Source organism: Acidobacteriota bacterium, from assembly GCA_028875575.1.
Classification (GTDB): domain Bacteria; phylum Acidobacteriota; class Terriglobia; order Versatilivoradales; family Versatilivoraceae; genus Versatilivorator.
The window spans coordinates 1-44,304 of the sequence record JAPPDF010000098.1 but is presented as its reverse complement, the minus strand read 5'-3'; the positions used below and the strand labels follow the sequence as shown (position 1 = coordinate 44,304).

The following is a 44,304-nucleotide window of genomic DNA, read 5'->3' as shown; positions in this document are numbered from 1 at the left end:
ATCACTCCCCCCTTGAGGGGGAGTCGCAGAAGCCGAGCCGCAGGCGAAGGCTGATGCGGTGGGGGGGTAAGGCTCGGCTCCAGACCGTGCAACGACGCGGCTGATACAAGGCGAAACGACGGTGTTTCAGGTAAGTGCCACCCGTGGCCTGCAGGGTGGCCGGGTGCCGCATCGCAGGGAAACTGAGCGGCACCGAACGGGCGTGCATGCGGGCGGGACGCCCGCGCTCCCGGGTGGCACCTCCTCCTACGGCAGGTTCTTGAATTCTTGTGCCGAGAAATGCAGGCGGGCACGTTACCGTGCGTGCGAACCCTCGACCCCACAGCGCGCCGACTCTCAAAACTGGAACCGGACGCCCAGCTTCATCACGATGGGATCGAGCGCGGCAATGATGCGCTCATGGTCGCCGGTCCGCAGCGAGAAGTTGGTTATGGCGTTGGAGTTGAAAAGGTTGTAGATGTCCAGCAAGAGCGTGAGCCGGCGCCCGTTCCCGACCGAGAACGCCTTGTCCAGGCGGAAGTCCAGGATCGTCACGTTTTCGGAACGGTTCTCGGACAGATCGCCGAGAAAGATCGGCTGGTTGGTGCCGGTGCCCGGGATGTCCACGCGCTGGATCAGGGCGTAGGGCCAGCCGCTCTGGTGCCGGAGGTTGGCGGACAGGCCGAACTCTCGCGGCAACGTATAACGGGCCAGCAGGCGGCCGCCCCAGTTGGTGGTAGCCTGCCGGGCGCTCACGTCGAGGCTGTGGTTCTGCCAGATGCGCCCATGCCCGCCGGAACCGACGACCAACGGGTCGGCAAAGAGCGGGCTGCGGTTCTCGCCGGACGCCGAGCGGAACTCGTCCCGCCACTGGTAGTCGAAGCTGGCCTGCAGCAGGAATCCGCCGGTGAAGCGCCGGTTCACCGCCGCCTGAACCGTGTCATAAGCGGCGTCCAATCCGGGAAACGCGCCAATCCGGTTGTCTACCGAACCCGCCGCCTCGTGCGGAACGCGCTGGAGGTTCAGCGGGGCGCCGGTGAGGACGTTCAAGGGACAATCCCAGAGGGGGTCGGCGCTGCAGGCGATTCCACGCCCCGCCAGGAGCGCAGCCTGCTGGGCCACGTTCCAGATGCCGCTGTCGCCGCTCAGGTCCTTGCGCACGTAGGAAACCCGGACGGCTGTTTCCGCCACCAGTTCGTGCTCCAGGGAGACATTGATTTCGTCGACGTATTCCGGCGCCAGATGCGGGTCCACCGGCGTCCCCTCGGCGGCGAGATCCGCACCGGTGGCCCCCTGCTCGTCCAGCTTGGCTCCCAGCTCGTCCGGACCGTCGTAGACCCCGTTGCCGTTCGGGTCCAGGAACGCGTAGCGGATCCAGGCGGTGCTGGCCGGATTGGCGTCTTCGTGCGCGTCGGCCAGGTTCAGGTAGTAGCGGCCGTAGTGTCCCCTCAGCACCGTGCGCGAAGCCAGCGAGAACGCCACGCCCAGCCGTGGCGCCCAGGTGTTCCAGATGGTGTTCGTCCGACCTCTGACGGTTCCGCTGGGGAAGAAATCAGCCAGGAAGGGTGCGGAGACCGCGTCCAGGAAATAGGTGCGCTGCTGCTCATAGCGGACACCCAGGTTCAGCGACAACCAGTTCACCGGTCGCCAGGTATCCTGGACAAACAGCGCGTGGTGCCGGTTCCGGTTGTCGGAGGCGATCTCCCCCGCGGCCGGCATGTTGAAGAGCATGACCCGGTCCACGTGGAACGGCCGGTCGTTGGCGCTGTCGTCGAGGTAGCGGATGTGACCGGAATTGGCATTCGAGCCGAAGCGACTGCTGTCGATCTGGAATTCGTACCCCGCCTTGAAATCGTGGCTGCCCCCGAAGTCCGGCACGTAGTGGTGGGCGGCAACGGAGGCCTGCGGCTTCCAGCGAACGAACGTGAAGGGCGGAGGGCCGTTGAGGCCGGGAAACCAGCCGGCGCCGCTCAGCCGGCTGGTGGCGGTGTCGAGGCGTGGTGGCTGCTGTCCCGGATCGACCTGCGGGACCATGGGCCATCCGAACCCGAAATGCTTGGCAGCCACCATCATGAAGGTGCGGTCGTTCCATACCCGCTGCCACTCCGCCTTGTGCGCCCAGCTCCAACTGGCCTGGGCCAGCACCGAGTCGGGACCGACGTCGGTGGACAGCCCCCGCTTGGGCTTTTCCTTAAGGCCCCAGTTGGTGTACCCGATCAGCCGATCCCGGTCGGTCAGCCGAACCGTCACCTTGCCCCCGAGCTGATCGAAATCACCCAGGTCGGTGGCAACGGTGCGATCCACGCCCGACACCGCCTTGTCGATGCGGAAGTGGTTGTAGAAGGCATAGAACCAGGCGCGGTCGCGCACGATTGGCCCGCCGATGTCGGCGTGGGTCTCGAAGAAGAGCAGGTTCGGGTTGCCCGTGTAGCCACGCGCCTCCAGGTCGGCATCGGCGTTGTCGCCGGCAAATTTCTCGTGCTCGTAATCGGCGTGCAGCATCCCGCTGAAGTCGTCGCCTCCGCTTTTCATGGTCATCATGACCAGAGACCCGGGCGCGGTCATCTCCACGTCGGCGCCGGCCGCCGTGGTGGTGAACTCTTCGACCGAATAGTAATCGAAGTAGAATCCGGTGCCTTCATCACTCTCGGTGGTGTCGACGCCGTCGGCCAGGATCCGGTTCTGGCCGCGGATGCCGAAGCTCTCATAGCCGGTTTGCTGGCTCTTGTGGGAGCCGCCGACATCGAAGCCGCGCATCCGGACGCCGGCCGTTTGACCGAGGACCGCCCACACATCGGTGGCGGAAGGCACCTCCTGCAGCTCGGCCACGCCGAAGTCATTCACCAGCGCGGTCTTCTTCAAGTCCAGCACCGGCGCATCCCCCGTCACCGTGATCGCCTCGGCTACGGCAGCCACCTCCAGCGCCGCGTCGATCCGGATGGCCCGGCTCCCTTCCACCATCACCCCTTTTCGAATCAGCGTCCGGAAGCCGGCGCGCTCGAACGTCAGTTCGTAGGACCCGCGCCCGAGGGCCCGGAAGCGGTAGGAACCATCGGCCAAGGTCACTGCCAGCCGGGGCGCTATCAGCGCATCGCCTTCAAGCGTCACCGCCACACCCGGCACTGCCAGACCCTGCTCGTCGGTCACCGAGCCCCCGATTTCCCCCGCCGTCTGCGCCCCCAACGATCCACCCGTGAGTGTCATCAGCAACAAGGCAACCCACTGTACGCCCCGCTTCATCCGCACTTTCTCCATTGAACAAGTATCCCGTCGCCCCTACCACCTAGCGGTAAGTTTACCGTCATGTTACCTGTTGACGGCCACCCTACCAAGCCCTGCGATCGCTTTAAGGCCCGTAAGGGGCGCCGGCTGTCGTGCGGGATTAGACTACAACTCATCCAAGAGTCGTTCGTCCCCGGCGGCGGGCCAACAGTCGGGACAACTCCGCCATGGCCGGATGCCGGGTGGATGCGGCGGAAGGCATACTCTCAAACCGTTCCAGCAATTCCGACTCCGAAAATTGCTGCGGCCAGTCCAGGTTGACCCGGATGCGTCCATCATCCATGTCGATGGCTCCAAGCCCAAACAGATAACCCAGATCCCGACCCATCGCGTTCGCGGGAAACTTGAGGCCCTGGTAATGGACAAGGGATTGATTCAGGAAGTCAAGCACGGCAATTGAACCGCCGTCCAGCAAGATACCGAGAATCTGGAGTTGCCGTTCCGCCAGAACCCGGCGGCGGGGGCTGCGCAGTTGCCCGAACAACGACCTGGCGAACTCCCGGAACAGCGTCCGCCGATGGTGGGCGACGATGGCCGCCGCCACCGCGTTGCACCTCTCGGCCACCCCCTGCAGCGCGAACCGGAGGAAGGGGGTGAGGTCGTGTCCTTCGCGCCGGGACTCGGACAGTGCCTTCAGGTACTCCTCCTTGCGGTCATAGTAGTAATTGGACAGGCTGACCATCACCACATTGTTGACTCCGGCCCGGCGCAGCATGAACGCCTCCAGCGCCCGGGCGGTACGCCCATTGCCGTCTCCGAAGGGGTGCATGGCACCGATATGGTAGTGGGCAGCCATGGCCTGGATAATGCGGTCGTGCCCTTGGAACTCCCTGGCGATTGCGCTGCCGAGAGCGTCGAAAGCAGCGCGGCAACTACGACCGCCTTCAACCCCACGACAGCGCGGAGTCCCAAAGATAACGTTCCATCCGTCGGGACGCAGTCCACCGGGCTGACAGTGGTCATCATCGCAGCCGGTCACGATGCGCCGGTGAATGTCCAGGATGAACTCAGGGGTCACCGGCTGCTCACGCGATTGCGAGCACAGCCGGCGGTAGGTGGCGTTAGCGGACCGCAACTGTCTCTGGGAGCGGGTGAAATCGGAACGGGTGAAAGCATCGGGAGCCAGAGCTTCTTCCTGTTCCCGTTGGGTGAACTCGGCGCCTTCGATGCGCGAGGTGCCGGCTGCTTCCAACCGCAACTGCTCCTCGTGGACCTGCTCGATCCATTGAGGCAGGTAAGGCATCCGATTCAGAACGCCGGCGGCGGTTTTGGCCTGGATCAGCAGGTCCAATAGCGCCGCGGCATCGTAGCGAATCCACTGCCGGGGAACGACATAGCGACTGACACTTTCAGAGGCCATCCGGAGCTCATTTTATTCTCATTTTCAGTTTATTTCAATTTCAGTGTTCTCTATGTCATTGTATTTACAGCATATTATATCCTACAAATATAGATTCAGATTTATTTCATTTCTAGTTCATATCTAAACTTTTCGAACTCCATTCACGGATCGGTCCCGTGCAAAGGGTGCAATTGGGCGGATACCTGCACTTGGAATCGGGAAATGAGAAGCTCGAGGTCCGGCCTCGAACCTTGCGATGCCGGAGGGAGTCGAGAACCGGCTTGCCGAAGGCGGCGGAACTTGCGGAACCGGCAGCCCTGATAGCGCTTAGCAGGCTGTCAACCAGTGGCGGTACTCGGGCAACTCTCCCCGGGTGACTTGCAGGTAGGTGTTGCGTATGGCCAGGGTCAACTCGCCGGCCTTCCCGTTCCCCAGTGGAAAGCGGTCGATCGACAGGATGGGGGCGACCTCCAGGCCGCTGCCGCAGACGAAGGCCTCGTCGGCCACGTAGAACTCGGTGCGGTCGACCTCCCGCTCGATCACCTCCACCCCGTGCACCTCCCGAAAGAGCTGCATCAGGGTGGCTCGGGTGATGCTCTCCAGGATGTCGCTGCTGACGGTCGGCGTCACCACCTGCCCACCCCTGCAGAGAAAGACGCAGCCCCTGGGCTCCTCGGCGACCTTGCCGGCCGCGTTGAGCAGCAGGGCGCTGTCATAGCCGTCCAGGCGGGCCTGCAGCAACGAGAGGCGGGCGTTCTGGTAGTTGGCCGCACACTTGACTCGCGGGGGGATGGAGCTGTCGGAGATCCGCTGCCAGGAGCTGATGCAGGCGTGGATTCCCAACTCCTTTCCCTCGAACCATCCCCCCTTGGGGGTCACGATGACGGCGTGGCTGACCGGACCGGTCACAAAGGCTTCGCCCGGTCCGTCCACGTAGACCATCTGTCGAATGTGCGAGGTGGCCTGCACCCGGTTGGACTGCAGCGCACGCACCACGGCGGCGCTGTAGTCGCCGGCGGTCAAGGGCGTATCCATACGCATGACCCGGACCGATTGCTGCAGGCGCCTGGAGTGGTCATCCAGCCGGAAGACATTCAGTTGCCGGGTCTGCTCGTTCCAGTAGGCCCGGAGTCCTTCAAAAACCATGGCCCCATATTTGAAGGCCACGGTATCCAGAGGAATCACTGCCTCGCTGTTCTCCACCAGGCGGTCGTTCAGCAGCACCTTGGGAGTGGAAGATTCATCCATCGTTTCAGCCTCCGGGGATTGACGTGTCCAGGGTGGCCGGCTCCGCTCCCGTTCCCTGCCTTGCCCGGTCCGGCCTTGGCGTGGGCCGGATGGGCTGCACGGACCAGACCTCCATGGAGCGCAGCGCCGCAGGCCCTCCGGCAGCGAAGAGTCCGATTCCGGTGCTGTCGGGGCGCGTCGGACAGATCCTGGAGGTCATGCACAGCCGGCCGTTGGCAAGCACTTCCAGAATGGAGCGCTCGATAAATACATGCAGGCGAATGAGCTCGCCCCGCTCGAACTCCAAGGGTCCCGAGTGTACCATGGGAGTCGGCTGCGCACGGTAGGCGTGCCGGTGAACATCGGGATTCAAATCAGCTCTTTGATGGGAACGCCGGTGGCGTCGCCGATGGAGTTGGCGATCTTGATCGGCCGGCCGATGGGGGTCATGTAGGTCTTTTCCCAGTCGATCCCCAGGGCCTTGTAGAGGGTGGCGAACAGGTCTCCGATGGTGACCTGGCGATCGGCGACATAGCCTCCCTGCTCGTCGCTGGCGCCCACCACCTGGCCACCGGCGATGCCGCCGCCGCCCAGCACCACCGACCAGCACTGGGGCCAGTGATCGCGCCCGTTCCCGGGGTTCACCTGGGGGCCCCGGCCGAACTCTCCCATGGCGATCACCAGGGTGGTCGGGAGCAGCCCGCGCTGGTCCAGGTCCTCCAGCAGGGCCGAGAAAGTCTGATCGAAGGGTGGAACCAGGATGTCGCGGTGCCGCCGGTCGTTGTCCCCGTGAGTGTCCCACTCGTTGTACTTGTATCCGGCAGCCGTCACGAACCGGCTCCCCGCCTCCACCAGCCGCCGGGCCAGCAAAACGCTTTGGCCGAACCCGTGCAGCCCGTAGGTCTCCCTGGTCTTGGTGGACTCCCTGGAGAGATCGAAGGCATCCTTGACCTCGGGGTTCAACACCATTTTGAGGGCCTCCTGGGTGAAGGTGTCCATCCGCCCCGATTCGGCCTTCTGCACCTTGTCCCGGTAGATCCGCTCCACCACTTTCCGAAAGGAGAGCCGATCCTGGAGGCGCTCGGCCGTAATCGATTTGGGCAGCCTCAGGTCGGGAACCTCGAAGTCGGGTTGACTGGGGTCGGGAAGCACCATGGGGTCATACTGGTTGCCGATAAAGGCGGCACCGAAATGGTCGATGAAAAAGGTATCGTTGCCGGTGTCCGGCTGCAGCACGTAGGGCGGCAGGTTGTTCCTTGGACCCAACTCCTTGGCCACGATCGAGCCCAGGCTGGGAAAGCGCATGGCCGGGTTGGGCAGGTGCCCGGTGGCCGCGTAATGGGTGGCCTGGGGGTGGTTGTTTTCCAGGGTGTGGAGGGAACGGATAATCGCCAGCTTGTCCATGTGCCTGGCGGTCTTGGGCAGCAGCTCGGAAACCTGTACGCCGGCCACGTTGGTGGCGATGGGCCTGAATGAGCTGTTGGGCTTGGGGTCCCACATGTCGATCTGGCTGGGTCCTCCCTCCAGCCACAACAGGATGCAGGCCTGGGCCTTGCCCCCGGCCGTTGCCGGCGTGCCCCCCAAGGCCTGCTGAAGCCTCAGGAACTGGCTCAGGCTCACACCCAGCAGGCTTAGGGACCCCACTCGCAGGAAGTCCCGCCGCCGCAGAATGGGGTCGTCACTCGCCAAACACCCTAGGTTTCGCATGGGTGCAACCTCCTCCGGTTTCCGGCTTCTTGGTCCCGGGTCCCGCGCCGGAACAGCCACCAAGGCAAGTCTGCCGGAAACGCTCAATGGTTATGGTAAAACTCCGGGGAATTCAACAACCCCCACAACAGATCCTCCAAGGCCCGGCGCCGTGAGGGGTGCCGGCCGACCATGGCTTCCAGCTGCTCCCGTTCTTCCTCCCCGGGCAAGCGCACCAAGGCTCTCAGGTAGAGTTCCTCGATGATCTCCCGGTCCGAGCCGCCCCCATCCATCAATCGGTCGATGATGCCCCCCTCACGGGCCAGATGCTCGGTAAAGGTCGTCCCGGCCAAGCTGTGCAGGGCCCTGCTCAGGTTGGGACGCGGCCGCTTCTCCGGAAGCATGGACCGGGGAGCCTTGCCATAGTTGTCCAGAATACGGGAGCGGAAGACATCGGGCAGCTTGACGTTGATGGCCCGCGTGCCGGGCGGCAGCCTGCCCTCGCCGTCGCCGTAGCTCTCCTGCTCCAGGATGAGGGGAACCCCCGTCACCGTGGCGATGGCGTCGAACAGCACCTCGGCATCCAGGGCCCGCGGCAGCGCGTGAGAGTAGTGGGTGCGGTCCTCCCGATTGGTTCGGTTGGGCCGACTGCTGAGCTGGTAGGTCCTGGAGCCGACGATGGTCCTGATCATGCGGCGAAGGTCATGGTCGTGTTCCCGGAAGTCCTTCGCCAGAGCCGCCAGCAGCCTGGGATGGGTCGGTGGATTGGCCGCGCGGAAATCGTCGACCGGCTCCACGATGCCTCGCCCGAAAAAGTAGCTCCATATCCGATTGACCGCCGCCTCGGCGAAATAGGGGTGGGCGGTGATCCACTGGGCCAGCTTGACCCGCGGGTCGGCCCAGTCCGTCTCCGGCAGGAGGGATCCGTTCAGGAAGGCCGGAAACACCTCCTCCCGTGTGCGTGGATGGAGCACTTTCCGGCTCCTGCCCTTGACGAACAGGTCCACTTCCTGACCGGTCGGGTCTTCGAAGATGACCGTGCCGACCTCCTCCCCCCGGCCTCCCACCAGGTTCATGCGCCCGAAGAATGCGGCCAGCCCCCAGAACTGGTCCTGGCTCCAGGCCTCGAAGGGGTGGTTGTGGCACTCGGCGCAGTCCAGCCGGCGCCCCATGAAGACCCTGACCTCTTCGGCCATCTTGTTTTGCGGGTAGCGCACCTCCCCATTGGGCAGGAAGTGCCTGGAAGGCGCGCTGTAGCCGATGGCGGCAATGCGCTCGCGGGCCATCCGGTCGTAGGGGGTGTTGGCGGCGACGTGGCCGCGAATCCACTCCCAGTAAGCCTCGGTCCACTGCAGGTTGATGCCGTTCTCGAAGAGAGCTACCCGGAAGAGCTGCGACAACCGATAGGTCCAATAGTCCACGAACTCGGGGGTCTGCAGGATCGTATCGACCAGCTTCTCCCGCTTGGCCGGGTCGCTGCTCGTCAGAAACTCACGGGTCCTTCGGGGCGGGGGCAGCGTGCCGGTCAAATCCAGACACACTCGGCGCAGGAATTCCGCGTCGCCGGAAAGCTCGGAGGGGATCCGATGCAGCCGGCTCAGCTTGTCGAATACCAGGCGGTCGATGAAGTTATTGGCGGGAACGCCGGGATATCGGGCCAGGGTCGCCTCGATGACGCTGACCCTGGCGGTAGTGGAATGGCCGGCCGTCCGTACGGTCACGAAGGTCTCCCCGGGGCGCAATCCCCGCAGTCGGCCGTCCGGCTCGACCTCCGCCACGTCGCTGTTGTCGGACAGGTAGCGCACCTGGCCGGTGAGGTCCTTGCGGGTCCCGTTCTCGAGCAGCGCGCTGACCAGCAACTGCTGCCCGCCTCCCACCTCCAGCACGGCCTCGGCCGGGTAGACCTCGATGGCCCTGACCCCGGGTCTCGAGGCTGCCGCCGGCTGAAAAGGCGCTCCCTCCTTCACCCACCGCAGCAGCGTCTTGTAATCATCCGATTCCAACGGCAACTGCAGTCCACCCTGATGGGGCTCGGCCAGGGAGGGCTTCCTCAGCAGCAGGCTCTTTTCGGGTTCTTCCCGATCGATTCGCGGAATCTCGGTTCCCGGATCGGGCGACAGGACCTGGTAGGTCCCTCCCCTGACGATCCAGCGGTAGTCCTCCTCCGGGTAGATGCCGTAGAGAGACAGCTTGAATCCTCCCCTTCCCTTCACTCCTCCATGGCAATGGCTGTCGTTGCAACCCCGCCGGGTCAATACCCTTTCGACATCCCAGGCAAAGCTCAGCGGCGGCCGCCCGGCCCCGCCCTTGACCTGCAGCCGCGCCGTGACCGACAGAGCACCCAGGCGAGCCGTCAAATCGGTAGTTCCCTCGGCCAGGGCCTCGGCCTCGCCACCGGGAGAGACCGTCGCCACGCCGGCATCGGAGAATTCCCATCGGCTGAGCGAGGTCACGTCGCGCTCCAACCTGTCGCTATAGCTGCCCATCACCAAGAGCTGGCGGGTAGCCCCCGCCCCCTCCAGCTCCACCGCCTCGGGCACGATCCGGACCGACAGCAACTCCGGCTCGGAAGTTTCGGCCCTGAGCGCGATGGATCCGGCTGCGACCAGGATCCCCAACAACAGGATGGGACTGCGATTTGGCTTCACTTGAAGGTCACTCTCCCAACACCATCACCAACAGTTCTCCGGCTGCGATCGCCTCACCCACCTTGCCTCCGACCACGGGACGGGCGCTGAGGCGGACCCGCGTGGGCATCCGGGTGGAGGGCGCCCCGGGCGCCGCCGCCAGCAGCACGGTGGTCGTCTGGTTCTTGGGCACGAACCGCTCCTTGTGAATTTCGGGAAGGGGAGGCTCCTTGTGGGGCTCGACCTCGGCACCGGGCAAAAATTGTACCTGGCCGGGCAGGCCGTCGGCGCTGAAGAGGATGTCACCGCCGAAGCCCTCCTCCTGATCGGAAAGAATGGTGACTTTTTTGGCCTGCCCCGGCCGCAGGTTCACCACCTCCGGCGTGGCCTCGATCCGGCCCACGTGGGGCACCTGGGGCCGCAGCAGCAGGCGATAGCGGAAAGCCGGCACTCCCGATCGGGGGGTGATGTCGCGCACCTGCAGCCTGTAGAGGCCGGCCCTGTCGAAGGTATAGAGGGTCTTGGCCTGGATGATCCGCACCCAGTCATCGCCGTCACCCGCGATCTTCCTGAAATAGTTGGTCAACACTTCCTGGCCGTCCGCATCCAGCACGGCCACCCTGGGATTGAATCGGGGCGGGGCGGCCTCGGGCGTCTCCAGCTCCAGGGCCAGAGAGGTTCCGGCCGCCACTTCGAACCGGAACCAGTCTACGTCTCCAGGCCTCTGGATGGCTCCTTCCAACAGTTGAGGCGGAAGAATCGGGACGGCCTGTTCCGGCAAGTCGTTGGGCTCCACTTCGCTCAGGAAACCGTTCCCGGCGGCTTCGGCAGGCACCGATCTCTCGGGTGAAACGCCCGAGCCTGAGGCAATGCCGTTCGAGCCCGCGCCGGGTGTTTCTTGCGGGCTTCCATTCTCCCGGGCCTTATCGGCCGGTACGGTTCGTGATTCCAGCCAGTCCAGCCGGGACGGGCCCAGCTTTCGACGAAACGGCTGCTCGATTTCCGCCAGGGCCGATGGAGGGATGAGCACAACCTCCGGCGCCCCGGGGCCTGCCGCCTCGGAAGTGGTCACCCGAAGCTGGTAGAAGAAATCGGGTCCGCCTACGCCCAGGTTGGAACTGACCTCAACCAGGTAACGACCGGATTCCCGGCACAGGTGGGTGATTCGCGACTGCGGAGAAAACAGCAGCCGCTCGGGCCGCTCCGGGTCGAACCAAGTGCCGCCTTCCTTGTAGAGGGTCAGGCGAACCCCGTCGAACTTGGTGACGGTGGTGTTGGAGAGAGCCTGGATGTGCAGCCTGTCGCCGCGTGAAGCCCTGAACGAGTAGAAGTCGATCTCGCCGTTCCGGCTCAACTTGCCGTTGAGCAGGGTCGGGATCTCAACGGACTGGGCCTGGGCCGGTTGACTGCGAGTCCCGGGAGCCTCCAGGCTGACCGGCTCGTCGACCACGACCAACCCCAGGGCGTTGGAAACGCCGGCCGGCGTGACCAACCGCAGTTCGTGCTTCCCCAGCGGCACCCCCGAGTCCACCTGTACCCGCAATGACACCCGCTGCCCCTGAACCCAAAGCTTCTCGGCGCGCAGGTTTTTCTTCTCCTGGAACTGCATTCCCTCGATCCGGGCGACCTCGCCGCTCAGCCCCCCGGTCCCGAACCACACTCCGTAGCATCTTTCGAGGTCCTTGCCCCGGACTGCCAACTCGAGTACCCTTCCCCGCTGTACACTGACCGGAAACAGGGAGCGCAACTCCGGTGCCCGAGGCTCCGCGGGTGGCGCCTCAGCCGCCTGCATGCCCCGCTCGAGTGCGAAAGTGGAACAGAGCATCCACGCCGCCAGACCCATCACCCCCTCTCGGGCGTTCCAGGAACGATTGGACGTGCGATTGGCGAAGGATGGACGGCGGGGGAGTACAAGCACCGGCAGCTCCCAGTCAGCGGATTAGGCGGGAAACACAGCCTATAATTTACCTTGAGGCTCCGCCGGGGGTCAAGGAGACTGCCCGTGAACCTGCAAGAGTTCCTGGAAACGTTGGCCAACCTGGTCTGGGGCCCCCCGATGCTGGCCTTGACCGTGGGCACTGGCCTGTTCCTGACCGTCCGGTTGCGGGGACTGCAGTTCCAAAGGCTCTGGTCCTCCCTCTACCTGGCCCTGGTGACGCGCAGAGAGAGCGGAGCCCAGGGCGACGTCACCCACTTCCAGGCCCTGATGACCGCCCTGTCGGCCACGGTCGGCACCGGAAACATCGCCGGGGTGGCCACCGCCATCGTCTCGGGAGGCCCTGGGGCCCTGTTCTGGATGTGGGTAACAGGACTGGTGGGCATGGCCACCAAGTTCGCCGAAGCCCTGCTGGGAGTCAAGTACCGCATCCTGGGTCCGCGCGGCGAGATGTCGGGCGGGCCCATGCACTATTTGAGCCGGGGATTCAACCAGCCGGCGCTGGCCGCCCTCTATGCCTTTCTGGCAGCTTTCACCCTCACCGTGGGCGGCAACATGACGCAGTCCCACTCCATCGCCGAGGCCATGCGGGCCGGGCTGGGAGTACCCACCCTCTGGACCGGCGCCATCACGGCCGCCGTCACCGCGGTGGTCATCCTGGGCGGCATCCGCAGCATCGCCCGGGTCGCCAGCGCCCTGGTGCCCACCATGATCGTCATCTATTGCCTGGCCGGCCTGCTGGCCCTGGCGCTTCATTGGCAGGCGATACCGTCGGTGCTGGCAGAGGTCTTCAGGGGAGCCTTCACGCCGGCCGCGGCCGTGGGAGGATTTGCCGGCGCCGCCGTCCTGAAAGCCATCCGCTACGGGGTGGCCCGCGGCGTCAACAGCAACGAGAGCGGCATGGGCACGGCCGGAATCGCCGCCGCTGCCGCCCAGACCCGTCATCCGGTGACGCAGGCCCTGGTTTCCATGACTCAGACCTTTATCGATACGCTGGTGGTGTGCTCCGTCACCGGCTTCATCATCCTGGGAACCGGAGCCTGGAAGGGCGGAGCCAGCGGCGCCGCCCTGACAACGGCCGCCTTCCGGGAAGGCCTTCCCTTGTGGCTGCACGGGGATGTGATCGTCGCCATTACGCTGCCCCTCTTCGCCTTTTCCACCATCCTGGGCAACAACTACTACTCGGAGAAGGCACTGGAATACCTGTTCGGCCACGGTCGCTTCGTGCCCTGGTACCGCGTGATCTGGGTCTGTCTGACCTTTCTGGGCCCCATGCTCTCCCTGGAGACCGTGTGGACGTTTCTGGACGTGTGCCTCGGCAGCATGGTCCTGCCCAATCTGATCGGCCTGCTGGGCTTGAGCGGGATCGTCGTAGCCGAGACCCGAGGCTATTTTGCGGCGCGGCGGTAAACCCAGGTCCCCTGTGCAATCCATTCATTGACATCGATGCACAGGATCATCGCCCGAGCCAGCTTCTCTTGCATGAGCATTTCGTCCTGTTCATCCTGTGCATCCTGTGCATCGATGTTAATGATGAAATGAACATCGATTCCCCATGGCCAGTGTGCAAGGTGGCAATTCGGAGGAAACCCCGGTGACATCTCCCTCCAGATGGCAGTTCCAGCAGGTTGCGGGACCCTTCGGGCTAACGGAGGGACCCGCCTGGGATGGCGAGGCCCTGCTGTTCAGCAACTTCCCCAACAACCGCATCCTGCGTTATGCCCACCAAACACAAAAGACGGAAATCTACCGCCGGGACACCCGCATGGCCAACGGCCTGATGCTGGACAGGCGCGGCCGGCTCTACGCCTGCGAAGCCGCCGGGAGGTGCATCGCCTGTTACCACCGGGACGGGACCCGGACGGTCGTCGCCGACACTTTCCAGGGCAGGAGGCTCAACAGCCCCAACGACCTGGCCATCGACCTCAAGGGCCGCATCTGGTTCTCCGATCCCGACTACAGCAGCCACTGGGCCCAGGCCATCGGTCCGCCGGAGCTGGAACACAAATCCATCTACCGACTGGACCCCCGAAGCGACGGAAGCTGGTCCATTCAACGGATGACCCATGACACCGCCCGTCCCAACGGCCTGCTGGTCACGCCGGACCTCCGGAGGCTCTACGTGGCCGAGAGCGACTTCCAGGGAGACCGCCAACTGCGAGCCTATCCCATTCTGGAAGACGGCGCCCTGGGCCCCTGCGAGGTCCTGCGCGATTTTGCCCCCCACCGCGGCATCGACGGCATGTGTCTGGATGCCGAGGGCAACCTGGTGGCCGCCGCCGGCTGGGAGAGGAGCGGCCCCGGCGGCATGATCTACGTCCTCGACGCTCGAGGACGCGTCCTGGAACGCCATCCGACCCCCTGCGAGCGGCCCACCAACTGCAGTTGGGGCGACCAGGATCTGCGCACGCTCTACCTCACCTCCGTCTGCGGCCGGCTGTACCGAATCGAAACCGGGCGCAAAGGCTGGCTGCTCTATCCCTGAAGAAGGATCTCGACGTGCGGGCCAACAATACCAAAGCCAAGCTCAAGAGAGGAGAGTCCGTATACGGCTGCTTCGTGCGCTACCCCGACCCCGCCCTGGTGGAGATGCTGGCCCGATTCGAGTGGGATTTCATGGTGTTCGAAAGCGAGCACGGCCGGCTGGACCCGCGCACCTGCGAAGAGATGGTGAGGGCCGCCGAGTCGAACGGCATCACCCCCATCGTGCGAGTGACCACCAATTCCCCCTCGATCATCCTGAGATTTCTGGACACCGGCGCCCAGGGCATCATCGTTCCTCAGGTCAACTCGGCCGAAGAAGCCGAACGGGCGGTGGCGGCCGTCAAGTTCCAGCCTAGGGGCAATCGAGGGCTGTCTGCGTCCAGGGCCGCCGATTACGGCGAGGGGCTCTCCTTCGGGGATCACGTCCTCCAGTCCAACCGGGAAACCCTGGTGGTCCTCTACGTGGAGACGGCGGAAGCCGTGCGGCAACTGCCGAGGATTCTGGCGGTGGAAGGCGTCGACGTGGTCAACGTGGGCCGCACCGATCTCTCCCATTCGCTGGGGGTGGCCGGACAGCCCGAGCATCCCCGCATGCGGCAGTGCCTCCAGGAAATCCTGGCCGGCCTGCGCAACTCGCCGGTGTCCCTGGGCATCATGGCCGCCAACCCCGAGGCGGCCCGCCAGTGGCGCGCCCGAGGGGCACGCTACATCAGCATCAACCTGGAGTCGCTATTGAAGCAATCGATAGGGGAGTTCCTGAGCGGCGTGCGGGGGTAAAGAGGTGCCCAGGGGAGGCTGTTGAATTGTTGGAATACATGGTATTGGCGGTTCTGTAATCCCTAAGCGATGGGGGTGTCGGCGTGGTTTGCCAGGTGGGGATCCACCTCCGATTCCCAACTGACCTCTTCCAGCAATCGGTGTGAGCACGGATGATTCGACTTTCCGCAGCCAGAAAACATTTCGGCTCCCAGAGCTTGTTCGAAGACCTCGACTGGCTTATCACGTCGACGGATCGCATTGGACTGGTGGGCGGGAACGGGACAGGCAAGACAACGCTGCTGAAGATCCTGGGGGGGATGGAGCCGCTCGATGGCGGTCTGTTTTCTGCGCCGAAGGATATGACTGCCGGATACCTTCCTCAGGATGGCCTGTCACTGTCAGGGCGCACGGTTCTGGAAGAATGCCTCTCGGTTTTTGGCCATCTGCTCGAACTCGAAGAAGAAATGGAAGCCCTGACTCACCGGATGGCCGAAGTTGATCCGCGCAGCGACGAGTACCACCGGATCACGGTTCGTTATCACCGGATCGAGACCGAATTTCAGGGTCGGGAAGGCTACTCGCTGGAGGCGCAGGCCAGCACGGTGCTGAATGGCCTGGGCTTTGCGCCCGCAGATTCAAACCGTCCGACGGAAGATCTCTCCGGAGGCTGGCAAATGCGCCTGGCGCTGGCCAAGCTCTTGCTGATCAAGCCCAGGCTCCTATTGCTGGACGAGCCGACCAATCACCTCGATCTCGAGGCCCGCAACTGGTTGCAACAGTATCTGAATGAGTACCCGTATGCCTTCGTCCTGGTCTCCCACGACCGTTACATGCTGGATGCCACGGTGAACAAGATTCTCGAGCTGTGGAATCGTCGCGCCTACTTTTACATCGGGAACTACGAACGCTACCTGGCACAGAAATCCGCGCGCCAAGCTCAACTTCAGGCGGCCTATCGCAACCAGCGGGAAAAGATCGAGCGCCTTGAACTCTTCATCAATCGCTTCCGCTACCAGGCCACCAGGGCGAAGCAGGTACAGAGCCGGATCAAGGAACTCGAGAAGATTGAACGGATCGAATTACCCGCCCAGGAAAAGACTATCCAATTCGCGTTTCCTCAGCCACCCAGGAGCGGAAGCATGGTGGCCGAGTTTCGCGAGGTCGCCAAGAGTTATGACGGCAATCCAGTATTCCAGGGCATGAGCTTCGTCATCAACCGCGGGGATCGCATAGGCCTGGTGGGGGTGAATGGAGCGGGGAAATCCACACTGATCAAGATACTGGCTGGAAGCGAGCCGGCAACGGCAGGTGAATTTCGGCTGGGACACAACGTGGAAGTCGACCATTTTGCACAGGACCAGTACAAGGAGCTCGACCCAGACGCCCGCCTGATCGACGACGTCTCGAGCATCGCACCCAGTGCCCTGAGCGGCCAGACGCAGCTGCGCACTCTGCTCGGCTGCTTCCTGTTTTCGAGTGACGAGGTCTACAAGCAGATTCGCGTTCTCTCGGGTGGCGAGCGCAACCGCTATGCGCTCCTCCGCATGTTGCTGCGGCCTCGCAATTTTCTGCTACTCGACGAGCCCACCAACCACCTCGACCTGCGAGCCAAGGACGTACTGCTGGAAGCGCTGCAAGAGTTCAGCGGAACCGTAGTCTTTGTTTCCCACGATCGTTATTTCATCGACAAGCTGGCAACGCGAATCTTTGAAATCGACGGCGGCAAATTCCAGGACTATCTCGGAAACTATGAAGACTACTTGCGGCGAAAGAACCAGGTCGCGCTCCAACGGGACCATCGAGAGGAGCCGCCGCGCGCAGAGAATTCAGGGGGACCCGGAGACCGGAGTCAAACACCTTTGCCACGGAAGAAGATAAATCCCGTTCTTGTCCGGAAAATGAAGGAGCGGCACCAGGGGTTGGAGGAAGAAATCACCCGGTGTGAAGTGGAAATTGCGACTCAGGAGCTGGATCTGGGAACTTTCAAGAGTGCAAAGGAATCAATCCGCCTCGTCAAACTGGTGGAGCGCAACCGCAAGCGGTTGGATGAAATGATCCAAGAGTGGGAGGAACTTTCCAGAACTCTGGAAGAAACGGACAGGAAGCCTTCCGTACCACCGAGTTAACCCGCATTTCTCACCAGGGGTGTGATCATGGCACAGGCATTTCTCCCTCAGCGCACGAACCAGCGGATCGGGAAGTGGCCCTGGCTTCTTTCGAACTTCAGGGTGTAGGGATTGAGCAGCAGGCGGGCCACAAAGCCGTCGGTGCGCGGCATCAGCCATCCGAAGTCCCACCCCCGACTCTCGTACGTTAGCGGCACCCCCGGCTTGACCCGCACCAGGGGATGGGTCCCGGCCATGAACAGCCGCTGCTCCGTGTAGTAGTAGCAGGACCCGGTCTTGACGAAGACCTCGTGATCGACGCTCTGCTCGTCCTTCCCTGCCAGGTCGGCGCAGAGGCCCCTGATGGCAACCTTGACTTCCTTTCCGTCCGCCACCTGCCGGCCCAGCTCTTTGGCTGATCCCGAAAGCACCTTCCCCTCGGCATTGTGGGACAGCACCTCTTCCCAATCGTCCCTCACCAGGTACTTGAAGAGATCGAAATCGTAGACGAAGTTGCTGCTGGGGGCATTGGTCCCCTGGTCCCAACTGTCCATCTGGTGGTACTTGGGCATGCTGCTGTGGTCAGCCAGCTCCGACGGGCCCGGTTCGGCCGTGACCTCTCCCCCGTCGAGATAGGGGCGGGCGATGGCTTGCCGGCCGTCCTGGTTGTAGAGGAAAAAGGACATGGAGGGCCGGGACCCGAAGCCGTCCGGCAAGCTGATGGGCTGGCGCAGGGTCATGATTCCGGCCACCCACCGGTCCTCCATCAGATAGGTGCCGGCGAACTCCGCCACTTCCTCGATCAGCTCGGCGCTGTCCGAACTGGTGTCGATGTGCTCGTTGTTCTTGAACTCGGTCAAGATGCGCAAGTCCGCCCCACGGCGGATGGCCGCCGCCAGCGCCTCCTCGCTTCCCGAGACCCGCTGTCTGGAGGCATCCAGATGGAGGGCGGACTTCCAGGGATTTCCTTTCTCCCGCGGTTTGGCGCAGCCGGCCAGACCCGCCAGGGCCGATCCCGCCAAGCTTCCCAAACCGGCTCCCAGCAACCGCCTGCGGCCGCGTCCCTTGAATGTCATCGAAAACACCCTCCTTTCCTGCAGGTCCACTCAACCCGCATATCTCACCGAGTCGCTCCCCGTGCAGTGACGGCTCAAATCTGCCCCAGCTCCCGCAAGGTCGCCGCCAGTCCCAGAAGGAAAAAGAAGAGGCCGCCCAGAGCCATGGCGATGCGAACGAACCAGCCCGGCCTCAGTTCCCGTGGAAGCAGGACCGTGTTGAGGATCAGGGTATGGCAGCAACTGATGCCCAGCGCGAAATTGTAGCTGATGGTGGCGAACTTGATCAGCGCCGTGGGCGCGTTCAGCCAGAGCATGGCCAGGCCCAAAGCGGAGTAGCCCATGATCAGCCCGAAGTAGATCCTGCCGATCCTGGCCGGATCCACCTGCCGGAGCCTGGAGCTGGATGTCCAGATCGTATCCAGCCAGCGGCGGACCACCCCGTCGATGTGTCCCACCATGGTGGGGGCCAGCACCATAAACCCGCAAAAGAGGGTCGAAGCCCAGAAGAGGTTCCCCCAGGCAGTGCCTCCCAGGATCTCCGAGAGCCCCGTCATGGATGCCAGCACGCCTTCGGGAGGGTTGGCGGCCTGCCTGCCCACCCCTTCGGCCGTCAGCGCCGCCGCATTCCAGCGGTCGGCCTCGGTGCCGCGCCGCAGGAACTCCACCGACAACATGCTGGGCAGGGCCAGGCCGATGAAGCAGGCGGGAATCCAGATGGCGCACTGGTCGCGCACCACGTGCCGGTACCAGCGCTGCCAGCGCGGCAGCGATTGCCGGTTCACCTCGAAGACGGACCCCACGTGGGACAGGGTTATTCCTTGCCCTCCCACCATGCTGGGAATGGCGCCCACATGATGTCCCATGCCCCATCCCTGGTCGCGGGTGAAGTTGCTGATGGGCGTATTGCTCAGCCCGCCGTTGCCGGCGATGGCGGCCATGGCGGCAATGAAGGCGATCAGGGTGAAATCGATGGTGGGCAGAACCCCCTTGCCGAACCAGGAAACGAACACGTTCTCCACGTTGGGGCCGTCCAGGAATCCATCCCCGTCCAGGTCCTCGTGCTTCACCAGTTGCCCCTGGGGGCCCCGTTCCCAGGTGTCGGGCCGGCCGTCGCCGTCGGAGTCGACACTAGGTTCCAGCCGTCGTTCGACCACGTCCAGATGGCCGTCCCCGTCCCAGTCCTCGCCGGGGTCGAGCCTTCCGTTGCCGTTGCGGTCCTCGCCGCTCATAACGGGAACGGTCCCGAACTTGAAGAAGCCGCTCCCGATGTCGACCCAGGTCGAGGGGCTGGAATAGAGCAGCGCCACAATCAGCAGGAAGCCGAACACCGTGACCAGCTTGAAGGACATCACCGCCTTCAGCGAGTTGTAGACCTTGCCTCCGAAAATCAGCGGAATCACCGAGGCAGCGAAGATGCCGGTGGCGGTGAGCTTGTGCATCCACCAGTGCAGCGGCACCGCGTCCGGGTCGGGCATCTGGCCGCCAAGCAGCAGGATCATGACCGGGGTGGCCGCGGTGGCGGCCAGATAGGGAAAGACCGAGCCGAAATCCAGAATCAGGTATACGGCCAGCCAGAATCGCGGGCCCGGAGCGGTCCGGAATTTGCCGGTGAAGATGGGTTCGCCGGTGTAGAGGGTGTAGCGGCTGATCTCGATGTTGTAGAGCCCCTGGGCCAGGATGCTTAGCGTGGCCAGCCACAGCAGCGCCCCCCCGTAGCGGGCCGTCACCAGCGGACCCAGCAGCCACTCGCCGCCGCCGATTGCCCCCGCCCCCGCCACCAGGCCGGGTCCCAGAAAGGCATACCAGTGCTTCCGGACGAACCTGGGAGCGTCGATCAGCTCGCCCGGGTTCCAGCGCGGCATCTTCCGGGAACCGGGATGGGGAGGAACGAATCCGGTCGGATCCGAGGCAGCCCCTTCGCCGGGGTTATCCGGGGCCGGAGGGTTGTCCCGTCTCTGGTTGCTGTCGTTGGTCATGGTGACATCATGGGACAAGTAGGGACCCGGGGCAAGGACCGATTTCCCCGCCGAACCCCGGCCACGAACCTGCCTGTCCCACACCCCGTCAGAACCCGGCCCGCTTGTCGCAGATATTCAGCAGGGGCTCCCCCTTGAGGTAGCGCTCCAGGTTGTCCTTGAAGATCCGGTAGCGGCGTTCCCAGGTCTGGGGGGAGTCGCCGGAGACGTGGGGGGAGATCAGCACGTTGGGCATGTCCCAGAGCGGGCTGTCGTCCGCTGGGGGTTCGGGCTTGGTGGCGTCGAAGCCGGCCCCGGCGATGCTCCCCGACCTCAGCCCGTCCGCCACCGCCGCCTCGTCCACGATGCCGCCCCGCGAGATGACGATCAGGCGGCCGCCCTGCTTGAGTCGGCCGATTCGCTCCCGGCCCAGCAGTCCTGCCGTGCCGTCGGTGAGGGGGGCCGTCACCACGAACCAGTCGGAGATCTCGAGCAACCGGTCCAGGCCCTCCAGAGTCCAGGCCTCGGTCACTCCCGGCGGCGGCTCCATGGGCTTCACGTCCACGCCGTAGACCCGCATGCCGAAGGCCCGGGCCCGTACGGCCACGGCCCGGCCGATGGCGCCCAGGGCCAGAATCCCCATGGTGGTGCCGTCGAGCTCCGTAATCTGGGCCCGGTACTTGTCGACGTCCCAGCGGCGGGCCCGCTGATCGTCCAGCATGTCCACCATCCGGTGGGCGAGCATCAGAACCATGGCCATGACGTGGTCGGCCATGGCGATGGCATGGGTGGCGGGCGCGTTGGTCAGCACCACGTCGCTGGCCACGAAGGCGGGATTGCCGCGCACCAGCGGGTCGAACCCGGCTCCCACGAAGTGGCACCAGCGCAACTTCCCGGCCGCCTCGAAGACGGCCGGGGTGATGGCCCCGAACAGGACCTCGGCGTCGGGGATCTCCCGGATCTGATCGGCCTGGGTAGGAGCTTCACAGAAGTCTATTGATGGAAAAGAGTTCCTGAGATCCGCGACGAACTCGCGGTCGGCTTCGCTGTCTAGGACAACTTTCATGGATTTAAGCCCCCCAATGGTCACTCGGTTTGCAAGAAAATTCGACCGAAGTTACCGCACCGCTGGGCGACCGTCAAGCCCGGCAACGGTCACCTGCCGGCGACCCGGCCAATCGCCCTGCCTCGAGGTTCGGTGAGCGAACCTTCGAGCCAGGGTGTACAATGCCGTTCCTGCCTTCCCCGAACGACGGTCGGGTGACGACCACCCCGGGAGGTCACACCGTTGGCTTTGCTCTGCCAGATTCAACTGCAGTGGATGGACTACGGGCTGATCGTGGCCTACGCCCTGCTGGTGCTGGCGATCGGTTTCGGATTTTCGCGCCAGCAGGCCAGCTCGACCAACTTCCTGCTGGCGGGCCGATCCATGGGCTGGGTGTCGGTCGGCATCTCCCAACTGGCCAGCCTGCTGTCGGCCATCAGCTACCTGGGTACGCCGGGCGAAGCCTACGGGTATGACCTGCAGTATCTCCTCTTCAGCATCTGCGGCTTTCTGTGCGTGCCCCTGGCGGTCTATCTGTTCCTGGACTTCTTCTATCGACTGAAGGTGACCTCCATCTACGAATACCTGGAACGGAGGTTCAACTTTCCCACCCGGCTCCTGGCCAGCGCGGTCTTCATCATCTCGCGCCTGGCCTGGATGGCCACCATCGTGGTGGCCGTCTCCCTGGCCATCGAGGAACTCACCGGAATCGAGCCCGCCGTCTCCATCGTCCTGACCACGGCGGTGGCCACCGCCTATACCCTGGTGGGCGGCATGAAGGCCATCATCTGGACCGACGTCCTGCAGTTTTTCCTCTTCACCCTGGGCCTGGCCGCAGCCGTCGCCCTGATCTTCTGGAAGGATCCGGCCTCTGAACTGCTGGCCGTGATGGTCCGCGACGACAAGCTGAGGATGTTCAACTTCAGCCTGGACCCCGCGACCCGCATCACCGTCTGGATGGCCGTGACCGCCGGCGCCGTCAACGGCGTGGCCAACCTGACCGACCAGGTCAGCATGCAGCGCTACCTCTCCTGCGGATCGCTGCGAGACGCCCGGCGGGCGGTGTGGTTCAAGCCCTTCCTGTCGATACCGGTCACCGTGCTGATTTACGGCCTGGGCCTGGCTCTCTACGCCCACCACCAGTTGAACCCGGAACTGGCCGTGGGGGTTGGGAGCGCCGACCGCGCCTTTCCCCACTTCGTCCTGAACGAAATGCACGGCGGCCTGGCCGGCCTCATCCTGGCGGCCATATTCGCGGCCGCCATGTCCAGCATCGATTCGGGAACCCACACCATCAGCACCGTCTGCGTGGAAGACTACTACAAGCGGCTGATTCGGCCCGATGCTCCCGACAGACAATGCCTGCGGCTGGCCCGTGGCCTGACGCTGATCTGGGCCGTCGTGATCGCGGTGGTGGCGCAGTTCCTGACCGGCCAGGACACCATCGTAGGCACCATGGCTTCGGTGGCGGCCCCGTTTTTCGGATGTGCGGTCGGCATGTTCGTCCTGGGAACCTCGACCCGGCGGGCCACGGGCTGGGGGGCTTCATTGGGGGCGCTGGTGGGCTACGGACTGGTGCTGGTGACCAAGTACTGGCTGTTCAAGATCGACGGGCAGTGGCTCCTGCTGCCGGGTGGGCCGGATATCTACACCGCTGCCACCGTCGAGCAGGTCTCCAAGTTCTGGCTGACCTTCATCAGCTTCGCGGGCACGGTCATTCCCGGCTACCTGATCAGCCTGGCTTCCCCTCCCTCCTCCAGGGCCTCACTGCGGGGCCTGACCCTGTGGGACCGGAAGGGAGAGGCTTGAGCCGAGCCCTGGCCAGGCACCCAGCCAATACAGAGTCAACATGCCTCATCCGGAATCTGAAGCACCCACCGGCGCCAGCCCGCCCCCGGGTCAAGCAGCCCCGGAAGAGCCGCGCATCACCGATCCTCCGGAGGCGCTGTGGTCGCGCAACCCCCTGGCCTGGTTTCGTTTCTTCGGCCCGGGCGCCATCGTGGCCTCGGTGACGGTGGGCAGCGGAGAGATCGTCTTCCCCTCCCGGGGGGGCGCCCTCTTCGGCTACCAACTGCTGTGGATCTACCCGGCGGTAGCCCTGCTGAAGTGGGGCATGGCCTATGCCAGCATGCGCCACATGATCCTCAGCGGCGCCCATCCCTTTCAGCGCTGGACCCACCTGCCCGGCCCGCGCGGCTGGCTCCCCCTGTCCATCGTGGCGGTGGCCGTCCTCTGCCTGCCGCTCTGGTACTCCTGGCTGTCGGGGATTCTGGGAACCCACAGCGCCCAGGTCTCGGGGTATGCCGACCACTGCTTCTGGGCCACCCTCTGGGTGCTGGTGGCCCTCGCCCTCCTCTGGCGGGGCGGCTACCACTTTCTGGAAAGGGCCCAGCTCCTCATCCTGGCCATCATGCTGCTGGCGGTCTTCGTGGCCGTATTCTACATCCGTCCCGACTGGCTGGCCGCCCTCAAGGGATTCCTGATACCCCATGCGCTGCAGTACCCCGAGTGGGCCTTCCAGGTGGTTCCCAAGCTGAGCCAGCGCTCCGAATGGGTGGAAGTCCTGGTCTACGTGGCCGTCATCGGCGGGGGCACCGAGGACTACCTCGCCTACGTGGCCTTCCTGCGGGAAAAACGCTGGGGGCGCAGCCACCTGCCGGCCGTGGCGGGAGACCAGCTTCGCGAGGTGGCCGCCCGCGGAAACCACCCGGGCCGGATCTGGATCCGGGCGGCACTGATCGACACGGTCACCAGCTTCGTCTGCGTGGTCCTGATCGCGGTGGCCTTCACGCTGATGGGAGCGCTTATCCTGCAGCCGCAGCGATTGGTCCCGGACGGACTGGAGCTTGTCAGCTACCAGGCGGCCTTCCTGACCGGCCTGGCCGGCTGGCTCAAGCCTCTCTACGACCTGGCCATCTTCCTGGCCTTCTTCGGCATTCTGCTGGGCGGACCGGAGATGGCCTACCGGCTCTGGTCCTCCTACCTGGACAGCCTGCCCGCCCTGCGCCGGCGGATCAACCACCGGCTGCTGCGGGCGGCCGCCTACGGCTGGACGCTCCTACCGGCCCTGATCATTCTCTGGACCCTCCGCTGGCTGCAGCAGACCGGGGCGGTGGAGCCGGGTTTCGACCTGCTGGACATCGTCACCCCGGCAGGTATCTTCACCAGCTTCGCGGCCAGCTTCTTCTGCTTCGCCAACATCTGGGCCGACCGCAGGTTTCTGTCCCGACCCCTGCGTGCACCTGCTTTCCTCCAGGCCATCAACCTGGCGGCCGGCAGCGCCTTCCTCTTCACCGCCATCAGGGCCATGGCAAGCTACCAGGGGGTGTGGGGCTACGGGTTCCTCATCCTCCTGCTGTCCGGCTGCATGCTGGCGGCCTGGAGAATGCGGTTTCTGTATGAGGAGAGCCCGGCTTGAAGGGGCGCGGTCAAGGGAAGACCGGGCGCGGCGTGCGGCCGGGGCTGCAGGAACCAGAGGCTCAGGCGCGGAGCTTGAACCATGGCAAGGGACTGGCAGTCACTGAACGAATACAGGCTCTTCTGCCGGGGCAGGCTGGCCGACCCCTACCCCCTCTACCACCAACTGCGCGCGGAAGACCCGGTCCACTGGAGCGAGCAGGCCAACAGTTGGATCCTGACCCGCTACGACGACGTGCGCTTCGCCCTGCAGCACGACCCGCGCCTCACGGCGGAGCGGCTCAGCCTGCTGCTGGCCCAGCTCCCCCGGGAAGTTCAGGCGGAAGTGGAGCCCCTGCGGCGGCTCCTCTCCACCTGGATGCAGTACTACGATCCCCCCGACCACACCCGACTGCGCTCCCTGGTGAACCGGGCCTTCACGCCGGGAACCATAGAGCGCCTCCGGCCCCGGATCGAGGCCATTGCCGAGGAGCTGCTCCAGCCGGCGCGAGCCAGGGGACGCCTGGAGGTGATCTCCGAATTCGCCTACCCGCTTCCGGCCATCGTGATTGCCGAGCTGCTGGGCGTGCCCCCCGAGGACCGGGACCGGTTCAAGCGTTGGGCCGACGACCTGACCGTCTTCATGGAAGGGGTGAGCGCCGACTACCCCGCCATAGCCCGCCGCACCAACCGAAGCGTCCTGGAGCTGACCGATTACCTGGGCGGGCTGTTCGAACAACGCCGGCGACAGCCGCGCGCCGACCTGATCAGCGACCTGATCGCGGTCGAGGCCGAGGGGGACCGGCTCAGCCAGGCCGAGCTGTTCGGCATCTGCTCCTTCCTGCTGGAGGCGGGCCACGAGACCACCACCGGCCTGGTCGGCAATGGCCTGCTGGCCCTGCTGCGGCACCCCGACCAACTGCGCAAGCTGCAACAGAACCCGGCCTCGATCGCCCCCGCCGTGGAGGAATGCCTGCGCTACGACGGCCCCATACAACGCATTTCCCGGGTGGTGACAACCGACTTCGAACTGCGAGGCCAAAGGCTGCGCCGGGGCCAGCGCATCTGGGCCATGCAGGGAGCCGCCAACCGCGACCCGCGGCAGTTCCCCCAACCCGACCGCTTCGACATCCTCCGCCGCAACAACAGCCACGTGGCCTTCGGCTACGGCGTCCACCACTGCCTGGGGGCGCCCCTGGCGCGCATCGAGGGACAAATCGCCTTCCAGGCCCTGCTGCGGCTGCCGGAACTGCAAATGGAAAACCAGGTCCCGGAGTGGCAGGAGGGCGTCTCGCTGCGCACTCCGAAGTCGCTGCCGGTAAGGTTCAGAGTGGGTTGAGGAGGATGGATCGGGCTTCTTCGCCGGCTGGCGCTGGGCTCAGATCGGAATGGACATGCGGATGCGCAGGCCCCATGTCCGCGCCCCGGCTTCCTTTCCCTCGAACCCTTCAAGTTCCAGGTTCAAAGGGTTGGTGTCGGGACTGGTGGGTTGAAGGTCGAACTCGCTCCCGACACTCAATTGCTTCCCGTGGCGAGTCCTGCGGAGGCGCCTGACGGGGGTCACCACTCCTCTTCCCAGAAGGCGTCCTCCTGCCAACATCCGCATTCGCGCCAGGCTGGCACGCCGGGAGGCGGCGACACGTCGCGGCGAAGCTGTCGATCGATCTCTGTCAGTGTCTGTTGAGTTTTAGGCATTCTATTCTCCGCTCCCCCTCTGCGGGAAAGTGCCGCCGTCAGCGCAGGTCGACGGCGGCGGTCCAACCGGAAAGACCCCGGAGCCGAAACGTCAGCGTCAGCAGACGATTGCGAACGCCTGTTCCGTAGCCGAGCTCGATCTCGGTGTCAAGAGCGGCTCCTGGTTGGAGGAGGCGGTCGATGGGATCATGGAACAGGCGTGTTCTACCCGCGCGGGAACCTCGGCCGGAAGCGAAGTGGACGGCTAGGCCCCGTTTTTCGGCTCCGGGGTCCCAGCCGGCCTGGATGCCGGCACCCCCAATGCGGAAGGAAGATTGATGCCAGAGAAGGGATTGGCCGTGGGCTGACAGGTCGAGGCCCTTTTCGGGATTGCGCCAGCTGATGCGGCCTGCAGCTTCAAGCGCGGCGCCGCGGTGGGCCGCGCCGCGGTCGAGGCGGCCGCCGGCTTCACCCGTAACAACAACGGTCTGACCGAAAGGACGCAGGGTCTGGGTGATTTCAGCCAGGAGGCGGAGACGGCCTGCGAGGCCGCCGATGGTAGCGGAGGCCTCCTGGAGGTCTGCGCCGATCCAGGCGACGTCGCCATCGGTGCGAACGGCGAGTTCGCGGCGTTCCCAGCTATTGGCGAGAAAACGAGCGCCTCCCCCGGCGAGACGGCCGAAGGCGCGGATATCGTGGTCGCGGTCGAGTTCGCGGAAAGCGACGGGGCCGGTGGCGAAGCCGCCGAGCGCCCAAAGGGCGATGCGATCGGTGGCCTGGACGTGCAAGTAGGGATGGACGGAGTAGAGGGTGGCCTGGGTTTCGCCGTCGAGGACCGCTCCATCGGAGTAATCGATCAGGGATCGGCCGCGCATGAGGGAAGCACCGAGGAGGGTCTTCTTGCCGGAGCGCAGATCGAGGCCGACATGGGCAGCCTGGAAGCCTCCTTGGTAGTCGAGGGTGCGAAGATTGCCGGAGAAATGATGGGTGTTGCCTTCGGCCCAGAGGACGGGCCTCCAGCCCTTGATCCTGGCGAGGAGCTTGCTGAGCGACAGCCTGGGTTGGATCACGCCCATGTTGCGCCGCTCGTTGCGTTGTCTCCAGGTGGCGAGCCAGTCCCCGGGAATGATGCGATCGGCAATGGAAGAAGGCGAGTTCAAGCGGGTAGTTGAGGGTATGGGTGAAACGGCCGGGGAAGCCTCCTGGTAGTCGGCCTGCCAGCCGCCCCACTGCTCGGTCTGGCGGGCGCGGCTGAATCGTTCCTCGAGAGTGGACTGGATGCTGTCGGACCAGGCACGGGCCGAAAGCGCCAGGACGGTTTGGGCTTCGCTGGAAAACTCGTCGATGGAACGCTGTTCGACAAAGGCGACGGTGGCTGAAGGTATAGGGTTGAAGGTAAGCCTGGTAGAGGGTGAATCCAGGCGAAGCTGGATCTTTTCTCCGGATTCGTAGACCTGGTCCGGTAAGGCCTCAATAGTAAAAGTGAGAAGTTGGTCGCCGACGTCAATGGCAATTTCCAGGGGTAATCCCTGGTAATCGTCGATCGTAGCTCCGCCCAGGTGGACAACGGACAGGGAAATCAGCTCGGAACGATCGGCGGCCGGGGTCACCGTAATAGTAACCTCGGCTGGGGATCCGTACTCGTTGGCGGTGTAGTGGGAATGGCTGAAGCTTATGTCGAGGTCCTCGCCGTCGTCATCCAAAAGGGTTATCTCAGCCGAAACCACTGGCACGAGGGCGGTTCCACCGATGAGGATCTGCTCAGCCCCCTCAGGATGAGGGTTGTCAATGGGAGTGAGGGTGAGCTCGCGGGTGGCGCTTAACCGGCCGGCAGGGATCACGAAAGGATCGGCGAGGCCGTCGAGCTCGTAGTCGACCGTAGCAACGGCGGACCCGGCAAGCTCAAGAGCAATTCTAGTGTCGCGAGAAAAAGCGGTATCGCCTTCAAGGCGGGCTTCCAGAAACACACGTGTGGGGGGAGCAGCTTCGCTGAGACTGGCCGGGGAAGCCGTCAGGTAGATCCGAGTCGGGGGAATATCATTGTCGATCAGGAGGACAGTGGCGGTGTTGGAGAAGCCGACGCTGGCGCTTCCGACGATCTCGATGGTTTCCTCAGGTTCGTCCAAGGTGTCGTCGATCGGAGCCAGGGATAGAGAAGTAGAGGCTTCCAGCTCGCCGGCGGGGATGGAAACGGTCAAGGAGCCGGACACGGTGTAGTCAGCGGCTCTGAGAGCCGTTCCGCCCAACTGCAGTGAAACCCAAAGAGGCTGGCTGTACGGCGTGCCGCTACGTATGGCAGCGGTAAGAGTGACCGCCACCGGCCCAGAGCCTTCCTGGATGCTCCGCGGCTCAGCCCGCAGGCTGAGCAGGGACTCGTCGTTATCCAGCAACGTCAATGAGGCCGGAGTGACGGGAAGTCCTCCCGGAGTGCTCCCGGTAACGTCGATCGTTTCATGAAGCTCGTCCCGGCTGTCGTCCACGGGCATGAAGGTGAGGACGGTGGTTGCGAAATGCTGGCCGGCCGGGATGGTGACGCCGAGGATTCCGGAGACGGTATAGTCTCCCTCCTCTCCCTCTATGGCTGTTCCGCCCAGGGAGAGGGAGAGGGCGATCGTACGGGCATAGGCAGTGCCGCCGTCGACTGTGGCGGTGAGAGTGATGTCTGTAGGGGGGTCTCCCTCCGTGATGTCAGAATCATCCACGGAAAGCGAAATCCCGGTAGGCGGCGCATCGTCGTCCACGAGGATGATCTCGGCAGGGTTGACGGGGAGAGAACTGTCGACAACAGCGATAGCGATGGTCTCGTCGATCTCATCGACGAGGTCGTTGTCGGGGCGAAGAAGGAAGGTGGAATGGCCGAGTGAGCTGTTGGATAAGAGGGTTATGGAGAGAGGCAGTACAGGCTGAAAATCGACGGCATCCGGTTGGCCGCTTTCGCGCACGGCGACATTAAAGGTGCGCAACTCGTCGAAGGCAAGACCCTCGCGCAGGGTGAGGGTGACGGTGATGAGAGTGTCGCGGGCGGATTCAGTGAGGCGATCGATATCGACCGATAGGTTGCCGATCGGCTCGCCGCCACCGGTATCGTCGTCAACGAGAGTGAGGACGGTCGGAGTAACGGTCAATCCGGGGGAAGCGCCGTTGACGACGATGGTCTCCTCCCCCTCGACCAGGGGGTCATCGATGGGAACGAAAGTGAGCAGGGTCTGGCCGGTGTCGTCGCCGGGATCGACGGTGATGGCGAGCTCGCCGCCGACCTCATAGTCTCTTGCTGAGGCCGTGCCTGCCAGCGACAGGCTGATGATGCGGGGAGTGGTGGTAACGGCATCCAGCCTGGCGATGACCGCTACCGCGGCCGCAGGCTCGTATTCGGCGATTTCCTGGTCGCTGAGAGTCAGGGTGGCGGAGGTGACCGGAGTGTCGTCGTCATCGATGAGGATCTCAAGGTCATCGATCCCGATAGGGTCGTATCTGGGGTCTTGGCTGGTGGAGGTGTGGCGCAGCAGCGCCACCTCATCGGCGGTGTCGATGTCCTCGGCGACGGTCACGGTGACCGTTTGCGGCTGATTCCAATTCTCAGGCGCAAAGGTCAGCCGCTTCGGATCCCAGTCCAACTCGTCAACGCCGTCACCGAGGCGTGTGAGGTTCAGGACCACGACCGCGAGAGGCTCGGAAGTCAGCTCGAGGGTGTAGGAACCTGTATCGCCCTCATCGATCTGAAGCTCCTCGGGCATGAGGCGGACACCGGCGCGGTCGTCGTCCCGCACGACGACCGCAAGGGTGGCTGTGACCGCCAGGTAGTCCCCCCCCGAGGCTTGGTGGTCAATGGTCACCTCGCGCTTGTCCTCAAGGTTGTCCACGTCGTCGTTGACGCCGCTCACCGTTATCGTGCGGGCCCGGTTCCACTGGGAGGGATTGAAGAGAAGCGTCTCCGGGGAAACGGTCGCAATGGCGCTGTCCTGGCTGGTGAGATTGACGGTAACGGGGTCGGCGGGCAATGTCGCAAGCTGCACCGTATAGGTGGCCGTGGCCCCGGCCTCATCGACCGTCAATGACATCTCGGACAGAATCAGTCCCACTTCGTCGTTGTCGAGGAGGGTCAGCACCGTACCGGTGACCGACAAGCCGCCCGAGGTGCCGGTAATCTCGATCGTCTCGTCGGTCTCATCGACCGGGTCGTCTCGGGCCGTGAAAGTCAGTATGGTGGCGCCCGCTTTCGCAAGCGCCGCGACCGTGATCGACTGCGACCCCGCCACCCCGTAATCCGCCGACGTGGCTGTGCCTGCCAGCGCCAACGCCACCCTCGCCTCTGCGCTCATCGTCCCGCTCAAGGTGGCCGTCACCGTGACCGCGGTCGCCGAATCGTCCTCGGCGAAGCTCCGCGGATTCACCGACAGCGTGACCGTCGGCACCGCCTCGTCATCGACCAGGTTCAGCACGGCCCGGGTCACCGACAATCCGGACGCAGTTCCGGAGATGGTAACGGTCTCATCCCCCTCGTAGACTACGTCTTGGATTGGTGTGAAGATCAGCACCGTCGAGCCGGTCCTGGAGTTGGTGATTTGGATCAACTGCGTGCCGGTCACGGTGTAATCGGCCCAGCTGGCCGTGCCTCCCAGAGAAAGAGCAATCGTCGCGGACGCGAGTGTGCCACTTGCGCTCGCCGTGACGGAAACGGCGGTTGCTGAGTCGTCCTCGGCGAAGCTGGCCGGGGCAACCGACAGGGTGACGGTGGGCACCGGCTCATTGTCGGTCAGCGTGAGGGTGGTTCCGGTCACCACGAGCCCCGCAACGGTGCCGCTCACCGTGATCGTCTCGTCTCCTTCGTAGACCAGGTCCTGAACGGGCGTGAGGGTCAGCACCGTCGTGTTGCTCATCGCAAGCGCCGCGACCGTAATCGCCGGCGTTCCGGCTACGGCGTAATCGGCCGACGTGGCAGTGCCTGCAAGGGTCAGCCCAACCGTCGTCTGCGTGCTTATCGCCCCGCTCAAGGTCGCCGTCACCGTAACCGGGGTTGCCGGGTCGTCTTCGGCAAAGTTCGCCGGGTTGACGGACAACGCGACGGTGGGCACCGCCTCGTCGTCGGTCAGCGTGAGGGTGGCCGAGATCACGACCAGGCCTGTGGCCGCGCCGCTCACCTCGATCGTCTCGTCGCCCTCATAGACCACATCCTGGACCGGCGCGAAAGTCAAGGTTGTGGTGTTCGAGCTGACCAGGGCCGCTACTGTGATCGACTGCGACCCCGTCACCCCGTAATCCGCCGACGTGGCTGTGCCTGCCAGCGCCAACGCCACCCTCGCCTCTGCGCTCATCGTCCCGCTCAAGGTGGCCGTCACCGTGACCGCGGTCGCCGAATCGTCCTCGGCGAAGCTCCGCGGATTCACCGACAGCGTGACCGTCGGCACCGCCTCGTCATCGACCAGGTTCAGCACGGCCCGGGTCACCGACAATCCGGACGCAGTTCCGGAGATGGTAACGGTCTCATCCCCCTCGTAGACTACGTCTTGGATTGGTGTGAAGATCAGCACCGTCGAGCCGGTCCTGGAGTTGGTGATTTGGATCAACTGCGTGCCGGTCACGGTGTAATCGGCCCAGCTGGCCGTGCCTCCCAGAGAAAGAGCAATCGTCGCGGACGCGAGTGTGCCACTTGCGGTCGCCGTGACGGTAACGGCGGTTGCTGAGTCGTCCTCGGCAAAGCTGGCCGGGGCAACCGACAGGGTGACCGACGTTGCCGGAGGCGGAGGGGGAGGAGGTCCGCCGCCGGCCACGGTAAAACTGCACCCCCCTCCGTGGCTGTAACCGGCGGGAGCGTGGAAGCCAACAGATATGTTTCGCCCCCGAGCCCCCCCTGTGTCGGTGGCGGTTCCCGTACCCTGGTACTCGCCGGCTGCGATAACAGGGTTCGTGTGAGTTATGCCGTACCCGATGTTGGTAACCGCTACGGTCAGGTCCGAGTCGGGAGTTGCGGTGCTGGGGGAAATGGTTGCAGTGATAGTTACGTCTTGGCCTGCAACAATTATGGTGGGGGAACAGGTGAGAGATATCGAGGGGGTCTGAGCGTTACTGTCTGCTGGGAAGAGAACGGTCACGAGAAACAGCGCCAACAAAAATCGTAACCATAGGAAAGAGGAGAAGAGTGGGGAATATGCCGACATCCGTGCCTCCGATGGGGGCCTTCGGCAGTGGCAATTCCTTTAATCAAAAGGAACCCTTCCGTTTCCATCCAAATTCTTGTGCGAAGAAATTCCGTGAGAGGGAGGTCGGCTTCATCGAAAGTCTGGACACCAGAGAATGAAATCGGAACCCGACAGGCCGTTGCTCGGACCGAAACAGGCCAAGCGCTGATTTCGACGGTTCAGCGGAAACTCAACCGTCCGTTGGTGTTGTTGAGGGAGCTTGGTTGCGAGGGAGGTTTACTTCGATCGGGTTTCGGTCAGCCTTCACTGGAAACCCGCTTTACTACTGCGTCAGGGTGCACCTGTTGCCGGAAGATGTTCCACCATGGAAATCTCAACAATCTGTACAGCTCACCCACAGAGCTTGGCGCCGAGGGAAATGGCTCTAGCCCGCATTTCTGACTGCCAGCGACTGTCCTCTCCAAATGGTCTCCACGTCCCAGCAGTCGGTAGCAGCATCGTAACCCTCTACAAAGAGTGCCTCTTCCGCAAACCGCAAGCCGCGCCGCCGCGTCATTTGCACCACCATGCGCACGCCGTCAACGATGCTACGACAGGTCACGCTCCAGGGAAGCCGACTGCTTGCCTGGGCGGCGCAACTGGCAAGCCTCGCCAAGGCCGTTTGAGCGCTATTGGCATGGATAGTTGTCAACGAGCCACCGTGGCCGGTATTGAGGGCTTGCAGCAGGTCCGCGGCTTCGCCACCGCGAACCTCACCCATGACGATATGATCCGGACGGTGGCGCAACGCATGTCGCACCAGGTTTCGAATGGTCACCGTGTCCTTGAGTCCACGAGCCTCGAATCGGAGGCAGTTGCCGCGTTTAATGTTCAATTCCAGCACATCTTCGATGGTAATAATGCGTTCCGTCTCGGGCAACAATTCGATCAGTGCATTGAGCAGGGTCGTTTTTCCGCTCCCGGTTCCTCCTGAAACAAGGATGTTCTGGCCTTTCCGCAGCGTGTCTGCGGCTGCATTCAGGATCTCTTTCGCCAATACACCTTGGCGCACCAAGTCGTCCGTCGAGAAAGACCGGCCCCCGAAGCGTCTTACCGTGATCGCCACCATCGGACTGGCCGGCGGCATGCAGATTGCCACACGGGAGCCGTCGTCCAGACGGGCATCCACCAGGGGCGAGTGCACAGGATCCAGGCCCAGGGGGCGAGCAATATGGATGGCGGCACGCCCCAAAGCCTTGGAGTCGAGATCCGGCGCTGACAAGGGATCCAGTTTCCCGTTCTTCTCGATCCAGACGTTGTCCGGCCCGTTAATCATGATTTCGCTCACTTGTTGATCTTCAAGCACCCTCTCCAGTCCCGGCAACAAGGGCTTGAGCATCTCGATTCCACTGGCACTCATGGTGGTGCATCCCCAGGTTGATCCGTTGTTATTCCGATACCAGAGCCCGATCCGTCTGCAGGTAGGTGATGACGATACCCATCGGATTGTGAACCATCAAATCAGGAGGGATTCGGGTGATATAGGAAAACTGCAGGGAAAGAGACCACTTATCCCGCCCTACTTCTTTCTCCTGCCGGATGCGCACCATTTCAAAGTCGGCGGTCGCTCCATGGGGCGGCGACCGATTGGCATGGATACGCAACACGATGTTCTCGACTTTGGTCTCCTCCCGAGCCACTCGAGCCGCCACCAGGGCAATTTTCCTGTTTTCGTCCTGGAATGCGGCATTGGCCAAGTCGGTGGTGAGAAAGCGCAGACTGCGGGTCCAGCGTTCTTGTACCGTGGCGGCCCGACGAGAGTAATGGTCGTGGATGAAGCGATTCAAAAAGTACTTGGTGGTGGGATCGAGGGGGTCGGATTTGGCTTCGACGGCCTTGTATTGTAGGGCTTCGGCCCGACCCACCTCGTCCACACGTACCACGATCGGGCGGGGCATCTCCTGAAAACCGAGGCGCACTACTACGACTGCCAACAAGAGGGTAAGTCCGCCAAGCCCCATGGAGAGAAGGCGGAGGTGACGATTGGAGTTGAGGGTTTCACCCCAGATTTCGGCGTATTCACGGTCTGTGTCTTTTGTGGACATCATCGCCTGGAAACAGCTCTCGATATACTCATGGCAGCTTTACCAGCCGTATGGACAGCCAAGGAAACACCGCCGGATCCAGCCAAGCCGGCTCCTGAAATCAGTAGCGAAGCCATCTCTCCCACTTTGCAGGCCGCCAGGATTCCCGCCGCGCAGAGAGGAAGGAGAATCAGCGACCAGTAAACGACCGCGGCAAAGTTGTCCAGGGGCGGCGAATGACTCAACGTGGTGACGTAACCCAATCCCACGCCGCCCCATATGCGGAGGATGGCTCCGGCGATTGCAGCGTAGAGAGAATAGACAAGCACCGTCCGAAACCAACCCCAGAACAGAAAGGCCATTGGCTCGAATACCAGCCAGGGGATGAAGATGGGGCCGAGCAGGATAGAGATGGATACGGCCAGGTGCCCCCAGAGAACCTGGGCATAGGTGATGAAGAACAGGGCCAGCAGGAGCAGGCCGAAAAATACGAACGCTATCGACGGGACTGTCTGTGTGACTGCGGCATATGCCGTAGAGGGTGACAGGTCTTCGAAGTCGATCCGCTGCCAGGCCGCCAGTATAGCGTTGCCCTGCGCGGTAAACAGGGTGTTGAGTTCCGTGTGCATGCCGGAGACGATGTCGGAAACAAACATGTTTTGCAGCCAGATCCCCTGTTCCACCACGATCTGCGGAAAGGTAGAGTTGGTGTGAGGAAGAGCCTGGCTGTAGTAGTGCAGCATGGTTTTGGGAACACTTAGAACGAAGATGAGCTTCACGATCTCCCAGGAATTGAAGGACCCGCTGAAGGCAACCTGCAATCCTGCCCAGGTCACTGCAATGGTGGCTATTGCCAGCCACAGTTCGTCACCCGCCTGGATAATGCCGGGTGAAGCCGCACCCACAACGTCATCCAGCACCCTGTCGAGGAACGCCTTGAAATTCTGCTGCTGTTCCTCGGGGATTATCGCCGGAACATTCGGATCTATCGATTGTGGCGGACGGAGTTGCATGGGACCGGGGGCTTAACCCGCATATCTCACCAGGCCGCTGAGCCTACGGTAGTAACGTATTCGTGTTTAACATCTTGTGGCGCTTTGTATGGAGTCTTCAGCCTACACACGGTGCTGGGCGCGCCCTGGCTTGTCCTTTTCCCCTCAGCGCATCCATGCTCGCTCGACCGTAGTGACCGCTACGCTCTTCGCTCCCGAGCACGCGCTGAGGGGAAAATGCCTGCGCCATGATCACGCCCCCTGGTGAGAAATGCGGGTTAATGTGAATCACCAAAGGCGGACGGAATCCGGTAGACCAAGCCTTCCCGTAGTCCATCGGCGCTCGCGGCAATGTCCGCCTGTTGCTTTTCGAACAGCACCTTCCCTGCCTCTTGACGCCGCTCCCACTGCTTCCATTGCTGCCGCCGCTTGAGTTCATCCTGGTAGTCTCGAGCGGTTCCCCGTGCTGCCTCGAAAGCCATCAGTTGCGCCATGGCGGATAGGAGTTCTCCCTGGGTGGCCAGACCCGTCACCTGAGCTTGAGCCAAGGCGGTGTCCGAGACATTGCTGTTGGAACGGAGTTTCTGGAGAGACTCTCGCGCGCTCGCTGCAGTTTCGATCAATGCCGTCGCCGAGTCGTCAACCAGGTAGGTGGTCACACGTCGATTGTCGGCTTCTTCCCGGTCCTGAAGGTAGTGATCCGATACCCGGGCCGCCACCTGGGGATCCAGATGGCTCAACAGTTCAACGATGTCTGCCTGGTTGGTTTGAATTTGATTCAGGATTTTTCTCCAGCTTTCCCGCAGCGGTTGGCCGGAGGCCAGCCGTTTGGCAGCGCCAACCAACTCTCTGGCTGACCCTGTAAATTCCGTCTGCCACTGCATAGTATCGACTACCAGGTTGGTGGGTCCCGCGACCAACTCCGCGAAAGACTCCTCAAGCGCTCCGATTTGCCCCAAGGCAGCCTCCTTCATGTGGAGGATCTGTTCCCTGGTCTTGGTAAGCTGTTCGGTAAATTGCCTGATTTGAGTGACTTGGTTGGCGATCTGCATTTTCTCGTTCAGCCTTTGTAGAAGCTGGTTCACGATCATCTGGGCTCTTTGGGCGGCCGCAACGGGGTCGATGCCGTAGAGGGGAGCGGCGCAGAGGCTGACGAGCAGCACGAGGGAAACGATTCTCTTCTTCATGGCTGGTCTCTTCCTTTCTTGGGTCTTGATTTAGGCACAAGCACATCGGACGTGAACCAGATTCGCAACCGATGACCGGCCCGGATGGTTATGGTGGGTAGACGATTGAGAAAGCGCTGCAGGATCTGGGTTGCGGCCAAGCCAAACCCCTGGCCCGACCCGGCTCGAGGTCCCTGGATCCCCCCGCCGTAGGGAGTGCTTCCCTGCAGGGTGAGTCCCGACAGCACGCCGACGGCTCCGGCGGCCGCAAACGTCGAAACATAGTGACGGTCGACCTGGTCCTTGAGCGCCGACTCCCCCACTTGGCTGAGTCCCCGGAATTCAAGGGATATCCATCGCCCGTCGGGGAGAAACAATCGGTCGAAGGTCACGGCCAGCCGTTGCTGGTCGCTGTGAGTGACCTCCCGCGCCGTGCCGACCGCCCGCGCTCCCCGCGGCACCAGGACCCGCTGGCGATCTTGAGAGTAAAACGGCACCGATACCATGGCCAGTACCGGTCCGGGGAAGTCTCCTGAAAGTTGCGTCAAAAGGACGCCCTCCAGAAAGGCCCCCTGATAAATCCGCTCCCAACCCGGCGGGTCCGAGGACTGGACCAGTTTGGAAGGGCGTGCCGGGTCCGCGGAGGACTGTTTGGAAACCTCCACGGAAGGACGTGAAGGGGCAGGTCTCTTCAGGGCGCCGGACAGCCCATTCGTATCGGAGCTGGAGGAGTTCAGCGCGGCACTGAGGTTGGCCACGACATCCCGCAGTTCCGATTCCGCAGTAGAGGGCACCCTTGAAGCCTCCTCCGGCTGGAATGCAGCCGAACCAGGCTCCGGCTTGAGGGATATCTCCTCCGTACCCCGATCGGATCGGTAGGTTTGGACCAACGGTCGGGAACGAAGAGACCTGGCTCGCCTCTCGATATCCTCCAGACGCAGACTCTCACGCAGCTTGATCTCGTCCTCGCTCGGTCCCGGATCCGAGTTCACAAGCACCCCCCCAGCTTCCCGGACAACCGGGACCATTGCGGACTGATTCAGTTCATCGGAGGGTGCTGACGCCGGCGTTGGCCAAGGCAGTCTGTCCAAGGCCCGGGCGGCAAGCCGCTGCTCCTGCCGTTCGGTTTCTCTGTCGATGAGAGCACTGAGGTGTCGTTGAACGCCCTGATTTGCGGGTTGTGGGATCGCATCGGAACTTGCAGCGGGAGCCCTGTTCGTCTTGGTGAAGGAATGGGTGAGCATCAGCGCCCCGCAAAGCACGGCGATGGCTCCAACGCCGATGCGGGTCATCAGGTTGCCGGGGAGTGCTCCGGCCGGTTTGGAGTGCATTTGTTTCCAATGAATCATGGGGCTAGGGTTGTAGTCCTGCATCCACAAACCGCCACTTGGCCTTATTGTTCCCAATGGCAAGCCAGCCGTCGCCCAAGACATGCCGTACCACATAGAGTCCATCCTGGCTGAGGTCATAGGACACCAGGTTGGGCGATCCATCCTTCAACTCGTAGAGCGCCGGGGATTCCTGCGCCTGACAGCGCAGATAGGTAAACTGACCGTCGTGCCAAAGGGCTTCGACCAGAAACGGTCGCTCAAATGCCCTTTTTTCGAGACGGTACGGCCACTTCAAGCGAGCCGGATAGCTGGAGCGAAACTGATCGATGGTCTTGGCGGCCTCCTGCTTTGCCTCGTTGACCCGGGCCTCCGCATCGCTCTTGGCGGCCAGCGCGGCCTCGTTTGCTTGCCGTGCCGCGTATTGGTATCCCTCCACCATGCTTCGCGAGACGAATGCCGGCTTGTGCGGCGACTCGGCGGCATGGCCGTACCCACCTCCGGTCCGTTCGATTCGAACCACGAGGTGAGGGGACTCGGCGCCTTCACTCGCCAGAAAGGTGTAGATCCGACCGCTGGCGCATACCAGCGTCACGTTGGTGCGCACACCCGTGGCGATGGGTTTGAGGTATGCCAGGTTGGCTGCCCCGCTAAGGTGCCAGTAGTCGGAGTCGCCAACCACGAAGTCCAGGATATTTTCAGTCTTCGGGAGAACCAGCACAGTCGTATGTCGAACCTTGGCCCGGATCTCGATAATCTGATCCTGCCTCTCATTGACTCGAAGCACGCCACTTCCGGTCGCGACTCCTGACAGCACAGTCCAGCAGACCACCAGGAACGCGATGGTGGGAAACGGAATTCCCGTGGGTAGTGCTGCGTTCATCCCGCCACTCCCTTGGACAACCGTTCAATGCCCTGTTTCAACCCGTATCGCTGGATGAAATCGCTCCGCCTTTCCGCATCAGGCGGCGAGGAGGTATATAGCCAGTAGCTCTTTGGATCCACGTTCAGCCGCAGTACTCCGGTCAAACTCGGACGCCGCAGGTAGAGCTCCCGCTTGGGAACCAATTCTCTGACAAGTTCAAATTCCCCTTCATTGAGCTGAAACATCCGGCCGGCCTGAGTCGGCAAATCCGGGTTGGCCAGAAATATCTTGGTCGGCATCGACTCCAGGAGCGGTTCGGCACCAGCGGTTCCGGTGATATCCGCTGCTGACTGGGTGGCCATGACCAGGGCAGCGTTGCGTTTGCGCCAGGTCTTCGCAGATTCGGCCAGGTAAGCCACGACGGCAGGATCGCGCAGATAGCGCCAAGCCTCGTCCACTACCATGAGCTTCACCCGGGCGATGTCGGCAGGGTCTTCCAACTGCAGGCGCAGGCGTTCGAGCAGGTAAAACAGGGCTGCTTCGCAGAGGTCCTCATGTTCAGCCGCTCCAGCCAGATCGATAACCTGCCAGTCTTTCAGATCGAGATCCGCCCCAGCGGCGGAGTGGTCGAAATAGCTTGCCCAGGCTCCATCGCCATGCCAGCGCGACATTGCCGGCCACATCTTGCTGGGAAGGGCTCGCACCAGGGCGCTCAATGTGCGCCGATCGGGAGAGAAGAGATAGAGGTCTTGAACGCGGCTGCGAATTTCATTGGTGTCGTCGCCTTCCACCGTCCACCCGCCCAGTCGCAACAGGCGAACCACCCAACCGGTGAGGAATTGAAAGGATCGCTCGGTGCGAGGTAGGGAGAACGGCCTTAATTGAAAGGCAGGATTGAGTGCTCCGGAGGGAGCCATCTCCAGGTAGCTTCCCCCCAGAAAGGCCGTGAGCCAACGGTAGGATCCACCCAGGTCGAGTATCAGAACCCTGGGTTGGTACTGAAGGGCTGAGACAAGCAGGAAATTCAGCAGGAACGACTTGCCGCTTCCGGTCGCCCCGAGCACCAGCGTGTGTCCCACGTCGCCGTCAAAGAGGTCGTAGTGAAAGGGGGTTTGCCAGCGGGTTTCCAGGACCGCCAATGCGGGACGCCGCAAGTGCCTGCTGGTCGAGTATCCGACCGGAGGACCGAAGATGGGAGCCAGGCAGGCGGCCAGGCCGGCGGAACCGAACAGGGTGCGAACCTGACGCTTCCTGGGCTGGGCCGGCCAGCGGCAGAACCAGGCGGGCAACTGTCCGTATCCCTCCCGGATGACTTTGGCGTCGTGAGAGGAAAAGATACGTCGCACATCGCCGTCCAGGCGTTCGATCTCTCCCAGTTCTCCGTGCAATGCAATACAGAGCGCCATTTCACCATAAGCAATCCCGTCGGCTTCGAGTTCCACCAGCGCTTCCCCGAGCCGCTCGGACTCGACCTCGGCAGCCGAGTCCACCATTGCCGTATCCGTTCCTTCCTTCTCCTGCATGTGAGCTGCAAGGGAGTAGCGCTTGGCGAAATAGTGTCGGCGAGCCGATCGAATTCTCTTCCGAGCCTGGTCCAGCTCCAGAGGCCTCCATTCCAGGGAAACCGTCAGAGTGGCATCCAGGCAATAGAGATCGTTGAGCAGATTCGCAGAGGCTTGGCCAGGTGGGGACAGAAGGGAGTAGAGAATGACCGGCTCGCCATCCAGGCGAAGATGGCGGCGTTCCGCCTCCAGCTCGGAAAGGGCCAGGCGCCAGTTGAGCCCGCTTCCGGTGGCTCCATCCCAGGAAGTGCCGGGACGGTTGATCAACTCGCTCAACAGGCACGATCCAGACTTGGGAGTCAGCAATTCAATGGGAGTGAGATCCTCCACCAGGGCCCGATGGGCTTGCACAAGCTGGCGAAAACCATCCGCTGCGGTTTGAATGGCTGCATAAAGGTACGCCGTTTCGGGAATTCCGCCCTGTCGAGCCAGCCAACTGCGTGCGAAGGACGTCCAGCCGGACTCCCGATTGACCGCAGACCTCAACTGTGGGTCATGGCACCACACCAGAAAGGTCTGCATCTCCCGAATCCGACCTGCCAGGAACAGGCGCCTTTGATGCTGGGAAAGCTTGCTGACGTCGCCACCATGCTGCGGGATCTCATTCCACCGACTGGGCCGGCGAAGGAGATAGAAGTAAAGCCGCGTGCGAGGACCGATGTCGGACAGCAACCGCTGCCAGCGATCCAGCACTCGATCCAAGTGTTCGGGCCGCCGTCCATCGATCCCCATAGGCGCCAACCGGCCGGCGGCCAGGAGTTCGCCCGCTCGAGTGAGACAGGTTGTTCCGTCCGGCAGCCACCCCCAATAGGGGATCTCTTCGGCAAGGGCTCCCGATCTACCGTAGTCCCGGGCTTCAGAATTCATGTTCATGTGACCTCACCTACCGGAGATCCAGGTACCAGGGCGTTTCCGCCCATTTGCCGGGGTCGTACCGCACTTTGGATCGGGCGGCTTCCCGCAACAGGCTCAGCATATTGGGATCCTGCTTCCAAGCCAGCCGGCCGGTAGCAAGCAGCAATGCCAGAACAAGTATTGCTGCCAGAAGTGAGTCACCGGCATTCCAAAGCGACACTGCCAGTGTCGCGCTCAAGAGAAACCAGCGCCGTTCCACGCCCAGAATCATCAGCGGTCGGCTGAGGACGGGATAGCCGTTCCATCGGCGTTTTCCTGTCATTTCGCGGTCACACCCCAAATAGCCACTTCATGAAATTGGCAGCCCCCAGAGCCATGCCCAGCCCGAAAATGGTGCCGGCCATGGCTCGCTTGGATCCACCTTCACCGTAAGCAAACATCAAACCTCCGACCACAATGGCGATGAGTGACAGCCCTTTCGCCAATGGGCCTGTAAACGTTTTCGACAATTCGTCGACGGCCATGACCCAAGGGCTTGTTCCGGTCCCTTGAGCCAGCAGGGCACTCTCTTGAAGCAGCAGAAGCAAAGTTGGAATACCCCTGCGAAAAGGGGCAAACTTGGACGCAATTCGGCACACACCGGAGACAGTCGGCATAACATCCTCCGCCGTTCTCTTTCGGCAAGATTTAGTTTGGAAACTGTAGAATGTTGCTCGGAGGGAGTGGGTAAAACTTACAATGACTCCCTGCGGGATTGCAACAATAATTTTCGGGCCGGCTATTCTGCTTCGAGAGGAACGAAGAGCACCGTGAGACTGTGCCGGTGACCACCGGAGGAACGCCATGAAGATCGTTGCCAGGGGGACGCTGAACCGGGGGGAGGTAGGAACCGACCGGGCCGTCGGGACCTTTCCCAAGCTGCTGGGACTGAAGGACGGAAGAGTGCTGGCCACCTACAAGGTGGGCCCCAACAAGGACTCGGACCGGGCCACCTCCGAGATCCGCTGGTCGGAAGACCTGGGGCAGAGCTGGACGGAACCGACGACCCTGGAGTCCCCCAGAATCGGGGGGAAGAGAGGGATACTGTGGAGCACCTATCCCACCCAGCTCTCGTCCGGGCGCCTGGTGCTGATTTCCATGTGGGTGGACCGAGAATCCTTCCCCGGCTCCAAGATCTTTCATGCCGAAACCGAGGGCTGCCTGCCCATGACCGTGCTCTGGTCGGAGTCGGACGACGGCGGCCGGAGCTGGAGCCCCTGGCGGGTCATTCCCACTCCGGAGGAGCTGGGGCCGCCCAGCGTGACCAGCCCCCTGATGGAGCTGGCCGGCGGCAGGCTGGCATTGAGCGTGGAGACCAACAAGCCCTACCTGGACGCCTCCAGGTGGTACCAGCGGGTGGTCTATCTCTATTCGGAGGACGGGGGGAGATCCTGGAGCGCCCCCCACACGGTGAGCCAGGACCCGACCGGCAGGATGTTCAACTGGGACCAGCGGGCGGGAGTGGCCCCCGACGGGCGCATCGTCACCTTCACCTGGTATTTCGACAGCCAGACGGGAACCTACCTGAACATCCGGCGCCGCATCAGCCGGGACGAGGGCCGGAGCTGGTCCGAACCCGAGGACCTGGGCTTTACGGACCAGGCGGCCAGGCCCGCCATTCTGCCCGACGGCAGAACGGTGCTGGCCTGGGTGGACCGGTTCGGCACCCAATCCATCCGGGCACGGCTGGCGCCCTCCATTGACGGGGCCTTCTCGCCCGAGACCGAGGTGGTGATCTACGACCACGCCGCCGCCATGAGGAACCGCCCCTCTTCCGGAGAGAACATGGCCGACACCTTGGCGGTCATGAGCGACTGGAGCTACGGACTGCCCTTCGCCACGGTCTTGCCCAACGGGGAGGTGCTGATCGTCTACTATGCGGGGCTGGCTGAACGGATGGACGTGGAGTGGGCGCGCCTGTCCTGTTGAGGACCCTCAATAGCGCCGGTGGCGGGACGGAACCAACCTCTTCGGTCCCCAGCGGGTCAGGAAGCGCTTGAACCTGCGGGCGTGGTAGGACTTCCCCTTTTCCAGCCTGGCGGTGTCCTGCGAGTGCAGCAGCTTGCCCCGGCCGTCAAGCACGAAGAAGTGGGGATAGCCGGCCACCTCGGGGTAGCGCGAGAGCACCTCTTCGTTCTCGTTCTCCGGACTGTAGTTCACCTTGACCACCACGAAGTTCCGCTCCAGCAGCGCGTTCAGCTTCTTTTTCTCCTTCAGGTAGTCGTCCAGCCGGTGGCACCAGACGCACCACTCCCCACCGACCTCGACCAGCACGTGCCGTTTCGAGCGCCCGGCCTCGGCCACGGCGGCCTCGATGTCGGCGGCGGCATCGCGTTCGGGGTCGTACTGCAGGACCGGCTGGTAAGCGGGAGCGGCCTGTTCGGTGGCGAAGGCGGGCAGGAGAAGCGCGAGCATGGCCGGAAGTACGAAGAGTGCCGAGCGCATCGGCCTGGTAATCACGAAAAACCTCCTGGGCTTCCCCCACACCCTGGCGGGCGGATCATGCCAGAGTGAAACAACGGACCCATAGGACTCCATGAACAGGACGAGAGGCCGGTGCGCAGCAAGGGGAGCGCACCGGTCGGAATCTTGAAAGGCCAGCCGGATGGCCCCCGTCACTCTTGCTCCTCGAGGGGGTAGGCGCCGGCTTGCCGGGCCGCGGCCCTGCCCATGCGGCAGAGCCGTCACGCTTGGTGGCCCTTCGTCGTCCTTCGTATCTCTTCTTGGATTGCCCTTTTCTCG

At 63.3% G+C, this 44,304-nt stretch carries 31 protein-coding genes; 8 read left to right on the top strand and 23 right to left on the bottom strand.

What is annotated here, in order from left to right; translation table 11 throughout:
- Nucleotides 1-336 precede the first annotated feature (336 nt).
- The 7 genes from OXI69_16705 to OXI69_16675 form a co-directional block, all read right to left on the bottom strand.
- A complete protein-coding gene (locus tag OXI69_16705) occupies nt 337-3,219 on the bottom strand; it encodes a TonB-dependent receptor (protein MDE2667785.1) in 2,883 nt (960 codons plus the stop codon).
- A gap of 154 nt (nt 3,220-3,373) precedes the next feature.
- On the bottom strand, nt 3,374-4,621 hold the full coding sequence (locus OXI69_16700; protein MDE2667784.1) for a Fic family protein: 1,248 nt from the start codon (nt 4,619-4,621) through the stop codon (nt 3,374-3,376).
- A 309-nt stretch (nt 4,622-4,930) separates the two neighbouring features.
- Nucleotides 4,931-5,851 (bottom strand): aminotransferase class IV, encoded by a 921-nt coding sequence (locus OXI69_16695; GenBank protein ID MDE2667783.1) that lies wholly within the window; start codon nt 5,849-5,851, stop codon nt 4,931-4,933.
- 4 nt (nt 5,852-5,855) lie between these two features.
- Nucleotides 5,856-6,203 (bottom strand): GH32 C-terminal domain-containing protein, encoded by a 348-nt coding sequence (locus OXI69_16690; GenBank protein MDE2667782.1) that lies wholly within the window; start codon nt 6,201-6,203, stop codon nt 5,856-5,858.
- Entirely contained in the window at nt 6,200-7,537 is a 1,338-nt protein-coding gene (locus OXI69_16685; protein ID MDE2667781.1) for a DUF1501 domain-containing protein, read from the bottom strand. The genes OXI69_16690 and OXI69_16685 overlap by 4 nt, the downstream gene beginning before the upstream one ends.
- Before the next feature lie 83 nt (nt 7,538-7,620).
- A complete protein-coding gene (locus OXI69_16680; GenBank protein MDE2667780.1) occupies nt 7,621-10,164 on the bottom strand; it encodes a DUF1553 domain-containing protein in 2,544 nt (847 codons plus the stop codon).
- A 7-nt stretch (nt 10,165-10,171) separates the two neighbouring features.
- Nucleotides 10,172-12,061: a hypothetical protein gene (locus tag OXI69_16675; protein ID MDE2667779.1), complete on the bottom strand. Its 1,890-nt coding sequence runs from the start codon at nt 12,059-12,061 to the stop codon at nt 10,172-10,174.
- Nucleotides 12,062-12,151: 90 nt separating this feature from the next.
- Here OXI69_16675 and OXI69_16670 point away from each other — a divergent pair, with 90 nt between their 5' ends.
- The 4 genes from OXI69_16670 to OXI69_16655 all read left to right on the top strand — a co-directional run bounded on the left by OXI69_16670 (nt 12,152) and on the right by OXI69_16655 (nt 17,448).
- The gene (locus OXI69_16670; GenBank protein MDE2667778.1) at nt 12,152-13,489 is read left to right on the top strand and encodes a sodium:alanine symporter family protein; all 1,338 of its coding nucleotides are present in this window, start codon (nt 12,152-12,154) and stop codon (nt 13,487-13,489) included.
- Nucleotides 13,490-13,673: 184 nt separating this feature from the next.
- Entirely contained in the window at nt 13,674-14,564 is an 891-nt protein-coding gene (locus OXI69_16665; protein MDE2667777.1) for an SMP-30/gluconolactonase/LRE family protein, read from the top strand.
- 14 nt (nt 14,565-14,578) lie between these two features.
- Nucleotides 14,579-15,340 (top strand): aldolase/citrate lyase family protein, encoded by a 762-nt coding sequence (locus OXI69_16660; protein MDE2667776.1) that lies wholly within the window; start codon nt 14,579-14,581, stop codon nt 15,338-15,340.
- Between the two features lie 152 nt (nt 15,341-15,492).
- Nucleotides 15,493-17,448, top strand: a complete 1,956-nt coding sequence (locus OXI69_16655) for an ABC-F family ATP-binding cassette domain-containing protein (GenBank protein MDE2667775.1) — start codon at nt 15,493-15,495, stop codon at nt 17,446-17,448.
- 47 nt (nt 17,449-17,495) lie between these two features.
- Here OXI69_16655 and OXI69_16650 read toward each other — a convergent pair whose 3' ends face one another.
- The 3 genes from OXI69_16650 to OXI69_16640 form a co-directional block, all read right to left on the bottom strand.
- Nucleotides 17,496-18,503 carry a hypothetical protein gene (locus tag OXI69_16650; GenBank protein ID MDE2667774.1) on the bottom strand — a complete coding sequence of 336 codons (1,008 nt, stop codon included), beginning with the start codon at nt 18,501-18,503 and terminating at the stop codon, nt 17,496-17,498.
- 74 nt (nt 18,504-18,577) lie between these two features.
- Complete coding sequence (locus OXI69_16645) at nt 18,578-20,461, bottom strand: Nramp family divalent metal transporter (GenBank protein MDE2667773.1); 1,884 nt, start codon at nt 20,459-20,461, stop codon at nt 18,578-18,580.
- A gap of 88 nt (nt 20,462-20,549) precedes the next feature.
- Complete coding sequence (locus OXI69_16640; GenBank protein ID MDE2667772.1) at nt 20,550-21,506, bottom strand: D-2-hydroxyacid dehydrogenase; 957 nt, start codon at nt 21,504-21,506, stop codon at nt 20,550-20,552.
- 222 nt (nt 21,507-21,728) lie between these two features.
- On the opposite strand from OXI69_16640, the gene OXI69_16635 reads away from it, so the two are divergent.
- From OXI69_16635 to OXI69_16625, 3 genes are all read left to right on the top strand, one after another.
- Nucleotides 21,729-23,294 carry a sodium/solute symporter gene (locus OXI69_16635; protein MDE2667771.1) on the top strand — a complete coding sequence of 522 codons (1,566 nt, stop codon included), beginning with the start codon at nt 21,729-21,731 and terminating at the stop codon, nt 23,292-23,294.
- 40 nt (nt 23,295-23,334) lie between these two features.
- Nucleotides 23,335-24,903 carry an Nramp family divalent metal transporter gene (locus tag OXI69_16630; GenBank protein MDE2667770.1) on the top strand — a complete coding sequence of 523 codons (1,569 nt, stop codon included), beginning with the start codon at nt 23,335-23,337 and terminating at the stop codon, nt 24,901-24,903.
- A gap of 81 nt (nt 24,904-24,984) precedes the next feature.
- The gene (locus OXI69_16625; GenBank protein ID MDE2667769.1) at nt 24,985-26,220 is read left to right on the top strand and encodes a cytochrome P450; all 1,236 of its coding nucleotides are present in this window, start codon (nt 24,985-24,987) and stop codon (nt 26,218-26,220) included.
- A 39-nt stretch (nt 26,221-26,259) separates the two neighbouring features.
- Here the strand turns inward: OXI69_16625 and OXI69_16620 are convergent, their stop codons facing one another.
- The 12 genes from OXI69_16620 to OXI69_16565 all read right to left on the bottom strand — a co-directional run bounded on the left by OXI69_16620 (nt 26,260) and on the right by OXI69_16565 (nt 42,179).
- A complete protein-coding gene (locus OXI69_16620) occupies nt 26,260-26,445 on the bottom strand; it encodes a hypothetical protein (protein ID MDE2667768.1) in 186 nt (61 codons plus the stop codon).
- Entirely contained in the window at nt 26,442-26,576 is a 135-nt protein-coding gene (locus OXI69_16615; GenBank protein MDE2667767.1) for a hypothetical protein, read from the bottom strand. Before OXI69_16615 ends, OXI69_16620 begins: the two co-directional genes overlap by 4 nt.
- 38 nt (nt 26,577-26,614) lie before the next feature.
- Nucleotides 26,615-32,323: a hypothetical protein gene (locus OXI69_16610; protein MDE2667766.1), complete on the bottom strand. Its 5,709-nt coding sequence runs from the start codon at nt 32,321-32,323 to the stop codon at nt 26,615-26,617.
- A 793-nt stretch (nt 32,324-33,116) separates the two neighbouring features.
- Nucleotides 33,117-34,091 (bottom strand): ATPase, T2SS/T4P/T4SS family, encoded by a 975-nt coding sequence (locus tag OXI69_16605; GenBank protein ID MDE2667765.1) that lies wholly within the window; start codon nt 34,089-34,091, stop codon nt 33,117-33,119.
- Nucleotides 34,092-34,119: 28 nt separating this feature from the next.
- Nucleotides 34,120-34,776, bottom strand: coding sequence for a VirB8/TrbF family protein (locus OXI69_16600; protein ID MDE2667764.1), 657 nt, complete (start codon nt 34,774-34,776; stop codon nt 34,120-34,122).
- Nucleotides 34,776-35,675, bottom strand: coding sequence for a type IV secretion system protein (locus OXI69_16595; GenBank protein MDE2667763.1), 900 nt, complete (start codon nt 35,673-35,675; stop codon nt 34,776-34,778). Before OXI69_16595 ends, OXI69_16600 begins: the two co-directional genes overlap by 1 nt.
- 350 nt (nt 35,676-36,025) lie before the next feature.
- The gene (locus OXI69_16590) at nt 36,026-36,934 is read right to left on the bottom strand and encodes a hypothetical protein (protein ID MDE2667762.1); all 909 of its coding nucleotides are present in this window, start codon (nt 36,932-36,934) and stop codon (nt 36,026-36,028) included.
- Nucleotides 36,931-38,244 carry a TrbI/VirB10 family protein gene (locus tag OXI69_16585; protein ID MDE2667761.1) on the bottom strand — a complete coding sequence of 438 codons (1,314 nt, stop codon included), beginning with the start codon at nt 38,242-38,244 and terminating at the stop codon, nt 36,931-36,933. The genes OXI69_16590 and OXI69_16585 overlap by 4 nt, the downstream gene beginning before the upstream one ends.
- Nucleotides 38,245-38,266: 22 nt before the next feature.
- A complete protein-coding gene (locus OXI69_16580) occupies nt 38,267-39,124 on the bottom strand; it encodes a TrbG/VirB9 family P-type conjugative transfer protein (GenBank protein MDE2667760.1) in 858 nt (285 codons plus the stop codon).
- Nucleotides 39,121-41,541 (bottom strand): DUF87 domain-containing protein, encoded by a 2,421-nt coding sequence (locus tag OXI69_16575; GenBank protein MDE2667759.1) that lies wholly within the window; start codon nt 41,539-41,541, stop codon nt 39,121-39,123. The genes OXI69_16580 and OXI69_16575 overlap by 4 nt, the downstream gene beginning before the upstream one ends.
- Nucleotides 41,542-41,551: 10 nt before the next feature.
- Nucleotides 41,552-41,845, bottom strand: a complete 294-nt coding sequence (locus tag OXI69_16570) for a VirB3 family type IV secretion system protein (GenBank protein ID MDE2667758.1) — start codon at nt 41,843-41,845, stop codon at nt 41,552-41,554.
- 7 nt (nt 41,846-41,852) lie between these two features.
- Entirely contained in the window at nt 41,853-42,179 is a 327-nt protein-coding gene (locus OXI69_16565) for a TrbC/VirB2 family protein (GenBank protein MDE2667757.1), read from the bottom strand.
- 187 nt (nt 42,180-42,366) lie between these two features.
- Here OXI69_16565 and OXI69_16560 point away from each other — a divergent pair, with 187 nt between their 5' ends.
- Nucleotides 42,367-43,491: a sialidase family protein gene (locus OXI69_16560; GenBank protein ID MDE2667756.1), complete on the top strand. Its 1,125-nt coding sequence runs from the start codon at nt 42,367-42,369 to the stop codon at nt 43,489-43,491.
- A gap of 6 nt (nt 43,492-43,497) precedes the next feature.
- Here the strand turns inward: OXI69_16560 and OXI69_16555 are convergent, their stop codons facing one another.
- Nucleotides 43,498-44,022 (bottom strand): thioredoxin family protein, encoded by a 525-nt coding sequence (locus OXI69_16555; protein MDE2667755.1) that lies wholly within the window; start codon nt 44,020-44,022, stop codon nt 43,498-43,500.
- Nucleotides 44,023-44,304 lie beyond the last annotated feature (282 nt).

Excerpts from the sequence above, each read along its gene's own strand:
- OXI69_16705 (MDE2667785.1), bottom strand. The coding sequence starts at position 3,219 with ATGAAGCGGGGCGTACAGTGGGTTGCCTTGTTGCTGATGACACTCACG.
- OXI69_16700 (MDE2667784.1), bottom strand. The coding sequence starts at position 4,621 with ATGGCCTCTGAAAGTGTCAGTCGCTATGTCGTTCCCCGGCAGTGGATT.
- OXI69_16695 (MDE2667783.1), bottom strand. The coding sequence starts at position 5,851 with ATGGATGAATCTTCCACTCCCAAGGTGCTGCTGAACGACCGCCTGGTG.
- OXI69_16685 (MDE2667781.1), bottom strand. The coding sequence starts at position 7,537 with ATGCGAAACCTAGGGTGTTTGGCGAGTGACGACCCCATTCTGCGGCGG.
- OXI69_16655 (MDE2667775.1), top strand. The coding sequence starts at position 15,493 with ATGATTCGACTTTCCGCAGCCAGAAAACATTTCGGCTCCCAGAGCTTG.
- OXI69_16650 (MDE2667774.1), bottom strand. The coding sequence starts at position 18,503 with ATGACATTCAAGGGACGCGGCCGCAGGCGGTTGCTGGGAGCCGGTTTG.
- OXI69_16645 (MDE2667773.1), bottom strand. The coding sequence starts at position 20,461 with ATGACCAACGACAGCAACCAGAGACGGGACAACCCTCCGGCCCCGGAT.
- OXI69_16640 (MDE2667772.1), bottom strand. The coding sequence starts at position 21,506 with ATGAAAGTTGTCCTAGACAGCGAAGCCGACCGCGAGTTCGTCGCGGAT.
- OXI69_16630 (MDE2667770.1), top strand. The coding sequence starts at position 23,335 with ATGCCTCATCCGGAATCTGAAGCACCCACCGGCGCCAGCCCGCCCCCG.
- OXI69_16625 (MDE2667769.1), top strand. The coding sequence starts at position 24,985 with ATGGCAAGGGACTGGCAGTCACTGAACGAATACAGGCTCTTCTGCCGG.
- OXI69_16615 (MDE2667767.1), bottom strand. The coding sequence starts at position 26,576 with ATGCCTAAAACTCAACAGACACTGACAGAGATCGATCGACAGCTTCGC.
- OXI69_16605 (MDE2667765.1), bottom strand. The coding sequence starts at position 34,091 with ATGAGTGCCAGTGGAATCGAGATGCTCAAGCCCTTGTTGCCGGGACTG.
- OXI69_16600 (MDE2667764.1), bottom strand. The coding sequence starts at position 34,776 with ATGTCCACAAAAGACACAGACCGTGAATACGCCGAAATCTGGGGTGAA.
- OXI69_16590 (MDE2667762.1), bottom strand. The coding sequence starts at position 36,934 with ATGAAGAAGAGAATCGTTTCCCTCGTGCTGCTCGTCAGCCTCTGCGCC.
- OXI69_16585 (MDE2667761.1), bottom strand. The coding sequence starts at position 38,244 with ATGCACTCCAAACCGGCCGGAGCACTCCCCGGCAACCTGATGACCCGC.
- OXI69_16580 (MDE2667760.1), bottom strand. The coding sequence starts at position 39,124 with ATGAACGCAGCACTACCCACGGGAATTCCGTTTCCCACCATCGCGTTC.
- OXI69_16575 (MDE2667759.1), bottom strand. The coding sequence starts at position 41,541 with ATGAACATGAATTCTGAAGCCCGGGACTACGGTAGATCGGGAGCCCTT.
- OXI69_16570 (MDE2667758.1), bottom strand. The coding sequence starts at position 41,845 with ATGACAGGAAAACGCCGATGGAACGGCTATCCCGTCCTCAGCCGACCG.
- OXI69_16565 (MDE2667757.1), bottom strand. The coding sequence starts at position 42,179 with ATGCCGACTGTCTCCGGTGTGTGCCGAATTGCGTCCAAGTTTGCCCCT.
- OXI69_16560 (MDE2667756.1), top strand. The coding sequence starts at position 42,367 with ATGAAGATCGTTGCCAGGGGGACGCTGAACCGGGGGGAGGTAGGAACC.